Origin of the sequence: Streptomyces sp. NPDC048278 (assembly GCF_040652195.1) — a bacterium.
Classification (GTDB): domain Bacteria; phylum Actinomycetota; class Actinomycetes; order Streptomycetales; family Streptomycetaceae; genus Streptomyces.
The window spans coordinates 1-57,671 of sequence record NZ_JBEZLP010000049.1; the positions used below are offsets into that span (position 1 = coordinate 1).

At 69.3% G+C, this 57,671-nt stretch carries 51 protein-coding genes (1 of these 51 running past the window's edge); 17 read left to right on the plus strand and 34 right to left on the minus strand.

Annotated features, from left to right (window positions below; genetic code table 11):
- The first annotated feature begins 202 nt into the window (after window positions 1-202).
- The 3 genes from AB0D74_RS45600 to AB0D74_RS45610 are packed head-to-tail and all read left to right on the plus strand — an operon-like array spanning window position 203 to window position 1,498.
- A complete protein-coding gene (locus AB0D74_RS45600) occupies window positions 203-574 on the plus strand; it encodes a DUF4333 domain-containing protein (protein WP_362600761.1) in 372 nt (123 codons plus the stop codon).
- Between the two features lie 16 nt (window positions 575-590).
- Window positions 591-797, plus strand: a complete 207-nt coding sequence (locus tag AB0D74_RS45605; RefSeq protein WP_362600764.1) for a hypothetical protein — start codon at window positions 591-593, stop codon at window positions 795-797.
- Between the two features lie 14 nt (window positions 798-811).
- On the plus strand, window positions 812-1,498 hold the full coding sequence (locus tag AB0D74_RS45610) for a response regulator transcription factor (RefSeq protein WP_362600767.1): 687 nt from the start codon (window positions 812-814) through the stop codon (window positions 1,496-1,498).
- A 302-nt stretch (window positions 1,499-1,800) separates the two neighbouring features.
- On the opposite strand, the gene AB0D74_RS45615 is transcribed toward AB0D74_RS45610, so the two are convergent.
- The 14 genes from AB0D74_RS45615 to AB0D74_RS45680 all read right to left on the minus strand — a co-directional run bounded on the left by AB0D74_RS45615 (window position 1,801) and on the right by AB0D74_RS45680 (window position 16,060).
- Window positions 1,801-2,886: an alpha/beta hydrolase gene (locus AB0D74_RS45615; RefSeq protein WP_362600770.1), complete on the minus strand. Its 1,086-nt coding sequence runs from the start codon at window positions 2,884-2,886 to the stop codon at window positions 1,801-1,803.
- A 21-nt stretch (window positions 2,887-2,907) separates the two neighbouring features.
- Window positions 2,908-3,681 carry a glucose 1-dehydrogenase gene (locus tag AB0D74_RS45620; protein ID WP_362600773.1) on the minus strand — a complete coding sequence of 258 codons (774 nt, stop codon included), beginning with the start codon at window positions 3,679-3,681 and terminating at the stop codon, window positions 2,908-2,910.
- Entirely contained in the window at window positions 3,678-4,142 is a 465-nt protein-coding gene (locus AB0D74_RS45625; RefSeq protein ID WP_362600776.1) for an ester cyclase, read from the minus strand. Before AB0D74_RS45625 ends, AB0D74_RS45620 begins: the two co-directional genes overlap by 4 nt.
- A 59-nt stretch (window positions 4,143-4,201) precedes the next feature.
- Window positions 4,202-4,969, minus strand: a complete 768-nt coding sequence (locus AB0D74_RS45630) for an ABC transporter ATP-binding protein (RefSeq protein WP_362600779.1) — start codon at window positions 4,967-4,969, stop codon at window positions 4,202-4,204.
- 19 nt (window positions 4,970-4,988) lie between these two features.
- Window positions 4,989-5,795 (minus strand): ABC transporter permease, encoded by an 807-nt coding sequence (locus tag AB0D74_RS45635; RefSeq protein ID WP_362600782.1) that lies wholly within the window; start codon window positions 5,793-5,795, stop codon window positions 4,989-4,991.
- Window positions 5,796-5,841: 46 nt separating this feature from the next.
- Window positions 5,842-6,618 carry an ABC transporter permease subunit gene (locus AB0D74_RS45640; protein ID WP_362600785.1) on the minus strand — a complete coding sequence of 259 codons (777 nt, stop codon included), beginning with the start codon at window positions 6,616-6,618 and terminating at the stop codon, window positions 5,842-5,844.
- A gap of 7 nt (window positions 6,619-6,625) precedes the next feature.
- On the minus strand, window positions 6,626-7,687 hold the full coding sequence (locus AB0D74_RS45645; protein ID WP_362600788.1) for an NrtA/SsuA/CpmA family ABC transporter substrate-binding protein: 1,062 nt from the start codon (window positions 7,685-7,687) through the stop codon (window positions 6,626-6,628).
- A 95-nt stretch (window positions 7,688-7,782) separates the two neighbouring features.
- Complete coding sequence (locus AB0D74_RS45650) at window positions 7,783-8,088, minus strand: hypothetical protein (RefSeq protein ID WP_362600791.1); 306 nt, start codon at window positions 8,086-8,088, stop codon at window positions 7,783-7,785.
- Complete coding sequence (locus AB0D74_RS45655; protein ID WP_362600794.1) at window positions 8,085-8,912, minus strand: hypothetical protein; 828 nt, start codon at window positions 8,910-8,912, stop codon at window positions 8,085-8,087. Before AB0D74_RS45655 ends, AB0D74_RS45650 begins: the two co-directional genes overlap by 4 nt.
- 198 nt (window positions 8,913-9,110) lie before the next feature.
- Window positions 9,111-9,728 (minus strand): isochorismatase family cysteine hydrolase, encoded by a 618-nt coding sequence (locus tag AB0D74_RS45660; RefSeq protein ID WP_362600797.1) that lies wholly within the window; start codon window positions 9,726-9,728, stop codon window positions 9,111-9,113.
- A 263-nt stretch (window positions 9,729-9,991) separates the two neighbouring features.
- Window positions 9,992-10,957 carry a MarR family transcriptional regulator gene (locus tag AB0D74_RS45665; RefSeq protein WP_362600800.1) on the minus strand — a complete coding sequence of 322 codons (966 nt, stop codon included), beginning with the start codon at window positions 10,955-10,957 and terminating at the stop codon, window positions 9,992-9,994.
- 189 nt (window positions 10,958-11,146) lie between these two features.
- A complete protein-coding gene (locus tag AB0D74_RS45670; RefSeq protein WP_362600803.1) occupies window positions 11,147-12,709 on the minus strand; it encodes a bifunctional 3-(3-hydroxy-phenyl)propionate/3-hydroxycinnamic acid hydroxylase in 1,563 nt (520 codons plus the stop codon).
- A gap of 87 nt (window positions 12,710-12,796) precedes the next feature.
- The gene (locus AB0D74_RS45675) at window positions 12,797-14,209 is read right to left on the minus strand and encodes an MFS transporter (RefSeq protein WP_362600807.1); all 1,413 of its coding nucleotides are present in this window, start codon (window positions 14,207-14,209) and stop codon (window positions 12,797-12,799) included.
- 48 nt (window positions 14,210-14,257) lie between these two features.
- A complete protein-coding gene (locus AB0D74_RS45680; protein ID WP_362600810.1) occupies window positions 14,258-16,060 on the minus strand; it encodes a CocE/NonD family hydrolase in 1,803 nt (600 codons plus the stop codon).
- Between the two features lie 1,216 nt (window positions 16,061-17,276).
- Here AB0D74_RS45680 and AB0D74_RS45685 point away from each other — a divergent pair.
- From AB0D74_RS45685 to AB0D74_RS45720, 8 genes are all read left to right on the plus strand, one after another.
- Window positions 17,277-18,698 carry a Rieske 2Fe-2S domain-containing protein gene (locus AB0D74_RS45685; protein ID WP_362600813.1) on the plus strand — a complete coding sequence of 474 codons (1,422 nt, stop codon included), beginning with the start codon at window positions 17,277-17,279 and terminating at the stop codon, window positions 18,696-18,698.
- A gap of 2 nt (window positions 18,699-18,700) precedes the next feature.
- Window positions 18,701-19,315 (plus strand): 3-phenylpropionate/cinnamic acid dioxygenase subunit beta, encoded by a 615-nt coding sequence (locus AB0D74_RS45690; RefSeq protein WP_362600816.1) that lies wholly within the window; start codon window positions 18,701-18,703, stop codon window positions 19,313-19,315.
- Window positions 19,312-19,626 carry a hypothetical protein gene (locus AB0D74_RS45695; protein WP_362600819.1) on the plus strand — a complete coding sequence of 105 codons (315 nt, stop codon included), beginning with the start codon at window positions 19,312-19,314 and terminating at the stop codon, window positions 19,624-19,626. The genes AB0D74_RS45690 and AB0D74_RS45695 overlap by 4 nt, the downstream gene beginning before the upstream one ends.
- Complete coding sequence (gene hcaB / locus AB0D74_RS45700; RefSeq protein WP_362600822.1) at window positions 19,623-20,411, plus strand: 3-(cis-5,6-dihydroxycyclohexa-1,3-dien-1-yl)propanoate dehydrogenase; 789 nt, start codon at window positions 19,623-19,625, stop codon at window positions 20,409-20,411. The genes AB0D74_RS45695 and hcaB overlap by 4 nt, the downstream gene beginning before the upstream one ends.
- Before the next feature lie 39 nt (window positions 20,412-20,450).
- Window positions 20,451-20,648 carry a ferredoxin gene (locus AB0D74_RS45705; RefSeq protein WP_362600825.1) on the plus strand — a complete coding sequence of 66 codons (198 nt, stop codon included), beginning with the start codon at window positions 20,451-20,453 and terminating at the stop codon, window positions 20,646-20,648.
- A complete protein-coding gene (locus AB0D74_RS45710; RefSeq protein WP_362600829.1) occupies window positions 20,645-21,880 on the plus strand; it encodes an FAD-dependent oxidoreductase in 1,236 nt (411 codons plus the stop codon). The genes AB0D74_RS45705 and AB0D74_RS45710 overlap by 4 nt, the downstream gene beginning before the upstream one ends.
- A complete protein-coding gene (locus AB0D74_RS45715; protein WP_362600832.1) occupies window positions 21,877-22,620 on the plus strand; it encodes a class II aldolase/adducin family protein in 744 nt (247 codons plus the stop codon). The genes AB0D74_RS45710 and AB0D74_RS45715 overlap by 4 nt, the downstream gene beginning before the upstream one ends.
- Before the next feature lie 441 nt (window positions 22,621-23,061).
- Window positions 23,062-24,435, plus strand: coding sequence for an SLC13 family permease (locus tag AB0D74_RS45720; RefSeq protein ID WP_362600835.1), 1,374 nt, complete (start codon window positions 23,062-23,064; stop codon window positions 24,433-24,435).
- A 344-nt stretch (window positions 24,436-24,779) separates the two neighbouring features.
- Here the strand turns inward: AB0D74_RS45720 and AB0D74_RS45725 are convergent, their stop codons facing one another.
- Window positions 24,780-24,968 (minus strand): hypothetical protein, encoded by a 189-nt coding sequence (locus AB0D74_RS45725; RefSeq protein WP_362600837.1) that lies wholly within the window; start codon window positions 24,966-24,968, stop codon window positions 24,780-24,782.
- A 327-nt stretch (window positions 24,969-25,295) separates the two neighbouring features.
- Between AB0D74_RS45725 and AB0D74_RS45730 the strand changes: the two genes are divergently transcribed.
- Window positions 25,296-25,721 carry a nuclear transport factor 2 family protein gene (locus AB0D74_RS45730; RefSeq protein ID WP_362600840.1) on the plus strand — a complete coding sequence of 142 codons (426 nt, stop codon included), beginning with the start codon at window positions 25,296-25,298 and terminating at the stop codon, window positions 25,719-25,721.
- A 97-nt stretch (window positions 25,722-25,818) separates the two neighbouring features.
- Here AB0D74_RS45730 and AB0D74_RS45735 read toward each other — a convergent pair whose 3' ends face one another.
- Together AB0D74_RS45735 and AB0D74_RS45740 are read right to left on the minus strand one after the other, a co-directional pair.
- Window positions 25,819-27,489 (minus strand): thiamine pyrophosphate-binding protein, encoded by a 1,671-nt coding sequence (locus tag AB0D74_RS45735; RefSeq protein WP_362600843.1) that lies wholly within the window; start codon window positions 27,487-27,489, stop codon window positions 25,819-25,821.
- A complete protein-coding gene (locus AB0D74_RS45740; RefSeq protein ID WP_362600846.1) occupies window positions 27,482-28,930 on the minus strand; it encodes an aldehyde dehydrogenase family protein in 1,449 nt (482 codons plus the stop codon). The genes AB0D74_RS45735 and AB0D74_RS45740 overlap by 8 nt, the downstream gene beginning before the upstream one ends.
- A 449-nt stretch (window positions 28,931-29,379) precedes the next feature.
- On the opposite strand from AB0D74_RS45740, the gene AB0D74_RS45745 reads away from it, so the two are divergent.
- Complete coding sequence (locus AB0D74_RS45745; RefSeq protein WP_362600849.1) at window positions 29,380-30,177, plus strand: IclR family transcriptional regulator; 798 nt, start codon at window positions 29,380-29,382, stop codon at window positions 30,175-30,177.
- Between the two features lie 71 nt (window positions 30,178-30,248).
- Here the strand turns inward: AB0D74_RS45745 and AB0D74_RS45750 are convergent, their stop codons facing one another.
- From AB0D74_RS45750 to AB0D74_RS45780, 7 genes are all read right to left on the minus strand, one after another.
- Window positions 30,249-30,626, minus strand: a complete 378-nt coding sequence (locus tag AB0D74_RS45750; protein WP_362600852.1) for a hypothetical protein — start codon at window positions 30,624-30,626, stop codon at window positions 30,249-30,251.
- Window positions 30,627-30,951: 325 nt separating this feature from the next.
- On the minus strand, window positions 30,952-31,731 hold the full coding sequence (locus AB0D74_RS45755; protein ID WP_362600855.1) for an ABC transporter ATP-binding protein: 780 nt from the start codon (window positions 31,729-31,731) through the stop codon (window positions 30,952-30,954).
- Complete coding sequence (locus AB0D74_RS45760) at window positions 31,728-32,492, minus strand: ABC transporter ATP-binding protein (RefSeq protein ID WP_362600858.1); 765 nt, start codon at window positions 32,490-32,492, stop codon at window positions 31,728-31,730. The genes AB0D74_RS45755 and AB0D74_RS45760 overlap by 4 nt, the downstream gene beginning before the upstream one ends.
- Window positions 32,489-33,499, minus strand: coding sequence for a branched-chain amino acid ABC transporter permease (locus AB0D74_RS45765; RefSeq protein WP_362600861.1), 1,011 nt, complete (start codon window positions 33,497-33,499; stop codon window positions 32,489-32,491). Before AB0D74_RS45765 ends, AB0D74_RS45760 begins: the two co-directional genes overlap by 4 nt.
- Window positions 33,496-34,374: a branched-chain amino acid ABC transporter permease gene (locus AB0D74_RS45770; RefSeq protein WP_362600864.1), complete on the minus strand. Its 879-nt coding sequence runs from the start codon at window positions 34,372-34,374 to the stop codon at window positions 33,496-33,498. Before AB0D74_RS45770 ends, AB0D74_RS45765 begins: the two co-directional genes overlap by 4 nt.
- 4 nt (window positions 34,375-34,378) lie before the next feature.
- The gene (locus AB0D74_RS45775) at window positions 34,379-35,494 is read right to left on the minus strand and encodes an ABC transporter substrate-binding protein (protein ID WP_362600867.1); all 1,116 of its coding nucleotides are present in this window, start codon (window positions 35,492-35,494) and stop codon (window positions 34,379-34,381) included.
- A 1,238-nt stretch (window positions 35,495-36,732) separates the two neighbouring features.
- Window positions 36,733-37,092: a nuclear transport factor 2 family protein gene (locus AB0D74_RS45780; RefSeq protein WP_362600870.1), complete on the minus strand. Its 360-nt coding sequence runs from the start codon at window positions 37,090-37,092 to the stop codon at window positions 36,733-36,735.
- A gap of 846 nt (window positions 37,093-37,938) precedes the next feature.
- Here AB0D74_RS45780 and AB0D74_RS45785 point away from each other — a divergent pair.
- Window positions 37,939-38,169, plus strand: coding sequence for a hypothetical protein (locus tag AB0D74_RS45785; protein WP_362600873.1), 231 nt, complete (start codon window positions 37,939-37,941; stop codon window positions 38,167-38,169).
- A gap of 602 nt (window positions 38,170-38,771) precedes the next feature.
- Here AB0D74_RS45785 and AB0D74_RS45790 read toward each other — a convergent pair.
- Window positions 38,772-39,398: an alpha/beta fold hydrolase gene (locus AB0D74_RS45790; RefSeq protein WP_362600876.1), complete on the minus strand. Its 627-nt coding sequence runs from the start codon at window positions 39,396-39,398 to the stop codon at window positions 38,772-38,774.
- Window positions 39,399-39,585: 187 nt separating this feature from the next.
- Window positions 39,586-40,506 carry an NmrA family NAD(P)-binding protein gene (locus tag AB0D74_RS45795; RefSeq protein WP_362600879.1) on the minus strand — a complete coding sequence of 307 codons (921 nt, stop codon included), beginning with the start codon at window positions 40,504-40,506 and terminating at the stop codon, window positions 39,586-39,588.
- 13 nt (window positions 40,507-40,519) lie between these two features.
- Here AB0D74_RS45795 and AB0D74_RS45800 point away from each other — a divergent pair, with 13 nt between their 5' ends.
- Window positions 40,520-40,870, plus strand: a complete 351-nt coding sequence (locus AB0D74_RS45800) for a helix-turn-helix domain-containing protein (RefSeq protein ID WP_362600882.1) — start codon at window positions 40,520-40,522, stop codon at window positions 40,868-40,870.
- 153 nt (window positions 40,871-41,023) lie between these two features.
- Here AB0D74_RS45800 and AB0D74_RS45805 read toward each other — a convergent pair whose 3' ends face one another.
- The 3 genes from AB0D74_RS45805 to AB0D74_RS45815 all read right to left on the minus strand — a co-directional run bounded on the left by AB0D74_RS45805 (window position 41,024) and on the right by AB0D74_RS45815 (window position 46,167).
- Window positions 41,024-42,544, minus strand: a complete 1,521-nt coding sequence (locus AB0D74_RS45805) for an MFS transporter (protein WP_362600885.1) — start codon at window positions 42,542-42,544, stop codon at window positions 41,024-41,026.
- A 707-nt stretch (window positions 42,545-43,251) separates the two neighbouring features.
- Window positions 43,252-43,860: a TetR family transcriptional regulator gene (locus tag AB0D74_RS45810; protein ID WP_362600888.1), complete on the minus strand. Its 609-nt coding sequence runs from the start codon at window positions 43,858-43,860 to the stop codon at window positions 43,252-43,254.
- Between the two features lie 147 nt (window positions 43,861-44,007).
- On the minus strand, window positions 44,008-46,167 hold the full coding sequence (locus tag AB0D74_RS45815) for a sigma-70 family RNA polymerase sigma factor (protein WP_362600891.1): 2,160 nt from the start codon (window positions 46,165-46,167) through the stop codon (window positions 44,008-44,010).
- 197 nt (window positions 46,168-46,364) lie between these two features.
- Between AB0D74_RS45815 and AB0D74_RS45820 the strand changes: the two genes are divergently transcribed.
- Entirely contained in the window at window positions 46,365-49,073 is a 2,709-nt protein-coding gene (locus AB0D74_RS45820; RefSeq protein WP_362600894.1) for a pectinesterase family protein, read from the plus strand.
- A 59-nt stretch (window positions 49,074-49,132) separates the two neighbouring features.
- On the opposite strand, the gene AB0D74_RS45825 is transcribed toward AB0D74_RS45820, so the two are convergent.
- The 4 genes from AB0D74_RS45825 to AB0D74_RS45840 form a co-directional block, all read right to left on the minus strand.
- A complete protein-coding gene (locus AB0D74_RS45825) occupies window positions 49,133-51,568 on the minus strand; it encodes a glycoside hydrolase family 2 TIM barrel-domain containing protein (RefSeq protein WP_362600897.1) in 2,436 nt (811 codons plus the stop codon).
- 2 nt (window positions 51,569-51,570) lie between these two features.
- On the minus strand, window positions 51,571-52,650 hold the full coding sequence (locus AB0D74_RS45830) for a Gfo/Idh/MocA family oxidoreductase (protein WP_362600900.1): 1,080 nt from the start codon (window positions 52,648-52,650) through the stop codon (window positions 51,571-51,573).
- A gap of 83 nt (window positions 52,651-52,733) precedes the next feature.
- Entirely contained in the window at window positions 52,734-55,133 is a 2,400-nt protein-coding gene (locus AB0D74_RS45835; protein WP_362600903.1) for a glycoside hydrolase family 3 N-terminal domain-containing protein, read from the minus strand.
- A complete protein-coding gene (locus tag AB0D74_RS45840) occupies window positions 55,130-56,095 on the minus strand; it encodes an alpha/beta hydrolase (RefSeq protein ID WP_362600905.1) in 966 nt (321 codons plus the stop codon). Before AB0D74_RS45840 ends, AB0D74_RS45835 begins: the two co-directional genes overlap by 4 nt.
- Window positions 56,096-56,301: 206 nt before the next feature.
- On the opposite strand from AB0D74_RS45840, the gene AB0D74_RS45845 reads away from it, so the two are divergent.
- Window positions 56,302-56,940 (plus strand): TetR/AcrR family transcriptional regulator C-terminal domain-containing protein, encoded by a 639-nt coding sequence (locus AB0D74_RS45845; protein ID WP_362600907.1) that lies wholly within the window; start codon window positions 56,302-56,304, stop codon window positions 56,938-56,940.
- 201 nt (window positions 56,941-57,141) lie between these two features.
- Here AB0D74_RS45845 and AB0D74_RS45850 read toward each other — a convergent pair whose 3' ends face one another.
- Window positions 57,142-57,671 carry the end of a DUF5060 domain-containing protein gene (locus AB0D74_RS45850; RefSeq protein ID WP_362600910.1) on the minus strand. The gene runs 1,231 nt beyond the window's last position, so only the last 530 of its 1,761 coding nucleotides appear in the window; its start codon lies beyond the right edge, outside the window; the stop codon is at window positions 57,142-57,144.

The following is a 57,671-nucleotide window of genomic DNA, read 5'->3' on the forward strand; positions in this document are numbered from 1 at the left end:
GAAACCCCGGAGACAGCCGTGGGAGGAGACCGACTTCATGCCGATCACGGTAGACACCACCGGGCCTGAACGGGATCGGCCGAACGGCCGGAACTGCCACCGCGAACGATGGCCGTACGGCCGAGGCGGGAGCCCGGGCCCTCGGGCGAGGGTGAAGCCACGACAAGCTAGTCCTCCCCTGCGGCCTCATCAGGAGTACGCCATGCAGCGCAACAGATTCGTCGTCGGAGTCGTCGGCGGTGCCACCGCCGTGATCGCTGTCGGCGCCCTCGGCACCCGTCTCCTCGCCGACCCCGAGTCGACGAGCCGGCTGGACTCCCACAGCACGGTCACCGTCGACGGGCACAAGGCACTCGCCGCGAGCATCGTCGCGGGCCGTACCCAGAGCAGGTACCACCCGCTCCCCTGGGTCGGAGACAAGGTCACCGGGGTCACCTGCCCGACCGGGCTCAAGGCCGTCGCCGGGGCCACCGTCACCTGTACCGGCAAGAAGGCGGACGGCTCTGGCGTACGAATCCCGGTCCGCGTCGTCAGTGCCACGGACTCGTCCGTGACCTGGAAGTTCGAGCGCTGAGCGGAGGCCCGGGAAAATGACCGCGGTACTGGCCGGGCACGGTCTGGTGAAGAAGTACGGCGCCACCACCGCCCTCGCCGACGACAGCACCATCAGCACGTCAGGCGCGATCCAGCTCGCCGTCTGCGTCACGCTGGGAGCGCTCGCCATGTTCGCCGCGATCGGCGCGAGCCGCCCCCTGCTGCGCAGGGTGACAGCGGACCCGACCCGCACGGCCAACTGAGAGATCATCAAAACATGACCACCCCCGTGTCCGGTTCCGCCCCGCCCATCCGGGTCCTCATCGCCGACGATCAGCCCATGGTCCGCACCGGCTTCCGGTTCTTCCTGGACGCCCAGCCGGACATCACGGTCGTCGCCGAGGCCGCCGACGGCGAGGAAGCGGTGGCACTGGCCCGCAGGCTGCGCCCCGACGTGTGCCTGCTGGACATCCGGATGCCCGGGCTGGACGGACTGGAGGCGACCAGACTGCTGGCCGGGCCCAAGGTGCCCGACCCGCTGCGCGTGGTCGTGGTCACCACCTTCGACCTCGACGAATACGTCTACGGCGCACTGCGCGGCGGCGCCTGCGGATTCCTCCTCAAGGACTCCGGACCCACCCTCCTCGCCGAAGCCGTCCGCGCCGCCGCGGCCGGCGACTCACTGGTCTCCCCCTCGGTGACCGTCCGCCTGCTCAAACACCTCACCGAGCAGCCGGAGCCCGCCCCGACGCCGGTCCAGGAGCCGCCCGCCGAGCCGCTCACCGACCGTGAACTGGACGTCGTCCGGCTCGTCGCCGCTGGCCGCACCAACGCCGAGATCGCCGCCGAGCTGTACATCTCGCTCTCCACGGTCAAAACCCACCTGTCCAGCGTCCAGCTCAAGCTGCCGGCCCGGAACCGGGTCGAGATCGCCGCCTGGGCCTGGCGCAACGGGCACACCTGAACAACTGTCCTTGTTCCTCAGGCTCGGCCGAGGTCAGACCGGTCCCCGGGCTCTGGGCGATGTCTACGAAAGGCTGATCCTTCACCATGCTCACTTCCCCTGGATGACGAGACATCCAGCGTCCAGGTTTCGGGATCTCTGCGGCCACTCCAAAGCGGGCCAGAACCTGTTTTTGCCTACCACCAACCCCGGCCGAACTCACCGCACAACCTTGAAACGAGATCACTGAGTGGCCGTTGACATCCCACTCCAACGGACATGGCCCTGGCAACGACTCACCGCCGCGTTTTCGCTGGTTTCGGTCAGCCCAGCTGCTCGGCGAGCCAGTCGTACATCAGCGGCTGCACCCGGGCGTAGTACTCCACGTTGCAGTGCAGTCCGTCGTCGATGAACTCAAGCTCCACGGGGCCGCCCAGGGCTGCCACGAGCCGCTTGGCGGCGGAGGCGTCCACCACGTTGTCCCGCCCGCTGTGGACCACCAGTGCCGGGCAGGTGACCTTTCCGGCAACGTCCTCCAGCTTCATCCTGGCGAAGAAGCCCAGCACTTCCTCGGTGGACTCCATCCCGCTGATCATGCGGAACAGTGCGTGTTCCGGGGTGCGTCGCAGACGGGCGCTGTCGGCGACCACGTCGTAGATCGCACCATGGCACACCACCGCCGCGACACGCGGGTCCGTCGCCCCCCTGACCACGTAGTAGGTGCCCAGACTCGCGCCGACCAGCCCGAGCCGCCGGCTGTCGACCTCCGGTCGTCCTTCGAGGAAGTCGATCGCCGCGGAGATCACCACCTCGTAGTCGGCTCTCGTGGGCAGGCCGAGTTCACGCACGGTCTCGCCCTGCCCCGGGCCGTCGAACGTCAGGGCGGCGATGCCGCGGGCGGCGAGCGCCCTGGCGCCCAGTCCGTCGGCTTCCTCCTTGCTCGCATCGGTTCCGCCGAGCACGATCACGACCGGATACGGCCCGCGATCGGCTGCTGGGAGGTAGAGGTAACCCGGCAGGTCGACCCCGGAGAAGGGGACGGACACGGGAACCACCGGCCGCGCCGACAGCGCGGTGGACCTCCGGAAGGCCTCAACGCACCGCCGGTACGTTGCGGAGCACAAGGCGGGGTCGGGGACGTTCCAAAGGGAGGCGCCGAGGAAGTACAGCGCGGCCGTCCGGTAGCCGGCCTCGGCCGTCACGGCGTGATCCCTGGACTCGGCGCTCTCGGCACGGAAGAACCATTCCTGCCCCGAACGTTCCATCTCCGTGTGCCAGTGTCCGGCGTGGGGAATGCGGTCCAGCGTGCGCATCGCCTCGAAGACGTCCAGTCCTTCGGAGATCAGCCTCATCATCTGGAAGGCCAGCGGCAGGTCGTGGTGCAGGCGTCGGGCTTCGGCAACGGGCATCGGTCCTCCTGGGGATGCGGTTCAGCCGGCGGTGGCGCCGCCGTCGACGGGGATCACGGATCCGGTGACGTAGCCCGAGTCCGCGCCGAGAAGCCAGACGATCGTCGCCGCGACTTCGTCGGGCTCGGCGATGCGGCCGAGCGGGAACAGTGCTGCGAACCTCTTCTCCGCCTCGTCGGCGGGGACACCCGGCATCCGCTCCGCGAGGATCTCCTCGAACTGGGATGTGCGGACCGGGCCCGGGCACACGACGTTGACGCGGATGCCGTCGCCGGAAACCTCCAGGGCCGCCGATTTGGTGAGGCCGACGACCGCATGTTTGGCGGCGGAATACGCCGACGCGTTGCGGACCCCGCGCAGCCCCTGCAGGGAGGAGACGTTGACGATCGCGCCTCCGCCCGCGTCCCGCATGCGGGGAATCTGGTACTTCATCGACAGCCAGGCCGTCTTGACGTTCAGTTGCATGATCTCGTCGAACGCGGCCTCGGCATAGCCGTCCACCGGCTTGAGTCCCCTGCCGCCGCCGGCCGAGTTGACGGCCAGGTGCACGGCACCGAACTCGCGCACGGCCTCCTCGGCGACCCGCGCCGCCTCCGCTTCCCGTGTCAGGTCGGCGGTCACCTCGATCGCGGTACCGCCCCCCTCACGGACCTCTTCGGCGACCGCCGCGAGGGCGTCGGCCCGCCGGCCGGCCAATACGAGCGCGACCCCGTGACGCGCCAGTCTCAGGGCGGTGGCACGGCCGATGCCGCTGCCGCCTCCGGTGACGATGGCGGTCTTCCCCCGCAGGCTCATGACGCCACCGCCGGGAAGGAGACGAGTCCGAGCTGCCGTGCGATGGCGAACTCGTCCCACATGAACCAGCCCTCGACGATACGGTGTGCCGAGTCGAAGCGCATCATGCCGATCTCGCGGAAGTGCAGGCGTCCACCGGTCGCGGGAACACCGAGAAAGGGTGCGCTGTGGGTGGCGCTGACGCTCCATCGGGCACAGAGGCGATCGCCTTCTCCGGTCATCTCCTCGATGGTGCGGACCTGGTCGGTCATGACTTCCATCATGCCCCGGTACCCGGCCACGAAATTGTCGTAGGACGATTCTCCCTGCGGATAGGTGGGCAGACCGGCGGCGCTCAGCAGGCCGGCGCCGCCGGCGCGTGTCGCGGCGAAATCAGGTGCGAACACCTTGTCCACCAGTTCCAGCCTCCCCCGGACGATCACCTCTTCCTGGAGAATCCGGAACGTCTCCTTGTTCCGCACGACCTCGTTCTGGTTTTCCATTTCAGCCTCTTTCTCTTCGCAGTGGGGTGCCTATGCCGCTACGCATGAGTTCGCTGCCTGATCAGGTGGGCGATCTCGTTGCGCACGGCGATGAACTCGTCGAGTGACTTGGTGGTGATCTGGTCGCGCGGCCCGGGCAGTTTCACGGGAATCGTCGTGACCACGCGGCTCGGCGGCGAGGAGAGCACCAGTACACGGTCGGCGAGATAGACGCTCTCGTCGATGTCGTGTGTGATGAACACCGTCGTCATGCCGAACTCCGCGTGCACCCGCAGGACGAGGTCCTCCAGGTCCTCCCGGGTCTGGGCATCGACGGAGGCGAACGGCTCGTCCATCAGCAGCAGGCGCGGACGGTAGGCCAGCGAGCGTGCGATCGCGACCCGTTGCTGCATTCCGCCGGAAAGCTGCCAGGGGTAGCTCCTGGTGAACTCGCTCAGGCCGACGGCTTCCAGGGCCTGTGCCGTCCGCTCGGCCCGGACCTTTTTCGTGATGCCCCGGTATTTCAAGGGAAACTGGATGTTGGCCTCGACGGTCAGCCAAGGATACAGCGATTCCCGGTAATCCTGGAAGACCATGCCGAGATCCTCCGGGACCGAGCGGATCTGCTTGCCGGACAGCATGACCGATCCGCCGGTGGAAGTCATGAGTCCGGAAATGCAGCGCAGCAGTGTGGTCTTGCCGGCGCCTGACGGGCCGACTATCGAGAGGAATTCCCGCTCGTGCACGTCGAACGAGACGTCCGCGATGGCCTGATGGGACGAGGACCGCGAGCGGTAGGTGTGTTCGAGGGAGGTGACTTCCAGCATGCCCGGACCTTTCTGAATATCAGTTTCCACGGCCGCGTGCTCCCTGATGCCACGCCAGGGCCCGTCGTTCGAAGGCGAGGAAGAGGCTGTTGAGCACCACGCCCAGGAGTCCGATCGTGATGATGGCGGCCCACATGCGGGGCATCGCGAACATCTGCTGGGCACGGATGAGCTGGTAGCCCAGGCCGCTGTCGCTCGCGATCATCTCGGACAGCGCCACCAGGATCAGCGAGATCGACAGGCTCACCCGCATGCCTGCGACGATCTTGGGCGATGCCGCGGGCAGAACGACACGGCGGATCCGGGCGCCGCGCGGAATCCGGAAAGCCGACGCCACGGCCAGCTGTGTGGTGCTGACGGCACGGACCCCCTCGACGGTGTTGAGCAGCACCGGCCACAGGGCTCCGAACACCACCAGTGCGACGCGCATGCGGAACCCCGTTCCCAGCACGACCAGGAACAGCGGGATCACGGCCGGCGGGGGGATGGCCCGCAGGAACTGCAGGGGCGGGTCGACGTACGCTTCCAGTTTCCCCGAGCGCCCGAGCACCACGCCGATCACCACACCCAGCACGACGGCGATACCCCAGCCCGTACCCAGCCGGGTGAGCGTCACCAGCAGGTCCCGCGCCCACGATTCCTGCGCCACCGGCCCGCTGCCGCCGCCGGACCACTGTTCGCCCAGTGTGGTCAGGATTTCGCGTGGTGGCGGGAAGTAGACGGATCTGGCGCTGACGGCCCAGAGCTGCCACAGACCGATACCCACGGCCAGCAGGACCCAGCGCTGGACGAAACCCGACGCGGCCAGCGCTGCCGCGACCGCCATCCGGCGCGTACGCGAACGGTATGGGGCGGATGCCGGCACAGCCATGTCAGATCCCCTCCTGTGCGCCGTCGGCCCGCCAGGGGCACAGCCGCCGGCCGAGCCGCAGCAGTGCCCAGTTGGTGAGCAGGCCGAGGAGTCCGGCCGCGGCGGTCGCGGCGTAGGTGGCGGTCATGCCGTTTCCGCTCTGGCTGGAATCGTTGATGTACGAACCCAGTCCGCCGGTCGACGCGACGAGCATTTCCGCACTCACCGCGACGACCAGGGCGATCGCACCCGCCACCCGCATACCGGTGACGATCAGGGGCAGTGCACTGGGGAGTTCCACGCGAACAAGTACCGCGATACGGCCGAGGCCGAACGCCCTCGCGGTGTCACGCGCACCCCGGGTCACGTCGTGCACTCCGTAGATCGTGTTGAGCAGGATCGGCCAGATGCAGGCGTAGACCACCATCCACATGTTGGCCTGGAAGGTCTGGCCGAACATCAGGATGAACAGCGGTATCAGTGCGACGGCGGGGATGGGGCGCAGCAGCTCCAGCGGGGCACGTACGAGCCGGTAGCACAGGTCGGACGACCCCAGCACGACGCCGGACGGAACCGCGATCGCGGTGGCGAGTGCCAGCCCGGACAGCAGGGTGAGCAGGGTCTTGCCGATACGTTCGAGGAACGCGGGGTCGCCCAGGAGCGCCAGCAGTCTGCCGAGGACCGTGGTGGCGTCGGGGATGTAGGCGGCGTTCACCGGGCTGAGGACAGTGGCCGCTTCCAGGAGAGCGAAGAAGGCCAGCGCGCCGGTCAGCGCGGGGACCGCTTTCGGCAGCCGCATGATCACATCACCGGGCCAGGAGCCCGGCGGGGGCGATCCGCCGCGGGATGGCGCCGGCCTTGACCAGCCGGTCGACCGGCTGTGCGAGCAGGGCGGGGTCGTTCTTGGTCACGAAGGAGGGCAGCGCTATGCGGGCTGCCACGTCGGCCGGCGTCCTGGCCACGGACTTCGCGACGCTGCGCACCAGAGCCGGGTCCTCGTTGGCCATTGCGGAGGCTTCCGCGATGGCATCGCGGAGCGCTGTGACGGTCTTCGCATGGGCCTTGGCATAGCTGCTCATGGCGTACACACCGTCGAGCGCGACTTTCTGGTTGGGGCCGGTGAGCGCGTCGAGGACGAGGTGCGTTCCCAGCTGGGTGCCGAGCGTCGTGATGAACGGCTCCACCGTGCAGGCGGCATCGATGCTGCCCTGGTCGAGCGCGGGGCCCTGGTTGGCATAGAGCAGTTCGACCCAGTGGATCTTCTTCGGATCGACACCCGCGCTCTCCAGCGTGGGTCCGGCGATGAGGTTGCAGCCGGTCATGGTCGGTGTCGCGATCTTCTTGCCCTCAAGGTCCTTGGGGGTGCGGATCGCGGGGTTCTTGGACACGATGCCCACGGTTTTCGGTGCGCCCCGGCTCACCTCGGTGACCAGCTTCATGTCCTGGCCGTTGCCGACCGCGATGAGGAACGGTGACAGCGAGGAGTAGACCATGTCCGTGTCGCCGGTGGCCATGGCCGGAAAGGCGGCCGCGACGTTGGTGACCGGCTTGAGGGTGACCTTGATGCCTTCCTTCGCGAACAGGCCTTTCTGCTGTGCGATGTACAGCGGCGCAGCGTTGATCACGGGGGCGACCGCCAGCGTCACCTGCCGGTCGAGCCCTCCCTGCGAGCCCTGGCCGCCGGCGCCGGTGGCGCCCCCGCACGAGGTGACCATGCCCAGCAGGCCGGTCAGCGCGACAGCCGAGGTGAGGGCCCGGACCGCGGGACCGCGCCGCGCCAGGAACCTTCCGGGTGTCGGGGGTCTTGCCGCGCGAACGCGCTGCGGGGGTGGGGAAGGGGCCGCGGCGTCTTCGGGTCGTGGTGCCATGTCGTCCTCCTGGCGTGGTGGGAGAGGTCCGGACAGTCCGTCGGGGCTGTCCGGGCGGCGGGGAGAGCGGGACGGGTATGGTCGTCCCGCGACGTTCACGGAGCCTGGCGGGTGACGATCGCGTCGGGCGCGAGGCCGGTCAGTGCCTCGGCGCGCATGCGGGCGGAGTAGGTGTCCGCGTCGACATCGAAGAGACCGAACCGCTGGACGTTGTGGAGCAGGAAGTCGTTGACTCCGCCGCGGTAGAGCAGTCCTACCTCGCCGCGGAGGAACAACTCCCGTTCACGGTCCGTCAGGTCGTAGGCTTCCAGGGCCTGTCGCGGAGCCGTTCGCGCCAGGGTGCGCAGTTCGGCGTCGCCGGCCAGGTCGTGCAGGAAGCGGTCGGCGTCGTAGGCGCTCACGCCGGCACCCGCCAGGCGGCGTAGGAGTGGCCGAATCGTTCCTGCGGCTCGCAGAAGACCGGCCGGCTCCCGCCGAGTGCGCCCAGCAGGCTGATCCAGTTGAGCAGTTCGCCTCCGACGTTGCCCGCCCGGTGCAGCTGCCGCGGTGTGGCCTCGCGCACCAGAGCGTCGATCTCGCCCCCACGGACGCACTCGACGACTCTGGCCGACCACTGCGGTGCGGGCACCCCCCAGATGCGGGCGGACGCTATGCGGGGGCCGCCCACCTCCAGGGAGAAGCTGCCGCTGGCCACCAGTGCGACGCGCAGGTGATCGGGCCAGTCGGCGAGCACCGCGGTCACGGCGCGGCCCAGCGCCGCGCACCGTTCGGCGGCGGGCAGGGGGGAGACGATCCCGTTCACGTACACCGGGACGACGGGTATGCCGAGGTCGGGCAGGAGGAAGTGGACGGGAACGAGTACCGAGTGGTCGGCGGCGAAGCGGCGCAGCTGCGTCGGGTCGAACCCCAGGCCGGTCAGGCCCTCGTGCAGCGTTGCGGCCAGGGCGCGGTCGGACGGTACGGTGCGGGGCGCGAGCCCGTCGGTCGCGTCGTTCGGGCCGTCGAAGGAGTCGGCGACGCCGACGGCGAATGTGGGGACGTGGTCAAAAAACGTGTTGAGGTGGTCGGAGTCGAAGAGGACCACAACGTCGGCTCCGGCCGCGGCCAGCTCCTGCCGCACGCGTGTGTACAGCCGTGCCACTTCGCAGCCGGGCCCTTCGCGGTCGACGAGGGCGGGGAAAGCGGGTGTGTGGGGCACGCCGTAAGCACCGACGATCTTTGCCATCGCCTGCCTCTCAAGCTGTTGCGCCGGGGGCGGGTAGGGGGAGGAGCGGAGGGGCATCGCTGCCGGTGTCTGTCGCCTCCGGCCGGGCGCGTTGGCCTGGTGGGGGCCGAGCGGCGGCAGAAGAGCGGGGTTCGCCGGTGACGGCTTCTCGGGGCACGCGGACGGCGGCCGGGAAGTGAGGTGCGGCCAGCCTGAGGCTCACACTCCGGCTGCGTCCGCGCTGGAGGGGGCCAGGATGGCCTCGGCCGGGACCAGGTGGGCGAAGGCACGGGTGATGTCCAGGGCGGCTGTGTGCACTTCCTGTGGTGCCGCCGCACACGCGTCCGGCACCAGGAGGGGACGCAGGCCCAGATCCGCTGCCGCGAGCGCGGTGCCCAGCACGACGAGCTGGGTCGCCACTCCCGCGAGCAGGAGGCTGTGCCGCCGGCTCTGGCGCAGGAGCAGCTCCAGGTCACTGCCCGCGAAGGCGCTTATCCCGCGCTTGCGGACCGTCCACTCCCCCGGTGCCGGGGCGACCGAGGGATGGAACTCCGCTCCCCAGCTGCCCTCGACCAGGGCCTTGTTGGCCTTCACCGCGGCGAGAAGGGGGATGTCGTCGCCCACCTCGGGGTGGCCGGGGCGGTAGGTGACGGCCACGTGGGCGACGGGGACGGATTCGGCCCGCGCCCACGCCAGCAGGCGTGCGCAGACGGACAGGGCCTGGTCGACGCGGGCCTGGTCCTCGGCCGGGACCGCGAATATCCCGTCCGGGTCCACGACGTCGTTCTGAAGGTCCATCAGGACTAGGACCGTGTCGAGGGGATCGATGGTGACCACGGGTTCTCCTTGGCTCGGAGAGGGGCTGCAATGCGCAACAGGCATAGCGGCATAGGGGGATGTTCCGGTAGCAAAGGAATGCACTCCGCATATCCGCTGCCAGTGAAGCTAATCAAACAGATAGATGCTGTCCATACTTTTTGCAGAAGTCATTTCTGTTGGCGTGCGACCGCCTGAAACCACACCGGGACCGCCGGCGTCGTCGTGTCCCGGCGTCACGGTTCTGCGGTGCCCGGGCCCGGATCCGTGCGAAGAGCCGCCGGTCAGGCGAGCGGTGTGCCGTCTGCCGTCACGAGCCCGGCCACCTGGGCCGACAGCCGCGCAAGGCGGCCTGCTTCCGGCGGCGACAGAGGCCGCACCAGGGTGCTCTGCACCTCGTTGACCGCTGTGGTGTGTTCCAGGAGGAGGGCCCTGCCGGAATCCGTCAGCCGCAGCAGCACTCGTCTGGCGTCCCGGGGGTCGGGGGCTCGCAGCAGCTCCCCCCGCTCGGCGAGCCGACGTAACACCCGGACCGCCGTTGTCTCCTCGACCGAAGCCCGGCGTGCCAGCACCCCCGGGGTCAGCGGTTCGTCGTGGTGGAGCACATCGAGCAGGGCGTACTGCGCGGGAGTGACATCGGGACCCACGAGGCGTTCCCAGAGCCGCGCGTGCTGTTGCCGTGCGCGGCGGAGCACGAAACCCGAATGCGTCAGCGAGGTCCGCACCTCTGCCGGAAGCGAGCGCGTCCCCTCGCCGGCCATCGCCCAGGGCCACTCTCGCTGGTCGCTGTCGGCCACGCGGGTCCACAGGTCAACCACTTCGGTCCGGGCCGCTGTGTCCAGCGGAGCGAGCAGCAGGTCGTCGACGCCCCTGACCAGCGGCGCGACCCGCTCCAGCGCGGCCTCTCCGGCGGGCAGCAGCGAGAGCACGCGGCGGCGGCCGTCGCGGGGGTCCGAGGTCGTTTCCACGAGATCACGTGCGCACAGGAAGCGGGTGACCTCTGTCATCGTCGCCTTGTCGGCGGCGATCCGGTCGGCAACCCGGATGTGGTCGAGACCGGGCTCTGCCCTGAGCGCGACCAGGGCGGCGTAGTGCGGGGTGGTCAGCTCGCCCACGATCTGCCGCCACAAGGCGACACGCCGCTGTTCCGCCGCGCGCAGACCGAAGCCGGGCGCCTCCAGAACGCGCAGCGGACTACCTCTGCCGCATGCGTAGCGGACCGGATCAGGCCGTGCTTCCTCCCGTGCCACGCCGTCAGTCTGCCATCGCCGGCCGGCCTCGCGCCGGGGCGGGCCGACGGAGTCCGGGAGAAGGCTGATCCGCCTGCCGTACCACCCGGCGGGACGTCATTCTTCCTCCGTTCTCGCGGTTGCGCGTCAGGTGCGCGGGTGCGCGACAGGCCGACACGAAATCCGCGACCCGAGCAGCGTTGTCATGGTTCACCGGCTCGCGGACGCGGCGCGTGCGCCGATGTCGCGCAGGTACGCGTCAGCCAGAGCGGTGACGCCGAAGTCGGCTGCGGCATCGCCGTACACGTAGAAGTCCGGCCGGATGAGGGCCGCGGAGGAACCGTGCTCCCCCAGCCACGACGTGTACGCGCCCTGCACGTCCACGACCGTGTGCTCGCCGGCCTCGTCGCCGAGGCCGACCACGGTGACGCCGACGGCGGCCAGTGCCCTGCGGCGGGCGGCGTCGATCCGGTCGACGACCTGTCGGGGCCCGATCAGCGTCCCCGGTGTCCCGGCCACGTCGTCCAGCAGTCCCTCGCCGTCCCTCCCCCGCACGACCGCCTGGATCGAGAGGGTCCCTGCGTGGCCGTTGCCCACTCCCCGGTGCAGCCCCTTGCCCAGGTGCGGAAGCGGTCTGGGCGCCGATACCTGGCCGACCGCCAGTTCGCTCTTCATGCGCTCGTCACGCAGGCGGGCCTCGTCCTGGTCGCTGATGCAGATCACGCCGCCGAGCTCCATGGAGAACTCGATGAAGTCACGGACGTGGTCGGCGCGTTCGGTTGTGTAGGTGTCGAGCAGCCGCGGGTCGGCTCCGCCCAGGACGAGGTCGAGCTTCCACTCCAGGTTGACCGCGTCACGGATTCCCGAGCACATGCCCTGCCCGGCGAACGGCGGCATCTGGTGGGCGCTGTCACCGGCGAGCAGCAGGCGGCCGTGCTGCCATTTCTTCGCCCAGCGGGCCTGGAACGTGTAGAGCGCACAGCGCTCCAGTTCGGCGGTTTCCGGGGTCATTCCCCAGGGCCGGAGCAGTTCCCAGACCCGCTCGGGATCGGCGAAGGTCTCGGGGGCCTCGCCGGGGAGCCGCATGAACTCCCAGCGGCGACGGCCGGGGCCGCCCGGGACGAGCGTGGTCGGGCGATCGGGATCGCACAGCTGCCAGATGGGAGGTGACAACGGGAACGGCCCGTGCGGGACGACGTCGGCCACGAGCCAGTCCCTGAAGTAGCCGAAGTCCTCGAAGTCCTCGCCGAGCCATCCCCGGACGGTGCTGTTAGCGCCGTCGGCGCCCACCACGAACGCGGCGCGTACCTGCCCGCGGGCGCCGGTGCCGTCCTCGAACTCGACCTCGACGCCGTCGGCGTCCTCGCGGTGTCCGACCACGTTCTGTCCCCGGCGGACGGTCACCGAATCCGATTCCGCGACCAGGGAGTCGAGTCGCGCCTCCAGTGAGGGCTGGTGGAAGAAGTTGCTCACGTTCCAGCCCGACGGGCCGCGACCGCGCCAGTCCAGACGCAGCAGGGTCTCCCGCTCCGCGTTGCGCCACTCGTAGAAGTCGTCATAGGGCTCGACGATCCCGCCCAGTGAGGTGGGCGGCAGGCCGACGCCCTGCAGTGCCCGTGCCGTCTCGTCGTCCAGGTGCACCGCACGCGGCAGTGGGTAGGCCGAGTGCTGCCGCTCCAGGACCAGGACGCTTCGTTCGCGCCGGCCCAGTTTGAGTGCCAGCATCCGGCCTACCGGGCCGTAGCCGACGATGACCACATCGTAGGAGTCCATCTGCATCCTTCTCGGTACGAGGGACCCGCCGTGCGTCTGCCGCGGTGCGGGTCCTCTCCTGTGACGACGGCGCGGTGGCCGCCGGGTTCAGCCGGACGTCGGGTTGCCCCGCGCACGGCCTGCCGTGACGCGTTGCGCAGCGCCGCGCGCACCCCGCTCCGTGCGGGCCGGGGCGAGATGACGGTCGACCGTGAGGATGCCGAGCCCGCACAGGACCAGTGCCGCCACGATCACGGCGAAGAACGCCGCGGTGTCGTCCCGCGTCATCGAGAGCACCGCGCCGCCGGCCAGTGCACCGGCCACCGACGCGATCCGGCCCGACGTCATCGCGACGCCAAGGCCCGTAGCGCGGCTCTCCACGGGATAGGCACTGGTGCCGACCGCGGACAGGCCCGCGTTCACCACGGCCATACCGAGCCCGGCCAGCCCGGCGAGGACCAGGAAGCCGGTTCCTCCCATGGCCGGTACGGAACGGGCGAGACGGACGAGCAGGGGCATGGCCCCGACGGCCGCGACGGAGAGAAGGACTCCGCCGATGAGCGTGGGCCGGGACCCGAACACCGCGACGAGGTATCCCATCGAGACCGCGCCGGCCATGGCGAAGAGGAAGAAGACCATGCTGGCGCCGAACGAACCGGTCAGCGACAGGCCGGCGCGGCTCAGCACCGACGGCAGCCACGAGTTGATCGCGATGTTGGCGAAGAATATGGCGAAGAACGCCGTCCAGAGCCCGAGGTTCAACCGGAGGTGGGGACGCGTCAGCAGGCGGCCGCCCGGCGCCCGCACGGCTTTCGCCGCCGGTGCCTTCGTGTCCTGCTGTTCGAGTTCTCCGGGATCCACCGGCCGTCCGGTCATCCGACCGAGCAGCCGAGCAGCCGCCTCGCTGCCCTCACGCGCCAGCACGAAACGGGGTGACTCGGGCACGGTGCGGACGAGGACGAGGAGCAGGGCCAGCGACGGCGTTCCGCAGATCAGGAACATCCACCGCCACCCCAGAGCGGGGATGACGACCAGCGCTGTGGCCGCGGCGACGGCACCGCCCGCCACTGTCGCCATGCCGAGCAGCCCCATGGCCTTCGTGCGCGAACCGGGCGGGAGCAGCTCCGCCACCAGGACATAGGCGTTGGGGATCGCGGCGCCGAAGCCGAGACCGCAGACGAACCGCAGCGCTGCCAGTTCCACGATCCCGGTACTGGCGCCGGCGGCCATCACCATCACGCCGAAGAGCAGGACGCTGCCGAGGAGGACCCGACGGCGCCCCCTGCGATCGCCCAGCCGGCCGCCGGCTGCGGTGCCCACGGCCATGCCCAGCAGGGCCGCCGCGAGCGCCGGGCCGAAGGCGGCCGGCGACAGGTTCCACTCCCGCATCATGGTGGGCGCGGACAGGGCGGCCAGCTGCAGATCCACCCCGTCGAACACGAGGACCGCGACGATGGCGGCGACGACGGCCTTATGCCGTCGGCTCACACCGCGCTCCTCCAGGACCAAGTCGATACTCACCGTTGAGCTCTCCTTGCCGTTGTCAGGCAGACAGGGGATTGTCCGGGCTCACGGGCGCCGGACGTCGGGGTCGGGACCGGTTCCGGCGTACGCCGTGGGGATGTGGGTCCATCCCCGGGCGAAGGCGGCGAGCGGCTCGGGGTCGACGGTGACCGGAGCGTCCGCAGTACCGGGCACGACCGGCACCAGCAGGTGCGAGTCGAAGTCGCCTCCCGTGTGCAGGACGTGCCGGCCGCGGTTGCGCGTCTCGAACTCGTAGGGGAACCAGACCTGGCCCGGCTCGCCGGTGAAGTTGCCCGTCACCACCACGCGCAGACGCTCGCCCTTGTGCCAGAAGCGGCTCGTCGCGCACAGCGGGATGTCCACCGGCACGATCTCGCCGGGCGCCAGCGGACTTTCCCGACGGAACGTCAGATACGGTACGGCAGGCGTCGACCGGGCGGGATCGGTCTCCCGGCACGACACCCGCAGCATCCCCGCGGCTCCCCACCACACTCCCGTGGCAGGCTGCCCGAGCGCCAGCACCGGCCTGGCCTCGCCGTCCCGGCCCACTTTCTGGACGAGGACGAAGAGGTCCATGTCGTTCGCGCCGTCGGCCTCCACCCACAGCCGGAGCTTCATGTAGCCGGTCAGCTCGGTGTCCTCGTCGAATCTCAGGTCGAACGACGCGGAGCCGGCCGTGGAGTCATAGTCCGCCGATGCCGCGGACCCGGGACGCTCAGGGCTCATGGTCCCGGTCGCGGCGTCGAGGAAGAGTTCGGTGTGCTGCGCCCGCGCGAGCGGCCACTCCTTCTCCCGGCGCCGCGTCCGGTGGTCCCACTCGCCCGCGTCCTGGACGTCCAGCCGCACCCGCGGGGTCAGCTCCCACCCGTTGTGCTGGCCCTTGAGGAACCGGTCGAAGAAGCGGCGGAGGTCTTCGAGGTTCTCCGGGGCGTACTGGTCCGGCCACTCGTACTCGCGGTGGATGCGCAGCCACTTCTGCGGGGACGCGATCCGCTGGAACGCCTCCAGCGTCCCGGTCAGGTGGCAGCAGTTCCAGCCGGCGGCGATGTACGCGGGCACCTCGATCTTCTCCAGGTCGGCGATCTTCCCTTCCCAGTAGGCGTTCATCGCCGGGTACCGCCGGAGCATGGTGTTGATGTCCTCGACGCGGCCGGAACCGTGCAGCATGCCGACGCGCCGGGCCATGAACGCCAGTTCGGGGATCCCTCCCGGGCACAGCGCCTGCCGGTAGTAGTCGGTGACGCCCTCCCAGGGCGCGATGCAGGCCAGGTGCGGCGGCCGCTCGGCCGCCGCCCACCACTGGGACACCGCGAGGTTGGAGTTGCCCGCCATGCCGACCCGGCCGTTGCTCCACTCCTGCACCGCCACCCACTCGATGAAGTCGTAGATGTCGCGCGCCTCGGTGTGGCCGTAGAGCTGGATGTCTCCCTCGGAATGACCGACTCCGCGCGGGTCGGGATTGGCGATCGCGTAGCCCTGGCGGCACCAGTAGTCCGGATCGGGGCCCTCGAACTTGGCCGCCGGTGACAGCGTCCCGGCAGGCACTCCGGCCGGGCTGGACGCCGCCGCGATTCCCGCGCGCTTGCCGAACTGGCTCCACCCGATGATGGTCGGCACCGTGTCCGCGCCCTCGGGACGGTAGATGTCGGCGTAGATGACGGTCCCGTCGCGCAGGGTCACCGCGACGTCCCGGTCGCAGCGGATGCCGTCGACGACCTCGGTACCGGGCTGCGGCGAGGGGTACCGCTCGGGCGCCTGCGAGGGCCTGACGGCGTCCCGCCAGACCACGGAGATCGCCTCGTCCTTGTCCTGCCCGTCCGCGGGGGCATTTCCGTTCTGGTTCGTCATCGCTGCCTTCCGTGGTGTGCGTGCGTGAGCGCCGGTGGTACGACGCCTACGGGAGTCGCCCGCCCGGCCTGCCGACGGGGCAGGGCCGACCGGGCACAGATGTCCGGCCTGACGCGATCGGCGGTGGATGCCGCGATCAGCCGGCCGTGTGACGGTCCGGTGGCGAAGCGCACTGACGGCCCGCCCATGTGTGCAATCGCCACATCCCGCAATGGGTCGGGTGGCCGGGAAGCGGTCCGTCCACAAGACGAAAACTCCGCAAAACAGAGTCATGTTCTGCAAGTCAGAAGATTGAGCCCAGGATCCCTTCCCGGTCAAGAGGGCGACACGGCTTCGAAACACGCGCGGCGGCCGACACGGAACTACGCGGGTACCGGCAGGCGCCGTTCACCCTGTCGACGACCTCCCTCGGCGGCTTCCATACCGCCGACCACCGGGCGGATCGCCATGGACCTCTCCGGGACGAGGACCACCGGGTGGCGCTCTCGGCCCGGCGGGGCGGAATCCGCAGGCCGGGCACGGTAACCGCGGTGGGCCGGGCGTACGGTCCGCCCCAGTGGGATACCCTGCGGCCCGCTGCCTCCGCCGAGGACCCCAAGGGGTCCGACGGAACCCGCACTGCATGGCCCCCCGTACCACGACACGGGACCTGCCGCCTCCGGGACACTCTGCCGCGGTCCCGGTCCGGCGGCCGGGGCCCGCGGCGCCGGCCGGCGCCCGGCAGTACCTCTTGGCGGACGCGGCGACCCACCGGGGCGGGACGTGATCCGGCCACCCGACGGGATCCGGACATTTCGGCGTCCGGCTTCACGACGCCCGCGCCCGGACCGGAGCGGCCTGCACCCGCAGCGGGATCCGGCGCCGGGAGGCACGATCCGCGCCCGGCGCCGCGGACCCGGGCGCCGTGGCGGAGCAGACACGGACGACACACCCACGTTCCCTGAGACATCCGCAGGAAAGCATTCCGGGAACAGGAGTGCACCGGCCCGGGCCTTCTCTCCGAGCCGACTCCCTGGAATTGCGGCGGCCCTGCCGCCGCCCCGGACGGCCTTCCACGACACCGCCGGCCGTCAGCGGAACCCGGCATCCTCCCCTGCGGGAAAGCCGACGGCAAGGAGGGGTTGACAGGGGAGTCGCACAGTCGAGATTCTTCTTAGCAGAGAGATACTCTGACTTACAGAGAACGAATAGACTGGTTGACGGTTTGGAGACAGGCATGACCGATCAGGACCGTCTCCTCGCGGAGGTGCGGCAGGGGATGATCCCGGCGCACATCTACAACGACGAGGAGATCTTCCGGCTCGAACGTGAACGGCTGTTCAGCCGTGCGTGGGTGTTCGTGGGGCACGAGTCCGAGATCCCCCAGGCCGGTGACTACGTCGTGCGGCGGGTGCTGGAGGACTCGTTCATCGTCTCGCGGGGTGAGGACGGCCGGGTACGGGCCCTGTTCAACATGTGCCTGCATCGCGGGATGCAGGTGTGCCGGGCGGAGATGGGTAACGCCTCCCACTTCCGCTGCCCCTACCACGGCTGGTCGTACCGCAACGACGGGCGCCTGGTGGGGCTGCCGTTCCACAAGGAGGCCTACGGCGGCGAGGCGGGCTTCCGCCGCAAGAGCCAGGCGCTGCTGCCCGCGCCGTCGCTCGACACCTACAACGGGCTGATCTTCATCAGCATGGACCCCGACGCCCCGCCGCTGACCGAGTACCTCGGCGACTTCGCCTTCTATCTCGACTACTACACGAAGCAGTCGCCCAGCGGGATCGAGCTGCGCGGCCCGCAGCGCTGGCGGGTCAAGGCCAACTGGAAGATCGGCGCGGAGAACTTCGCCGGCGACATGTACCACACGCCGCAGACCCACACGAGCGTGGTGGAGATCGGCCTGTTCCGGGAGCCGAAGGCGGAGAAACGCAAGGACGGCTGCACCTACTGGGCCGGCAACGGGGGCGGCACGACCTACAAGCTGCCGCCCGGCACCCTCGACGAGCGGCTGCGCTACGTCGGATACCCCGACGTCATGATCGAGAAGATGAAGAAGACCTGGTCGCAGGAGCAGCTCGACCTCATCGGCCGGGACGGCTTCATGATCTCCGCCGCCTCGGTGTTCCCGAACATGAGCTTCGTGCACAACTGGCCCAGGGTCGAGGACTCCGACGACGTTCTGCCGTTCATCTCGATCCGCACCTGGCAGCCCGTCGGCCCGGACGAGACGGAGGTTCTTTCCTGGTTCGCCGTCGACGCCGAGGCCCCCGAGGAGTACAAGGCACTGTCGTACAAGGCCTACCTGATGTGCTTCGGCAGCACTGGCATGTTCGAGCAGGACGACGTGGAGAACTGGGTGTCGCTGACGAACACCGCCGCGGGTTCGATGGCCCGCCGGCTGCTGCTCAACAGCCGGATGGGGATGCTGGAGGACGGCACGCCCGTGGTACCGCCGCTGACGGCGGAGCAGTACGCGGGCCCGGGACAGGCCCACGTGGGATACGGCGAGTACAACCAGCGCCATCTGCTGGAGCGCTGGGCCGACCACCTGGAGCGCCCGACCGCTCCCGTGCGGCAGGTCCAGGTCAGCGGGGTCGGCGAGCGTGCCACCGCGGCGAGCCCGGCCGACGGCACCGCGCAGGCGGGGAAGGAGTGACCATGTCCCACGCGAGCCCGCGTCCGACCGGCAACGGCGGCCCGTACTCCGCCCAGTCGGCCCTCGGCGGCCACGCCCCGAGGATCCAGCGGGCGGGCCGGTCGCTGCCGTTCTCTGACGAGCGCCACCTGCAGGCACACCACTGGCTCGTCGAAGAGGCCTACGTCCTCGACGCACAGCACTACGACGACTGGCTCGACCTGCTGTCGGAGGACATCCACTACATCATGCCGGTGCGTGTCACCACCGCTCTGGGAGCCGGCTACGACTCAGCCCCCGGCATGGCCCACTTCGACGAGAACAAGTACTCGCTGTCGCGGAGAGTCGCGCGGTTCCGGACCGAGCACGCCTGGACCGAGGATCCCCCCTCCCGGCTGCGGCACTACGTCGCGAACGTGCGCACCTTCGCCACCGAGGATCCCCATCACCTCGTGGTGGACTCCGCCGTACTGCTCTACCGCAGCCGCGGCGACGTCCAGGAGGCGGCGGTCGTCTCCGCGGGACGGGAGGATCTCCTGCGACGCGCCCCGGACGGCACCGGATGGCTGCTCGCCCGGCGCTCGATCCTGGTCGACGACTCGGTGCTGCGCACCCAGAACCTGGCGATCTTCCTGTGACGCTGCGCTGGGAAGGGGAAGAGGAGGACGCGCAGGCCGCCGCCCGCGCGGCAGCCGAACGCGGTGACCTCCTCGCGCACCGGTCGGGTGAGGAGATCGTGCTGGCGAACGAGTTCGCCGAGGTCCGTATCTGCCGGGTGGAGACCCGCAACGGCTCACGGCTGCTGATCGAGTCACCGAAGTCGGGTCAGTGGGTCGCGTTGTGCCCGCTCGAACTGGAGGCGCTGACCTGGCAGAACCCGCAGACGTTCTCGCAGATGATCGGCAGGCCGTTCGGCCCGCTCATCGACGCCGACACGGAGGAGGAATGATGTCCGGCTGGCTGGAGGGCAGACGAGCGCTGGTGGTCGGCGCCGGTTCGGGAATCGGCCGCGCCGTGGTGGACGCCTTCCGCGGCGAGGGCGCCCGCGTGGCCGTCCTCGAACGGGACGCGGCCAAGTGCGACAAGCTCGCCGAGGAGATCCCGGGCCTGCCGGTGACCGCGGGCGACGCCACGACACGCCGGGCGAACGACGAAGCCGTCGACGCCGCGGTGTCGGCGTTCGGAGGACTGGACGTACTGGTCAACTGCGTCGGGGTCTTCGACTTCTACCGCGGTCTGGGAGACCTGGACGCGGCCCTGGTCGACGATGCCTTCACCGAGATGTTCGCGGTCAACGTCAAGAGCCACATCCACTCCGTCAAGGCCGCCCTGCCCGCGCTGCGGGAGAGCCGCGGCTCGATCATCCTGACCGAGTCGGCGTCGTCGTACTACCCGGGACGCGGCGGCGTGCTGTACGTGTCGTCCAAGTTCGCGGTACGGGGGCTGGTCACCGCGCTCGCCCACGAACTCGCGCCGGAGATCCGGGTCAACGGCGTGGCTCCGGGCGGCACCGTCGGTACCGACCTGCGCGGGCTGGGCAGCCTCGGCCTGGACACCCGCAGCCTGGGCGACGCACCGAACCGGGCCGCCGAGATCGCGGGCCGGGTCCCGCTGCAGGTGGCCCTGTCCGGCGCCGACCACGCGTGGAGCTATGTGTTCCTGGCTTCCGAGCGCTCACGCGGCGTCACCGGCGGAGTGGTGCACCCCGACGGGGGGATGTCCGTCAAGGCGTGACGAGGTCGCGCACCGGTCCGATCCAGGAGGGACTCACACATGGCCGTCATGAAGGCCGATCCACAGCTCTGCCAGGGCTATGCCAACTGTGTCGTCGCCGCCGACGACGTGTTCGATCTCGACGACGACGGGGTCGTCGTGCTCCTGAGGACCGACGTCCCGGAGTCCGAGCGGCCACGCCTCGAAGCCGCGGCCCGCACCTGCCCAGTCTCCGCACTGAAGGTGGCGGACGCGTGAGCCCGACCGCGGTCGTCGTCGGCTCCTCCGTCGGGGGCGTGCGTACCGCACAGGCGCTGCGCACCGCCGGGTACGAAGGCGAGGTGGTGCTCGTCGGCGAGGAGCACACCCTGCCCTACGACAAGCCGCCCCTGTCCAAGGCTCTGCTGAGCGGGGCCGCCACCGCCGAGAGCGTCACCCTGCTGACCGAGCGGGCGGCGGCCGAGGCGGGCATCCGTCTCGTGCTGGGCCGCGCCGCGACCCGGCTGGACGTCGTGGAACGCTGCGTGGAGCTGGCCGACGGCGAACACCTCGCCTACGACCACCTCGTCATCGCCACCGGGGCACGCGCCCGGCCCTCGCCCTGGGGCCGGCCGGCCGGCGTACACGTCCTGCGTACCCTGCGGGACGCCACGGAACTGGGCCGGGACCTGCGCCGCGGTGGCCCTCTTGTGGTCATCGGGGCCGGCTTCGTCGGCGCGGAAGTGGCCGCGACCGCCCGCGCGATGGGCGTCGAGGACATCACCGTCGTCGATCCCGCGCCGGTACCCCTGAGCCGGGTGCTCAGCCCAGATGTCGCGGAGCTGTTCGGCCGGCTGCACACCGAGCGCGGTGTCGTCACCCGGTTCGGCCGGGGCGTCACAGGCATTGAGACCACCGCCGCAGGTCTGTCTGTCCATCTCGACGACGGCACGGCACTGCCCGCCGCCACGGTGGTGGTCGGTATCGGCGCGGTGCCCAACGACGAATGGTTGCGCTCGTCCCGGCTGCAGGTCGACGACGGCGTGCTGTGCGACGAGTACTGCCGTGCCCTCGGCGCGCAGGGCGTGTACGCCGTCGGCGACGTGACGCGCTGGCGCCATCCCCGGAACGGCCGCCCGACGCGCCTGGAACACTGGACCAACGCCGTCGAGCAGGCCTCGTGTGTGGCGCACAACATCACCCAGCCCGACCGGCCGCGCACCTACGAACCGGTTAAGTACGTCTGGAGCGACCAGTACGACTGGAAGATCCAGATCACCGGCAGCACCGGCGGCGACCTGACCCATGTCACGGTCCAAGGACCGGAGGAGGCCGGTGCGTTCGCGGTCCTGTACTGCGACGTGAAGGGCCGGTTCGCCGGCGCCGTGACCGTGAACTGGCCACGGGCGCTGGTCCGGTGTCGCCGTGCGGTGAGCACGGCGCCCCCGCTGGAGGAGGTACGACGCACGGTGCAGGCCATGGTGAGGCGAACGGCGGAGGCGGTCGGATGAGCACCACGAAGCCTCCCCAGGCGGACGGGCTGGCGCCGCTGCGCGCGATGATCGCCCAGGCCTGCCGGGTCCTGGCCGCCCGGGGACTGGCCGACGGGATCCTCGGGCACATCAGCCTGCGCGTCGACGAACGACGGCTGCTCGTCCGCTGCCGCGGGCCGCAGGAACGCGGTCTGGCGTTCACCACCGAGGCCGACATCCGGCTGGTCGACCTCGACGGGCGGCCCGGTGTCGCCGGTGAACTCGACGGCGGCTACGCCCCGCCGAACGAGCTGCCCCTGCACACCGAGGTACTGCGCACCCGCCCCGACGTCGCCGCCGTGGTCCACGCCCACCCGCCGGACGTCGTGTGCGCCGACCTCGCCGGCCTGGCGATCCGCCCGATCGTCGGCGCCTTCGACATCCCCGGCACCCGCCTCGCGGCCGACGGGGTACCCGTCTATCCGCGCGGAGTACTCATCCGCAACAGGCACCTCGCCGCGGAGATGGTTTCCGCCATGGGAGAGCGCCCCGTCGTCCTGTTGCGCGCGCACGGCCTGACCAGCGCTGCCGCGACGGTGGAACAGGCTGTGCTGCAGGCCGTCAGCGTCGACCAGCTCGCCGGGCTGTCTCTGCGCATCGTGGGAGCCGGAGGGAAACTGGCCGACCTGCCGGAGACCGACATGGCCGAACTGCCCGACCTCGGCGGAGCGTTCAACACGCAGACGGCCTGGCGACACGAACTGGCCCGTCTCCCTTAGGACGTGCGGAGCGCTTACCGATGGCTCCCCGTTCCAGCGGGCGTTGGCCGGCTACGGGTGTGCCGGGAGTACAAAGGCTGTTCCGGTAGCACAGTTCGAAGCGATCCTGCCGTATCGGGATGAGCAGCAGCGACGTCTGCTGCTGACGTGCCGACGGAGACCGGGGGCTCGATCCCGCAGATCGCCACGCGGTCTCCGCAACACCCGACGGGCCCCGTGCCCGCATCCCGGTGCCCACTTCGCCGCGCGCCGTCCACGCTGCCCCTCGGCCGACTCGACCGTCTCGCCCTGGGAACAGCGGCCTGAGGCACGGGTCTTGACTTCACCCAGACCGTGAAAAGAAGGTACTTCTGTACTACAGAAATTTTCGAAGCCCGGCGCTGGCGTCTCCTTCCGGCGGACGGTGCCGGTGGCCCCGTCGTCGCGGCCAAAGGAAGTGTCATGTCCATCCACGTCACCGGAGTCGTGGCCCTCGCGCTCGTCTTCGCCATCGGGTCACTCAGACCCGTCAACATCGGCGCCCTCTCACTCGTTGCCACATTTCTCATCGGAGTCCTGGCGGCACACGAGGACACCGACAAGATCTTGTCCGGATTTCCTCCTGATCTCTTCGTCCTGCTCGTCGGCGTGACCTACCTGTTCGGCCTCGCGGCTGTGAACGGCACGCTGGAATGGCTCATCGGGCGGGTGGTCAGGCTCCTGGGGGACCGGCCCGCGCTCGTCCCCTGGCTGATCTTCTGCTTCTCGGCGGTGCCTACTACGGCAGGAGCGTTGGGTCCGGCCGGTGTGGCCATGCTCGCACCGCTGTGCCTCAGACTCGGGGAGCGTTACGGCATCGACCGGCGTATGTGCGCCCTCATGGTCATGCACGGCTCGTGCCTCGGTAACTTCTCACCGCTCAACGGCCTGGCCGTCATCGTCGAGCAGGCGGCCAAGTCAAACGGAATCTCGGTTTCGGCTGCCACCCTCTTCCTCGGCAGCGCGGCTTACAACGCCGGCCTGGCCGTCGTCATCTACTTCGTCTTCGGCGGCCGTTCACTCTGGCGTGAGCGCGGAATACGGCCGCCTGCAGTCACACCGACGTCGATGTCCGCCGCGCGGACCCCAGCGCTGGTTCGTGAAAGTGCGACAGCCGGCAGCGCGAGCGCCCCCGGCGCGAGGAGCGGTGGACCATCGGGCGAGTGCGGCACCGACACCTCCGACAGCACGACGGTGCCCCTGCGGATGGACCAGGCGATCACTCTCGTGGCTCTGGTCGGCGTGGCGGTCGGTGCGCTCGTCTTCGATATCGAGATCGGCTTTCTCGCCCTCATAGCGGCCACGCTTCTGCACACGATTTTTCCCGTCAGGTTCTCGAAGGCCGACACCCGGATCGTCTGGTCGGTCGTGCTCTTGATCTGCGGCGTTGTCACGTTCGTCGCGGCTCTGCAGCGCTATGGCACTGTGGCGGTGGTAGGCAAGGGCATCGCCGATATGGGCGGGCCTGTGCTGACGTCGTTCCTTCTCTGTCTGATCGGGGCGCTCACCTCGGCATTCGCGTCCAGCGCCGGCCTGCTCGGTGTGCTCATACCGCTGGCCGTGCCGCTTCTCAGCCAGGGTGAGGTCGGCGGCACCGCCATGATCGTCGCGCTGGCAATCTCAGCCACCGTGGTGGACTCGACGCCGTTCTCGTCGGTGGGCGCGCTGACACTGGCCAACGCCCCGGAGAATCAGCGTCCACAGCTGTTCCGCACGATGCTCACCTGGGGCCTTTCGATGGCGGTGACCGCACCGATCGTCACCTGGCTGGTTTTCATCCTGCCAAGCACACACTGACCTCGCCCCTGTCGTCTGCGGACAGCCCCGGCCCTCAGTCCGGAGAAGACGCACGTATAAGCGCCGACGTCCGTGAACTGGTAGTGGCTCTCGCGAATCCCTGCCCGACCTGGTCAGGTTGGCCGAGCGATCCGGGCGTGTCGCGGGTGGCGAGACCCCCAGATGCCAAGTCGGTCCGACGCTGCGAACCCGGGGACGTGGCCGGCCTCCGGCTCGCGCCGGTCGGCAGACTCGTCTGCGGGGTACAGCCCGGCCGGTCCTCGGCACTCAGTCAGTACGGGAAGGCCGCTCGATCATCGTGACGACGCCGCTGTGACCGTCGCCGCCGTGCCCGGTCCACCGCATCACGCCGAAGAGTTGGCCGACGGCCGCGTCGTCGGCACCGCGGCTGCTGACGTCCACGCCACGTCGAGCGCGAAGCCCAGGTCCTCGTGCTGGAAGGCCGCGGAGACGCCCGGAGCGCAGTCCCGCGGCTCCGGCTTCCTCCGTTTGACGTCGAGCACCAGGATCCCGGCGAGACCATCCGCCAGCACGTCGGGCACCGCGGTCAGCCGGCCTGATCCCAGTGGACCCGTGTGGCGCACAGGGCGTCTGCCGAGCACGCGACCCGCGCCTTGGAGAGGTTGCCGCACGGCGAGTTCCTCCCTCGCGACGGACTGCCCGGCGGCCGCTCGTTGCAGGCCACCCCGGACGCGGTGTCCCGCTTCTGCGCCCACCTCCGGCTGGCCCAGCCGGGTCGGAGTGGGCCGCGGCGGTAACCGGGCCCGCTGGGGACTCTCGTCACGGTTACCGACACCACCCGGATACCTCCGCAGGAGTCCGGGGAACAATCGCCCCACATGACACAACCGGAGGCAGCCTTGAGTGGCGACGAACAGGCACGGGAAGACGTGCTGGCCGTGGAACGGAGGCGTGCGAAGGCCATGGTCGAGGCCGACGCCGCCACGCTCGCGGAGCTCACCGCGGACAGTTACACCCATGTGGAGAGCAGCGGCGTGGCCCGGACCAAGGAAGAGTTCCTGCGGGGGTTGGCAACAGGCGAGTACCGGTTCGAGTCCTTTGTCGTGGACGAGAACCGGGTACGCGTCTACGGCGACACGGCCGTCGTCACAGGGCGCTACCACAACGACATTCGTACGCCGGAGGGTCTCCAGCCGACCAAGTACGCGCTCCACACGCGCGTCTACGTGAAGGCACACGGCAGATGGCTCAACGTGGCGCACCAGGCGACCGAAGCACGGCCGGAACGGGGTCCTTCGGCGGGTACGGGATCGAAGCGGGACTGAAGCCGGCACCGGTCCGGGCACGGATACCGGAGCCCGTTCCCGTTGCCGTCCAGGTACCGGCCGAAGGGATCGCCGGGCCAGGCCAGCGGCGGCCCGCTCAGCGGGCCTTCAGCGGCGCCAGGCCCGCCGGCAGGCCCTCCATCGGGTCCTGCACGATGTCGATGATGCTGGGCCCGGGCTGGGTCAGGGCGTCCTCGATCGCGGGCAGGAGGTCGGCGTCGCGGGTGACCCGCGTTCCGTGGCCTCCGAGCATGCGTGCGAACGCGCCGAAATCCGGGTTTTCGAGGAAGACGCCGAGGTATCGCTCGTCGTGGGCGAAGCGCTGCCGGTCGCGGGTATTGCCGTAGGCGAAGTTGTTGACGATGAGGCTGACGACGGGGATGTGTTCCCGCACGCAGGTCTCGAAGTCCTGGGCAACCATCCAGAAGCTGCCGTCCCCGCTCAGCGCGACGACGCGTTCCTCCGGCCGGCTCAGAGCGATCCCCATCGCCGCGGGAAAGCCCCACGCCATCGCCCCGCCCGCGGAGCCGTAGTAGCTGCGCGGCCGGTCGAAGCCTACGTGGCGTTGGATCCAGGGGCCGAACGTGTGGACGTCCTGGACGAGGACCAGGCCGTCGCGATCGGCGAGTTCCTGTACGGCCCGCGTCAGGGTGGCGGACGAAACGGTCCCGGAAGAGTGTGGTGCTGCGGGGAGCACAGCCGCGTCGTCGTACTCCTTGCGCAGCGCTTCGCGCCGCGCTCTGCGCCGCGCCGCCCGGGCCGGGTCCTCGGCGGACAGCGGAGCCAGCGCGGCGACCAGCGCACGTGAGGCGGCGACCGCGTCGGAGACGAGAGCGACCCGCGGCGGGTAGACCCGGCCGAGCTCGACGGGATCAATGTCGACGTGCACCAGATCCGCCGCGGGCGGCACGATCGTCCACCGCTTAGTGGTGAACTCGGAGAAACGGCAGCCCAGAGCCACCACTACATCCGCGTCCCGCACGATCTGGTCGGAGACCTCGTGTGCGCCGTACCCGAGGGCACCGAGGAAGGCGGGGTGACTGTTGGGCACGGCGTTCTTGCGCAGCCACGTCGTGACGAGCGGGGCCCCGGCCGTCTCCGCGAGGCCGAGGTGGGCCTCTGCGTCACCCCCGCCACCGCCGACAATGATCACGGGCCGTTCGGCGGACGCCAGAAGCCGTGCCGCCTCCGTGATGCCGTCGTGGTGGGGAGCCGGTGGGTAGACGCGTGCCCGTGGGCCGGGCAGCTGTGTGACAGGCGCCTGCAGCACGTCGAGCGGCAGGGAGACCACGACCGGGCCGGGCCTGCCGCTGATCGCGGTGCGGACCGCGCGCTGCAGCAGCTCCGGGATACGGTCCGGCTGGTGGATTTCGACGGCCCACTTGCACACGGACCGGAACACGGACACCACGTCCATCTCCTCGAAGGAGCGGCGCTCGGTGATGGAGCCAGAGACCTGTCCGATCAGGACAAGCATCGGGATGGATTCGTCGTGGGCGTTCTGCACGGCGACGGACAGGTTGGCCGCTCCCGGGCCGCGGGAGGCGAGGCAGACGCCCAGCTGTCCGCCGGCGCGCGAGAAGCCGTCGGCCATGAATCCGGCGACCTGCTCGTGCCGAGTGGACAGATAACGCACGGCGTTCTGCCTGGCCAACGCGTCGATCAGGTCCATTACCGTGGTGCCGGGCAGTCCGAAGACGTGGGTGACGTCTTCCGCGGCGAGGCACTCGACGACGAGATCGGCGCCTTGACGTGGCTGGTCAGACAAGAACGTTCACCGCCTTGAGCTCCGTGTAGCTCAGCATTTCCTCGATGCTCTCCTCACGGCCGATGCCGGAGGCCTTGGTACCGCCGAAGGGCATTCCCCAGAAGTGTCGGGAGGAGCCGTTGACCCATACGTAGCCGGCCTCGACGCGGTCGACGAGGGAAAGGGCCGTCGAGACGTCGCGCGTCCAGATGCTCGCGGTCAGCCCGTAGTCCACGCCGTTGGCGATCGCGACGGCCTCGTCGAGGTCGGTGTAGGTGAGGACCGACATCACGGGACCGAACACCTCCTCCTGCGCGATCCGCATCCCCGGCCGCACGTCGGTGAAGATCGTCGGCTCAAGGTAGTGCCCGCGGCCGAAGCCCTCGCCCTGCGGCCGCTGACCGCCGTGGAACAGGGTGGCACCCTCGGCCAGAGCCACGTCGATGTACTGGAGCGCCTTGTCGTACTGCGCACGAGAGGCAAGCGGGCCCATCTGCGTTTCAGGTGCGACGGGAGAGCCGATTCGGATCGCGTCGACCCGTTCGCGAACCAGGGGAAGGACCTTCTCGGCGATGGACGAGTGCAGCAGCACCCGGGAGGTCGAGCCGCAGGACTGGCCGGCGGACCAGGCGAAGTTCATGCCGTTGACGATGCCGGTGGCCGCGGCGTCCAGATCGGCGTCGGGACAGACGATGAGGGCGTTCTTGCCACCGAGTTCGAGGCTGATGTCCTTGACGCCGACCTCGGCCGCATCGCGCTGGATGAGGCGGCCCACCCTCTCGCTGCCGATGAATCCGATCCGCCGGATCAGCGGGTGGCGCACCAGAGCGCTGCTCGCGGCGGGACCGTCGCCAGTGATGGTGGAGAGCACGCCCGGCGGCAGGATTCCGGACGCGATCTCGGCCAACCGGAGCGCGGACAGCGGTGTGATGTCCGAGGGCTTGAGCACCACGGCATTCCCGGCCATCAGTGGCGCTGCGATCTTGGCCGCCGCGAAGAAGAGCGGGTGGTTGAAAGGCACGATCCGTGCCACAACTCCGAACGGGGAACGCCGTGTGAAGTGCAGGTTCTCGGGTGAGGCGGGGACTGTGGACCCGCCCAGGTGAGAGGCGAACCCGGCGAAGAGATCGAGGACCTCCGCCCCCCACGCCACGTCGTTGCGCATCGCGCTCACGGGATTGCCCGAATCGAGCGCGTCGAGCAGTGCCAGTTCCTCGGCGTGCTCGCGTACGGCCTCGGCCAGTGCGCGCAGCCTCCGGGCCCGCTCCCGTATGTCGAGAGCGCGCCATGAGGAGACGGCGTCGGCACCCGCGCGCACCGCTTCGTCCACGTCCGAGGCCGAGGCATCCGGTGCCGCGGCGAGCGGTGCCTCGGTGGCCGGACACTCCACGTCGTAGGTGCGTCCGCCGTCCGCCTGGCGTGAACGTCCCCCCACGATGAGGCGCCAATCACGGTCCGCCACCGCCGCGACCGCTCCTTCGGGCCCGCTCGCTCCCGCCACGACTTCTCCTCTCACAGGAATGAATCTCTGCTCTGCAGAAGGAAAGTAACTCCACTTGTTGCAGGCGGTCAACGCCTCCGGCATGTTCAGACGGTGGTATCCCGAAGAGATCCGCTTGCCTGAGAAGCTCTCTGCAGATCAGATGGACGGCGCGCTTGCGGGAGAGCGGGCGCCGGAGGGCCGTTCATCGTTTCTCGGGGCGAGGACAGCCGGGGGGAGATGCGTTCACGAGCCGCGGGGCCGGCCACCGCCGCGGTGTCGGACGCTCCTGACCGCGCCGTCGCCGGACACCTGCAGCACGACAGTCCCCGCAGTGCTCGTGAACGCATCCGGCCCGGACCGCTCTGCCCGTGTTCCGCCGAGCTGAATGCTGCGACACGCGACCGGCAAGCCGGACTAAGATTTCTGCTATGAAGAAATCCTCGTCCCCGGATCAGCAGCTCACCGCGGGGTCCCGGCCGCAGTACCCCATCGAGTCGGTCGACAACGCCATGCGGATCCTGCTGCTTCTGGGCGAGCGCAGTGAACTGCGCCTCACAGAGGTGGCGAAGTACCTCGGGGTCGCCTCCTCGACGGCGCACCGGCTGCTCGCCATGCTGCAGTACCGGGGCTTCGTCCGGCAGGACGACCGCTCGAAGGCCTATGTGCCGGGAGCCGCGCTGACTGGTGTCGCGTTTTCGATCCTGCAGCGGTTCGACGTGCGGGATCCGCTTCGGCCGTTCCTCGAAGAACTCCACCGCGAAACCGCGGAAACAGTTCACCTGAGTGTGCTCGACGGCACTACGGTGCGGTTCATCGACGCCATCGAAAGCCCCAAGGCGGTGCGGGTGGCCTCACGGCTCGGCCGGTCCATGCTGGCTCATTGCACATCATCGGGTAAGGCGATGCTCACGACTCTGTCGACCGAGCAACTCCATCAGCTCTACCCGGAGGAGGAGCTTCCGGGACTCACCGAGCACTCGATCCGCAGCCGCAGCGACCTGGAGCGGGAGATTGCCGCCATCCGTCGACGCGGTTATGCGACGAGTTCGGAAGAGGGAGAGGAGGGCGTCTCCTCCGTCGCGGTGGCCTTCCCTGCCGAGTTGCCCTCCCTCCGCCTCGCCTTCAACACGGCTGTCCCGGCCGGGCGCATCAGCCGGGCCGACACCAAGCACATCGGTGAGCTGTTGCGTGCCACCGTCGACCGGGCTTCACAGGTTCTGCTCTGAGCCGCCCGTGCCGTGTGACGGTGGCCGGCAAGAGACCGTGCCGGTCGGCCGCAGCCTGACGGTGCTGGGGGTCAGCGCGGCAGAGCGTCGGCGACGGTCCTGATGTCGGAGTGGTCGCGCACGGACAGGCCGGCCGCCTCCAGCAGGTGCGCAAGGGTCTCCACCTCGTTCTTGTGCGGCTTCGGCATGGGCGACCGCATCAACGGGCTGTCGATGAACCCACGCAGCCAGGTCGCGATCTTGTAGCGGACGTGGAGGCGGCCCCACTCCGCGTAGACGAACTCGTGCAGGGCCATAAGTCCTCCCCCGAGCCAGATCTTGCGTGCCGTGTCCAGGTCTCCGGCTCGCCACGCGGCGATGTGCTTGAGCATCGGCTCAAGGGCGTAGTTGAACGAGCCCGTCACTGTGCCGTCGAAGAGATCCATCGCGAGGTTCTCGTGAAAGTTCACGGCCGTGGCACCGAGCACGGCGACCTTCCGGTCCGCGTAGGCGCAAGCAGCCGTACGCGGCCAGGATGGCCCTCCGATCGCTGTCATCGCCGTCGTCGCCCCTGAGGGGCACCACCCCGAGAGGTACGGCAAGGACCTGGTGAACGCGGCGACGAGACTGGCTCGCGCCGTGCAGGCGTGACGTTGCCGACCTGTAGGGTTCGATACGTCGACCCGTGAACCCCGAGCCGTGCCGGGCGGTCCGCATGGCCCGGCCCCTCACAAAGTGCCGCAGCGCCCTCGGGCTCTATGTCCCGAGGGCTTTTCCGGCGGACCTCCGGCGGGCTCAGACGTCCAGGCGGTCCAGGGCGAGCGTCAGACGGCGCGGCTCGCCGCCGTCCGTGCGGTCGTTCGTACCCACTCCGAGGTAGTGGCGGCTGACGTCGTCGTCCTCCAGAAGGCCACGCGCGGGACCGCTGTGGGTGATGCGGCCGTTGGACAGCACGATGCCCTGATCGGCCGTCCGCAGTGCAGCGGCCGCGTTCTGCTCCGCGATGACCACGGTGGTGCCGTCGGCGGCGAGCCCGCCGACGACATCCATGATCTGGGCGACGTAGCGAGGCGCGAGGCCCAGGGACGGTTCGTCCAGCAGCAGGACGCTCGGTCGCCCCATCAGTGCCCGGCCGATGGCGACCATCTGCTGCTGCCCTCCGGACAGCGCGCCGGCCCGTCTGCCCGCGAACTCCCGCAGCACGGGGAAGAGTTCGAAGACCCGCTCCAGCTGAGAGCTGTTGCGCTCCGCCTCACGGCGTGAGCGGTGGGCTCCCATCCAGAGGTTCTCGCCCACCGTGAGGTCGTCGAAGAGGTGGCGGCCCTCGGGGACCAGGCGCAGGCCCCTTCGCGCGATGTCGTGGGCGCGCAGGCGGGTGGTGTCCTGCCCCAGGACGCGGACGGTGCCGGCCCGGGGCCGGGTCACTCCCGCCAGGGTGCGCAAGAGCGTGGACTTTCCCGCGCCGTTGGCCCCGATCAGGGCCAGCACCTCTCCCCCGGCCACCCGGCAGGAGACGTCGCGCAGGGCGCGGGTGGCACCATAGCGGACCTCCAGGCTGTCGATCTCGACGGTCATGCCGCGGCTCCCAGGTAGGCCTCGATCACTGCCGGGTCGTTGCGGACGGCGTCCGGCGGACCGTCGGCGAGGACCCGGCCCGCGTCCAGGACGAGGATCCGTTCGCTGACACCGGCGACGAGGTCCATGTTGTGCTCGATGAGGACGAGGGCGATTCCCTCGGCGTGCACAGCCCGCAGGGCGTCGGCGAGTTCGACGGTCTCTGTGTCGTCCAGTCCCGCGGCGGGTTCGTCGAGCAGCAGGATCCGCGGCCCTCCGGCCAGTCCGCGGGCCACTTCCACCAGCCGTTGTGCTCCCGCGGGCAGTTCCGCGGCCGGGCGCTCGGCGAACGGGTGCAGGCCGAGGAAGTCCAGAAGGGCGTCGGCCCGCGCGCGCAGCGCCCGCTCCTCCCGTCGGGTGCGTGGCAGGCGCAGGCCGTCGGAGAGGAAGCCCGCGCGGGTGAAGCGGTGGGCGCCGAGCATGACGTTGTCCCGGACGGACAGCAGGGGGACCAGGCGGGCCGACTGGAAGGTGCGCAGCAGCCCCTTCGCCGGCAGTCTGTGGGGGGCCAGGCCCGTGACGTCCTGGCCGTCGAGCCGCACCGTGCCCTCGTCGGGCGTGGTGAATCCGGTGACCAGGTCGAGGAGGGTCGTCTTGCCGGCTCCGTTCGGGCCGATGACGGCACATGCGCTGCCCTCCCCCACGGTGAAGGAGACGTCGTCGACGGCGGTGATGCCGCCGAACCGGCGGGTCAGCCCGGTGACCTCGAGCAAGATACTCATCGTGCCTTCCTCCAGGGGGTGAGTGACGTGGCCGTCCCCCACAGGCCGCGGGGGAAGTAGGTCATGACGCCGATGAGCACGAGACCGGCGACGAGCGGCTCCCACCGTGCGAAGGCCTGCCCCGCCTGCGGCAGGCCCTGCAGGACGAGGGCCCCGATCAGCGGCCCCGCCAGCGTTCGGGCGCCGCCGAGAGCCAGCATGATCACGATGCTGAACGCCACGGTCACGCTGATGACGTCGGGGGACATGAACCGCAGGTAGAAGGCGTACAGGCTGCCGGAGACCGAGGCGAAGACCGCCGACGCCACGAACGCCTGGGTCTTGTAGCGCGCGGTGTTGATGCCGAGCATGGCGGCGGCCGGGCTGTCGGCCGCGATGCTGGTCAGGACCCGCCCGGTCTGGCTGCGCCGCACGTTGGCCGTGAACCAGGCGCCGAGCGCGCAGACGGCCAGCAGGACGTAGTAGTTGGCACGGTCGGAGAAGACCGTCCAGCCGCCCAGCTGGAGGCTCGGGATGGCCACCAGTCCCGACGGGCCGCCCGTGAGATCAGGCAGTCCGGAGGCGAGCGACTCGGTGATGACGGCGAGGCCCAGCGTGGCGAGGGCCAGGTAGTAGCCTCGCAGCCGCAGCAGGCTCCCGCCGAGCAGGGCCGCCACCAGCGCGCTGCCCAGTGCCATGACGACGGTGGCGACGGTGGTCGGCCAGTGCAGGCGCAGGGTGAGCAGCCCGGCGCCGTAGCCGCCCAGTGCCATGAACAGCGTCTGGCCCAAGGACACCTGTCCCGCCAGGCCGGTGAGCACGTCGAGTCCCAGAACGGCCAGGAAGAAGATGCCCACGACGACGAGAAGACCGGTCCAGCCCGGAACGACGAACGGCAGAACGGCGGCCACGGCCACGCCGGCGGCCGGCAGGACCGCCCTGGGCAGCCGCCGCGCCTCGTCCTGCGGCGGCGCGGCGGCCGTGCCGGCCGTGCTGCCGAGTCGTCCGGGAAGGCTGGGAGAGCTCATCGGCGCACCTCACTCGTCTTGCCGAACATCCCGCTCGGCCGGAACAGCAGAACGACGATGAGGGCGCCGATCGCGACGACCTCCGCGAGCTCACTGCTGATGTAGCGGGCGAAGAGGGCCTGCAGCAGGCCCAGGACCAGGCCGCCCGCCACCGCGCCGGCGCTGCTGCCCAGGCCGCCCGCGACGGCCGCGATGAAGCCGGCCACGGCGTACGACGTCACTGTGCTGAACTGCAGGAACGTCACGGGTATGACCGTGGTTCCGGCGAGTGCGGCCATGGCGCCGGACAGGCTGAACGCCACCAGCCGCACCCGGTCGGTGTTGACCCCCGTGAGCGACGCGCCCAGCGGATTGCTGGCGGTGGCCCGCATGACGGTGCCGAGCGCCGTGCGGTGCAGCAGCAGCCACAGCCCGGCGACCGAGACCGCCAGCGCGCCCACGATCCAGTAGTACTGCGAGTTGATCCGGACTCCCCCGACGACGGTGGTGCCCGAGGGCGGAAACGGGTCCATGGTGTACGGCAAACTGCCCCAGACCACGAGGAGCAGGCCGCCGATCGCCTGGAGCAGTCCGACCGTGACCAGGAGCATGCGGTCGGGCGTGGTGCGCCGCGCACCAGGCGTGATCACCAGGCGGTCGATCACCGCCAGACCGCCTGCGAACAGGATCACGACCAGTGCCGCGACGGCGAGTTCGGGCAGGCCGGTGTGCTGTTCCAGGGACACCGCCGTCAACGCGGCCAGCACGACGAATCCGCCCTGGGCCAGGTTGATCACCCGGCTGATGGAGTACACGAGCGTCATGCCCAGTGCGATCAGCGCGTAGACGCAGCCGTCGACGAGTCCCGAGAGCACGATCTGCAGTGTGTCCGACACGGCATTACCTCCCTGCGTAGGTGAAGCCGCCGCGGGTGGCCCGAACGACGGCGACGTCGTCCACGGTCAGGCCGCGGTGGTCGTTCGGGCCGAAGGTGTAGGTGCCGAGGACACCGTGGAAGTCCGCGAGCCGCTCCAGCTCGCGCACGGCCTGCCGGGGGTTTCCCTCGGCCCGCTGCAGTGCCCTGGCGACCAGCAGCACGGCGTCGTAGGCCACGCCCGGTCCGAAGTCCGGTGTCTCCCTGAACCGCTTGCGGTACGCGGCCTGGTAGTCCCTGACCCGGTCCGCCGCGTCACCGTTGACCTGGTCCCCCCAGAAGTCCCGGGTGGCCGGCACCAGGAGTGTCCGTGGTGTGTACGAGGCGATGCGCTGCATGAAGGTGAAGGTGAGGTTGGCGTCCGTGGTCGCCACCGGCAAGGTGTTCCCTGCCTCCTTGAGCCCCTTGAAGGCGACGCCCGCGGCGGCTCCGCTCGCCCACACGACCAGAGCCTGCGGCCGCCCTCCGGTGGCGATCTGTATCTGCGAGGTGACGGAGATGGCACCGGGGTCGTAGTCCGCGACTCCGGTCAGGCGCATGCCTTCCGCCCCCGCCACGGCCGACCGCAGGGCGCGCGCACCGTCGATCCCGCTGGCGTCGGTGGTGTGCAGCAGGCCGATGCGGGTGATTCCCCGCCGTTGCCAGTAGCCGACCAGGCGCTCGGCGAGAGCCTCCGTCGAGGCGCTGGCCGACCACGTCGTCGATCCCGCTGCCGGCCGGATGCCCGGAGACAGGCAGTAGTCGATGATGCGGGCGCTTGTCGTCAGGGGCGCAGCGGCGTTGCAGGCACCCGCCACGGAGGGTCCGACGACAGCGTCCGCCCAGGAGAGCATCCGGCGGGTCGCGAGCACGGTCTGCGATGGGTTGCTCTGGTCGTCGGAGGCCCGGAGCTCAAGCCGGTGTCCGCCCACCCCGCCTGCCGCGTTGACGGTGTCGACCGCCAGCTGCGCTCCTTTCAGCTCACCGGCTCCCAGCTGACTGGCGCTGCCGGTCTGACTGGTGATCAGCCCGATGGTGTAAGAGCCGCTCTCGGAGGCGGAGACGCTGCCCCCGCACCCGGTGCACCAAGTGGCGAGCAGCATCAGTAGTAGCGAGGTTATGGAGGCCTGACGGCTCATGCGAGACACTCCCGATTTTCCTCTTTGCAGAATTGCTCTCTGTCCTACAGTGAAGCTGGAGGGAGGTCAATACGTCGGAGCCGTCCCGTTCCGCGAGCACGAGGAAGTGCGATGCTCGACCGCCACTGATCGGCCCCAGCTGATTGATGGGCGTCCGGCGCGTGCGTCCGAGTCAGGCGAGACAACAGGGTGGGACGGGACCGGTATTCGCTCCGTTACGGCTCCGCCCCGCATCTGAGCCGTGCTCGCCCACCGCCGGCCGTACCCTTGCACCGGTTGCATCCTGAAGAGTTGCAGGGATGAGCGCTCATCAGGCCTGCGTCTGGAAGGCGACTTCAGGTCCGGCGACACCCTTGCCGGACGGGCTACCGCTCCACCATCGGGGCCGAGCGGAAGCGGCACGGCAGGTAGGCCGCCAGCCCCCTTTCTGCCTGACCAGGGAGGTGACCCTTTCACGACGACCGCGATGTGACACATCGCGCCAGCACGCTCGGCCTCCACGAAGTCCGTGACGTCGCCGGGGCCGAAGACCACGCTCTGACCCACGGCCTTGAGATTCGAGTCGACGGTGACCTCGCCGTTCGCCGGACGGGCGTCAGCGAGCCTCCGGCGGGCCGGTCTCCGCTCGGGACAAAGCCGAAGCAACGGAACCAAGTGCCGGTGGTGACGTCGGCGCCCAAGGCCGTTGCGACACGGGAGGCCTGCCTGCCGCCGCGGGCGAGTTCCCCTTCGGCATGCCGCCGACAGTCAGGACCTTCTTCTGCGGCAGACGGCTTTGATCTCTCCGGGGAACTCCATGCCGACCGGTCCGGCACAATCAGGAGTACAGGCCAGGCCGCCTCCGGCTTCCTCCTGGCTCCCTCCATGTCGAGGAACGTGGCGGCGGGACAGATTCCCGGACAGGCCTCAAGGGCGGCCTCGTGTCCGGGGTCCGTGAAAACAGCGACCGCGAACCCCCTCGCCGACTCCACAGACGCAGCATCGCGCTCCTTTGCGTGCGCACGGCCTTTGCCCTTGATGAATCGGCGGACCGAAGCCCTTGCTCACGCCTGAAGTGACGCCGGTGATGACGGCGCCGCAGCCATGGCTGGATTCATGCATGCCGAGGCTCCCGTCCGGGGCCGCTCATCGACTCATCGACAGTCCTGGACGGAGCCCAGCGCACCCCTGCAGAGGGGAACTGGTGGTATCGGTCGCGCCGGTCAGGCGAAGACGGGAGCAAGATCGAAGTAGACGCGGTAGTCGTCGAAGAGGCCCGAGTCGTCGACGTGCCAGATGACGGCGACGGGGATGGTGACCGTGCGACCGTCCAACCGGTCGTAGTCAACCGACAACTCGATGATGGTGTCGGCACCGTCGGCCCACTCCCTGAGAACGGTGTGGCGAAGCCCCTTGATCGTGGTGAAGAAGTTCTTCACGCCAGCCTCGATGGCCTCGGGACCTGTCATCGGCTCACCGTTGGCGAACCGCATGCGGCCACACGACGCGAACAGCCGGCCGAAGCCCGCGGCGTCACCGGAATCGACCAAAGCAAACACATTCTTGGTGAAGCCACTGCTCATAACGTTTCTCACTTCGTTAGTACTGGATGCGACGGCGGCACACTCCCGCACGGTCTTGCGTGCGGCGCAGACCGCATCGCGGCAGACCGCCTCCATACGCCCGGCGAAAGCCTTTTCCGCCGGGCGTTGCCGAGGACTCCCTGGCTGCGCCCTGACGGACGCAGTGCACCCGCCGCCCGAGGCAGCAGGTGACGGCTTCGCACATCGGACGACTCACGCGCGCGACGTCCCGCACAAGTCCATCGCCGAACCGCGGGGCACGGTGGAGTCGCCGACGACGACGCTGGAGCAGAAGGGTCAGATCCTGCCGGCCAGGCCTTCCCCTACCCCCTCCGCCGTCACCATAAGGACCGGCCTGATGCCATCGTGCGGCTCACTTCACTCATGACGTCCCCTACGGTTTCGAAGCCCACCGGCCGTCACGCTGTTTTCGGTCAGCAGCGACCCGCAGTGGTCAAAGTGTGCACACATAAGGGTTCGACGTAAAGAGTTCAGAACACACTCATCCAGCCTGAGACCCGCCTCGCCCGCACTGTGCATGCAGTTGAACCTCGAGTTACGCATATCACGCAAGGGCCAGCAAAGTTCGCGACACCGATAAACGAGACACCGCCCCGCATCCACCGGCTCGATGCGCTCACGCAGGAGCGCGACCGGCCTCTATCCCACCGTCCTTGGCGCTGCGCGATCCGCGCGTGACGTCGCCACTCATCGACACCTCAAGTGTGAAGCGGCCCGAGGACGGACCCGCCACGGCGCCAACTCCGATTTAGGCGCTCTGTCATGGTTCAGTGTTTCTTATTGTTTTTTATTGCTATTTGACGGATTCTGACACTTCGTGGCCTGTTGGCGGTGTGCTTTGCCAAGCTGGCGGGCTCCCTCTCCTACGCCTGGTCGCCCGAACCCGAACGCCCCTTCGAACTCACGGCGCGCGGGACCGAACCCCCGCCAGCCCTGACCAGGACGGCGGACCGCGGCCTCACCAGCGACACCGGGTACGTCAAGGTCACGACCACTGTGCAGGTCGACTACCAGCGGTCATCTCGACCGTCCGGGGCCGGGTCGGCGAAACGGTGACGGTCCAGCTGGGTGTGCGCGGCAACGGACCCGGACGGCCGTTGAGCGCGGGAGACACTGGGCCGCTTCGAGGTGGTGCCTCCGGAAGGCACCACGGTGACCTCCATCCCGTTCACCTTCGATGGCGATGGCAACGATTGGGCATGCGCGCCGCCGCAGAAGCAAGGCGGGGCGTTCGTCTGCAAGATCGGCTACGACGGGTTCTCGAGGTACTGCACGAAGGAGGGACGACCGTCATCGGGTTCAGGGTCCGCATCGACCGCCAAGTCCCCGGTGCGAAAGGCACCGTACGCACGTCCAACCCGTTCGACCGGACCCCAGGAAACGACGAGGCGGTCATCCCCCTGGCCGCGTCCCCCGCGCTGCCGCCCCAAACGTCCCGCGCGAGCACGGTGATCTGGACCGCCGGGTCCGCCGCGGGGATCCTCGTGACCGTCACCCTGGCGATCGCCCTCCGGCGCCGTAGCAGCAGCGCCGACGACGCGGACTCCTGACAGGTCCCCGCCGACGAAGGCTCATGTGCCCAGTGGTCACCGGGGACATGAGCCTGGGACGTCCGCGTTCCGCACAGAGACGGAAGGCCGTCGGGCGGCAACCGGTTCTCAGGGCGTGAGGAATTCGGCGATCTCTGTGCGGGCCACGATCAGGTCGGCCGGCTCCTTCCAGCGTTCGACAAGACGGGCCCCCGGCACGGCGGAGGCCAGCAGCAGGGATGTGCTGAGCGGGTGGTAGAGGTTGTCCTCCTGCAGGACCATCAGAGGCGTCCGGATCGTCGGCAGAAGTGTCTCGGGCACGCTGAGCAGCACGTCGTCGACGCCGTAGAGCGACTCCCGGTAGGCCGCCCACTCGGCCGGCCCCGCCTCGGGGTGCTGGGGAGCGAGTTCGGCCGCCCAGTCGTCGAAGATCTTCCGGAAACTGTCGCGGTTGTTGTCGAGGCCGTTCGGCGCAAGGATCACGGCACGCTCGAACCGCTCGGGCGCCTCCTGCAGCAGCCGCAGGATGAACGGGCCACCGATGCACATGCCCACCACATGGCAGCGCTCGATCCCAAGATGGTCGAGCAGGCCGAGCTGGTCCTCGGCATAGGTGCCCCAGGTCTCGCTGCCGGTCACCTCGGCCGTCGAGGCGCCCGCGTTGCGCTGGTCCATGGCGATCACACGGTGGGTGGCGGCCAGTTCGGTGATCGGACTCCACGGTGCCCGGGCCCAGACGGAAGCCGCCGATCGCATGCCGCCCGGACCCAGTGCGAGTACCGGAAAGCCCGATCCGTGCTCGGTGTAGTGAATCCGCGCGCCATCGCTCTGGAAGAAGGTCATAAGACTCTCCGCGAAGTAGTTGGTCGGTGGGGAGAACTCTGTCTCCGGCACCCTGGTCTCACGAGTTCGGCGACCACGCGGGGCCGGTGGACCGCATGGCTCACAGTCTGATGTCGGCGAGCCACTGGTCGGCGGTCCGCGGGGTGATGCCGAGCAGTGTCTGCGCGGACCGCTCGGACGCGATCGCGAAGTCGGGCACTGTGGCGAGCAGCCGGTAGAGCCCTGCGACGCCAGCCGCGGGGCCTGCGCCGATCAGCGGGGCCAGCATCTCCCCGAACTCCTCGGGCGTGATCGCCTGGTAGGTCACATCGCGGCCGAGGCGTCCACCGAACGCCTCCGCCAGGTCCGCGCCGGTGATCGCCGGAACCTGCCCGACACCGACCAGGCCGGTGACCTCGGGGTGGTCGAGCAGGGCCGCCACAGCGGCATCCGCGACATCCCGGTGGGAGACCCAGGAGACCGGGAAGTCGGCACGGAGCGGGAACCGCAGTACGCCCTGTTCCCGGACGACCGCGCCGATGGGCGGCAGGAGCAGGTTCTCCAGGAACAGCCTCGGCGTGAGCACCGTCCAGGACAGACCGCTGTCCTCAAGCCCGGCGACCATGGCCGCCACCGGGCTGTCGGCCGGCTGCTGAAGCACGCTGCCGGGCAGGTCGACGACGGGACCGCTGGTGGAGAACACCACGCGGCCCGGCCGTGCCTCGCGAAGGGCCGAGAGGATGTTGTGCACGTACTTGCGCACGTCGTCCTTGTCGCCCATCGGTAGATGCACGAACACCCCGTCGGCACCACGGTAGGCACTGACCAGCTGTTCGCTGGACGACAGGTCGGCGGCCATCACGCGGGCGCCTTCGATGACGGCGTCGGTCTTGCGGGTCAAGGCGGTCACCGGCTTGCCCGCGGCAACGAGGGCAGCAACGACCGGGGCGCCCTGGGCGCCAGTGGCGCCATGAATCACGTAGCTCATAATCCCTATTAGTGCACACACTGCATCAGTTACTTCAACTGCACCGAGCTGCATTACAGTCGCCCGCATGACCAGCCCCACCACACTGCCCCGCTGTGGAGTAACCCGTTTTCTGCGGCTTCTCGACGGCCCGTGGGCCACTCTCATCGTCAGGGAGCTGCTTGCCGGGCCACACCGCTTCACCGAGCTACGCAGGGCCCTTCCAGGCATAAGTGCACACACATTGACCAGTCGGCTACGTCAGTTCGAGACGTATGGCATCGTCACTCGCACCGCTTTCCCCGAGATCCCACCGCGCGTCGAATACGCGCTCACCCCGTTGGGCGAAGGGCTGTACGACGTACTGGAAGCCATGGCGGCATGGGCCATGGCGATTCCCGACCCCACACCCGCACCCGTGGGTGCGAAGCAGCCATAGGCAGCCCTGGCCCCCCTGGACGACGTCGGCGCCCGACCTGCAGGACGGAGACCAACACCGCCCTGCGGGTCGGTCGAGCACCAGCCGGCGGCCGAGCCGCGCTGTTCCGCTCAGGGCGCTCCGGAAATCCGGCTGGACCGGCCGGTGGGCGGGTCAGACAGCGTGGACGGGAACTTCTTCCTCGCGGTGCACCTGCTTCTTGGCGTTGACCGCCGTGACGGTGATCAGCAGCCCGCCCAGGAAGAACACGGCGGCGACGGTGAACGCCGTGGTGTAACCGTGGGTGAGCGCCTCGGCCGCCTTGCGGACAAGCGGCCAGTTCTTCATCGCGATCGCCTGGTAGAAGGTGTTTGCCGCCTGCGGCAGCCGGTCGTCGGCGGCGGAGGCGGAGATGGTCGACAGCACCGCGAGCCCGAGCGCCCCGCCGACCTGCTGGGCGGTGTTGAGCAGTGCCGAGGCTATGCCGGTGTCACGGTGTTCCACGCCGCTGACCGCGCCCAGGGTCATGGGCACGAAACTCAGGCCGAGGCCGAGTGACGTCACGAACATCGCGGGCATCAGGTGTGTGGCGTAGGAGGAGTCCACCTTCAGGGTACTGAACCAGAACATGCCTGCCGCACCGACCAGCAGACCCGGCCCGGCGATGGCACGCGGCGGCAGCTTGGCGATCAGCCGGGAGCCCGTGGCGGCGGCGAGCGCCATGCCGAAGCTGAACGGCAGGTAGGCGAACCCGGTCTTGACAGGGCTGTAGCGGAGAATCTGCTGCATGTACAGCGTCAGGAAGTAGAAGGTGGCGAACATGCCCGCACCCAGGAACAGCATCGTGCCGTAGGAACCGGAGCGACTGCGGTTCCTGAACAGGCGCAACGGCAGCATCGGGTTCTTCACGGTCGTCTGCAGCGCCAGGAAGGCCACCAGCAGTACGACGGCCGCGGCGAAGGAGCCCAGCGTCAGGCCGTCGGTCCAGCCGTGGCTGCCGCCGCGCATGATGCCGTACACGAGAGCCAGCAGGCCGCCGGTGCCGGTGACGGCGCCCGGTATGTCGAGGCGGCCCGGGTTGCGTGCGCCCTCGGCGAGGACGGTGGTACCGGCCAGGACCGCGAGGCCGATGGGGATGTTGACGAAGAAGACCCAGCGCCAGTCCAGGTAGTCGGTGAGCACGCCGCCGAGAAGGAGGCCGACCGTGGAGCCGAGGCCGGCCATGCCGGCGTAGACGCCCATCGCCTTGTTGCGGGGCTTTCCTTCCGGGAAGGTGGTCGCGATCAACGAGAGCGCGGTCGGTGCGGCGATCGCGGCGCCGACGCCCTGCAAGACGCGCGCGCTGATCAGCATCCCCTCGTTGGGTGCCAGTCCGCCCAGCAGGGAGGCGAGGGTGAAGATGGCGATTCCGATACGGAACATCCGTCGGCGTCCGAAAAGGTCACCACTCTTGCCGCCGAGCAGCAGCAGTCCGCCGAACGCGAGTGCGTAGGAGTTGACGATCCACGCCAGGTTGGCGGCAGAGACGTCGAGATCGGTCTGGATGCTCGGCAGAGCGATGTTCGTGATCGTGCCGTCGAGCACGACCATCAGCTGAGCTGCAGCGATCACCGCGAGGGCCAGCCCCAGGTGGCGGTGGGTCCCGCCGGGGGGCGCGGCATCGCGGTCGGTTGCCGGTGCGCTGTGAGTGGACATACGTCTCGCTCCAGGGGAAGCGTCAGGTTCGGACACCGAAAAATATACAACCGTTGAGAAATTTTCTCACGGGGTGTCCCACAGCAGCGTGCAGCGGGCCATAATCGCACCGTAAACGGGACGAAGCGAGGCAGGTACGCGCCCCATCCCGCTTCGATGACCGCCGAGGGACGCTTCGGGAGGCCAGGGCTTCGTCTGGCCCAACGATGAAGCCGACGGACACCTCCCGGCCCCCGGCGGGCGTCAGAAAGTCTCCATCGCAGCCCTCTGGCTCTCCCCGGTGCAGTCCACGTCACCGGAGCATCCGGTCCAGCTCCCCACAAGTCCCTGCTCAGCGGAACGGGACGGGGCCGGGGGTGCGCCGCCCCAGCCCCCGGTCATGCTGGTGCCCCGTCACGGCCACCGGCCGTGCGCCATGGCGGTACGGCCGGGATCGGTCGCCCCGCCGTACGCGATCACTGCGACCGACTCATGGCCGTCCGCGGCGCCGAAGCCCGGCCACGGACCGAACCGGCTTCGCGATCACGAAGCCAGTGGTCGCTCACACACCTCGGCCAGAGCGTCGACGACGTTCAGCTCCGCCGCTTCCGGATGGCACCGCCGTTCGGAAGGAGGGGCCGGCTCGTCGACAGAGGCAACACGATGCAGGCGGGGCGGTGTTTTCCAGGCGGGGGTGTCACGAGCGCCGACCGTGCCCACGACGGGGCTCAGCGCTCGGCGGCAGAGCCGCCCCCCGGAGCAATGAGCTCGCGTATGACCGGCACGATGATGCGCAGGATGTCCTCCAGGTCCGCCTGAGCCAGGTCCGGCATGCCCAGCAGATGCCGTTGGCTGGCGATGCCCATCATCATCGCGCTGCTCAGCGCGGCGCGCAGTCGGGCGTCGGGAGCCCCGACCCTGGCTGCCACAGGGCCGACGACCTCGGCGGTGATATGGCGACGAAGGATGCCGGCCGCCTCCTCGCTGGTCATGCTGGAGCGGAGCAGGACGGCCATGGGACTGTCGGGGTCGGCCGACCAGGCGCCCAGCATCCCGCGCAGGTAGTTTTCAACAGTGCGGGACGAGTCCTCGGTGGTGAGTTCGTCGATGGGGACGTGCCAGTGGACGGCTTCACGGAAGAGCCCCTGCTTGGTGCCGAAGTACTGGATGACCGACGACTTGTCCACTCCGGCTTCCGCCGCAATGGCCCGAATAGTGGCGCGCTCGTAACCGACCTGAGCGAACCTGCACCGGGCCGCTTCCAGGATCCGCCGACGGGTCCTCTCCCCCTTGCGCTCACGGTGCGGTACGCCGCCCACGTCGTCGGCCCTGGTCACGCCCCTGCTCCTCTCCCGCTTTCGGCATCGATGCTACAAGCGTCCAGCTCGTCGACCGACACGGCGGCAGATCACTGATCATGTCAACTGAATTCGAAACAAGCAGGTGTTTATCCAGTTTTTTTGTGATTGGGCACGGTGCACATGTCAGGGCTGCATGGTGGCGCCGATCGCGGAGTTCTTCGTGTTACTGAGGAAGGTCGTGGAGGGCAGCCTTCCGTCGGTACCTCGCGGACCGGTCGTCGAGGCGGAGTCTGTGATGCGGAGCACCGCCATCGTCCAGCCCGACTGCTGCCAGGAGTTGTCCGCCTGTCGTGTCCGGCCGCCCAGCCAGTCGTCAGGATGGTTCGCCAGCGCGAGGTTGTGCTGCAGGACTGCGGCGGAGGAGACGAAGGCGAAGCCCGCCGCACCGTTACGGAAAGCCGTGTCATTGGCCAGCTGCGCGGTGCCGGCACTTCCTGTCTCGGTGAATCCGAAGCCGGCGTTGTCCCAGGCCGCACTGTTCGAGACGGCATGGGCGACCTGAAGGCCTGCGTCACCGCCGAGTTTGAATCCGCTTCCCCCTCCGGAGAAGGTCCGGAAATCCCAGCGGTCGACGCCGTTACCGAACGCCCAGGTGCGGTCGATGGTCACGGCGTCGGCGAATCGGCTGAGGTCCACCCCGTCACCCGAGTTGTCATAGATCCGGCATCCCTGGATTCGGTTGCCCGTCCCGGTGCCGTCGTTGAACACCACTCCGTTGACGTGTCCGCCGGTGGTCCCGGACTCATGGTTGTCGAAGAAGTCGCTGTTCAGGATCAGGTTGTCGTGCGTTCCGGTGCCGTGGAGCCACAGACCGGTGTCGCCGTTGCCGTGAACACTGAGCCGGGCGAAGACACTGTCATGGCAGGAGGCACAAACGTAGGGGTGAGCCGGGGCGTTGACAATCTCCAGGCCCTGCACCCTGAGGTGACCACCGCTCTGGACGACGAGCGAGGTACCGGCCGGGAGCCGGGACCCGTCGAGCACGGGATGCTCGTTGCGGTAGTTGCTCACGGTGATCCGGCGATGGGCGGTGCCGGAAGCCTTGAGGGTGATGGTGGCCCTGGGGTGATAGGTGCCTCCGCGGACGGCGACCGTCTGACCGGGGGCGGCCTTGGAGACAGCTCGGGTCACGGTGGCGAAGGGCCGGGCGAGGGTGCCCGGATTCGTGTCGTCTCCGCCCGGAGCGACGTAGTAGTCCGCTGTCGTCAGGCCCGAGTAGGCAGGCGACGCGGTGGACGGTGAGGGGGCCGCCGGTTCCGTAGCCGAGGGGCTGGAGATCCGGCCCGGCAGGTACGGGGCACTGGCTGTCGCGGCCGGGCTCTGCTCCGCCGGGTCGGTACGGGGGCTGGACGGGGGGCCCAGATAGACCGCGGTGCCGATGACGGCGGCGAGGGCCGCGCCGCCGCCGATGGCGGCCGACTTCGCCGAGGCCGGGGCCAGGGTGTGTCGGAGAGCGGTCAGCAGGGAGGACACCGGGCCGGTGACCGCGACGTGGTGGGCGACCATGTCCGGGATTCCGGCCGTCAGTGCGACCGGGACCGTCAGTGCACTGATCCGGATCGGGGCGTCGTCGATCGATCGCCGCGCGCGGGTCGCGGCCGCGCATCGGGCGCATCTCTCGACATGGCGGCTGAGTTTGGTCAGCAGGCGCCCTCCGGCCGCAGGCCCGGCGGTGTCCGCGAGGGACTTCAGCTCGGCGCATCGCGGTTGCGCGCGCCACGCGTTGAGCACGCCGACGGCGAGTTCGAGTCTGGCCTTCATGCGCTGGATGCGCACGGCGGTGTGGGGGACGCTCAGCCGCAATGTGTCGGCGACCTCGGCGCGGGTCAGATATCCCGCGGTCTCCTGCCACCACAGGGCCATGGTCTGCCGCTGATCGTCGCTGAGCCACTGGCTGGCCTCCAACAGGACGTCCCCGGCACGGGACAGGGTGTGCCGGTCGATGGCGCGGTCCGCGATGTCCCCGGAAGGATCGGGGACATCGATCTCCTCGGAGAGCGGCCGCACATGGGCCAAAGTGAGTTTGCTGCGCCGTCCGCGGTCCTGGATCTGACGGATCGCTATGGCCAGGATCCAGGGGCGGAACCGTTCGGGTTCACGGAGCTGGGGCAGCGCTCGCATGGCACGGAGCATCGTCTCCTGGACGACGTCGTCGACATCCGTGTGCCCGTGCAAGCCTCGGCCGACGATGTTGTAGACCAGCGGCAGACACTGGCCGAACAGGGCGGCCTGCGCCTGTGGGTCACCGGATCGGGCCGCGTTGACCAGGTCGGTTCCGTACAACTCGGCAGGTATGTCGGCCGTTTGGGGTCTGCCTGAAACCTCGCGCATCGCATCCTCGTACCGTGATCTCCAGGGGATGGCGGCTGATGATGGCACGGGCCGCTGGATCCGCCAAGCCGGGCCCGGACGGATGCAAGTTGCCTGAAACCCGCGCCGGAAACGTGTTATGACCTCCGGGGCCGGGCCGTCTCAGAAGCGTGAACTCAGAAAAGAACCTCATGCACGTCCGCCGGCACAAGCGAAGGAGACGGGCCCGCAAGCCGCTCGGGGCAGTCATCACCGTGGCGGCCATCGTCCTTGCGGGACTCGGCGTCGCGGCGGCGGCCGGCGTCGGCTCGAGCAGCGGCGGGTCGGCCGCCGTGAAGGCCGGAACCTACCGCCTCACGGTCGCCAGAAGCGGTCTGTGTATGGACCTCGTCGGGGGCGGTACGTCGGCCGGCACCCAGATACAGCAGTGGGGCTGCAGCAACGGGCAGACCAACCAGCAGTGGACCCTGGTCAAGCGGGGATCGGGCAGGTTCACCATCAAGTCGGTCGCGAGCGGACTGTGCCTCGATGCCCCCAACGGCTCCGCCAGCAGCGGAGCCCGGCTTCGGCAGTGGAACTGCAAGAGTGCCAGGGCGGACCAGCAGTGGACGTTGAAGCCGGCCCAGAACGGTACGTACCAGATCGTGAACGCCGGCACCGGCCTGTGCGCCAGTGACACCAGGGCCAGCACCGCACCCGGCTCCCCCATCATTCAGGAAAGCTGCACGAGCAGCAGCAACAAGCGCTGGACCCTGACCTCGGTGTCGGGCAGCAGCGGTGCTCCGACCCATGCCGCCGGCAAGACGATCACGGTCGCAGCGGACGGATCCGGCGACGTCAAGACCGTCCAGGCGGCTGTCGACAAGGTCCCGGCGAACAACACGAAGCCGGTGACCATTGCCGTCAAGAAGGGTACGTACCGGGGCGTCTTCAGCATCCCGGCCGACAAACCCTACGTGACGTTGAAGGGCCTGGGGGCGACCTCTTCGGACGTCGTCCTCGTCCAGCGGCACGGGGCCGGCACGAAGAAGCCGGACGGGACGACGTACGGAACCTTCGGCAGCGCGACCGCGTTCGTCGACGGGCACGACTTCTCGGCGTCGAACCTGACCATCTCCAACGACTACGACTTCGCGGCCAACCCGGGGCAGGCGGTGGCGCTGAGCCTGTCTGCCGACCGCGCGGTGCTCACGAACGTGCGGATCCTCGGCCATCAGGACACCTTGCTCGTCAACGACTCCGCGCGGGCTTATTTCCGGAAGTCGTATGTGCAAGGCACCGTCGACTTCATCTTCGGCGGCGGCATCGGGGTCTTCGACCGGTCAGAGATCCACCAGCTGGGCGGCGGGGTCATCACCGCAGCCAGCACACCGGCGACGCGCCCCTACGGCTTCCTCTTCTACAAGTCGAAGATCACCGGGTCCGGACCGGTGGGAGCCGCGAGCCTGGGACGTCCCTGGCGGCAGAACGCCCAGGTGCTCTACCGCGAGTCCGTCATCGGGTCGTTCGTCAACGCCAGCCAGCCCTGGACCGACATGTCCGACGCCACCTGGAAGGGTGCCCGGTTCACCGAGTACAGGAACACCGGGGCCGGCGCGACGGTCAATTCCGACCGGCCGCAGCTGAGCGCTTCCCAGGCTGCCAACTACACCCCGGTGAAGTACCTGGCCGGCAAGGACGGATGGAACCCGACCACGGCGACCAGCACGTCGACGACGCCGACGTCCGGCAAGGTCTGCAAGCCCACCGGCTACGGTGCGAAGGCCGACGGCAGGACGAAGGACACCGCCGCCCTGCAGAAGGCGATCAACGCCTGCGCCGGCAAGGGCACCGTCGAGCTGACCACCGGCAAGTACCTCTCGGGCGCCCTGAAGCTGGCCTCGGGCACGACGTTCCGGATCGATTCGGGCGCCACCCTGCTCGCCTCGCAGAACAAGTCGGACTACCCCGGGTCGGGTTCGGTCCTGGCTCCGCTCCTCCAGGCATCCGGGGTGAAGAACCTCACGATCACCGGCGGGGGCACGATCGAGGGCCAGGGGGCCTCGTGGTGGGCCAGGAACGCGGCTGAGCGGGCCGCGGGGCAGGCCCAGTCGTCCCGCCCCGGCCTGGTCTTCGTCAACGACGCCTCGAAGGTGAAGATCACCGGGATCGCTCTGCGGAACGCCCCCAACGTGAACATCACCTTCAGCAAGGTGACCGCCTCCGCCATCGACAAGATCAGGATCTACGCGCCGTCGGACGCTCCCAACACGGACGGCATCGACGTCTGGTCGTCCTCGGGAATCGCGGTCACCCGCAGCACCATCGACACAGGGGACGACAACATCGCCATCGACTCCTCGTCAGAGGGCGGGCCCTCCCACGGCATCTCGCTGAGCAACTGCACGATCCTGCACGGCCACGGCCTGTCCATCGGAAGCTTCACAGCCGGCGGCATCTACGACATCAACATCCACGACAACACCCTCAAGGGCACCACCGCCGGAGTCCGCATCAAGTCCGCGCGGGGCCGTGCCGGCGAGGTCCACGACGTCACGTACAAGAACCTGACGATGACCGACGTGGTGACCCCGATCCAGATCACGGGCTACTACCCGTCCATTCCTGCGGACGGCGATGCCGCGCACACGGTCGACCGCAACACGCCGGACTTCCACGACATCACCATCGCCAACATCACCGCGACCGGCGCCAACGAGGCCGGTCAGATCATCGGAGTGCCGGAGAAGCCGATCACCGGGGTGACCCTGACATCTGTGCGCATCAGTGCGAAGACGGGGCTGATCGCGCGGAACGCCGAGGTGTCAAGAAAATCCACCACGATCACCGCGGCTTCCGGCTCGGCCTTCGTCGTGCAGAGCCGCAGCAGCCTCAAGTAGCAGCCCAGCCGACGCTCCTCGTCGGCAGGAGGACCTGGTCCTCCTGCCGACGAGGCCCCTCACCGCACGGCGATCTCGATACCGCCGGGCTCGCAGCCGGTCGCGGACGCGGTCACCGTGATCCGCCCTCTCCCTGTAGGTCTGACCACGGCCAGCAGCGATCCCTGATACGTGGACCGCGTGTTCCCGGCAAGCGGCTCGTCCGGGGCGGGATCGCCGGAAGCCACACCCTGCAGGACGCCGGTACCCGTGACTTCGACGCGTACCTGAAGGTCCTGGGTGGTGTCGAGGTTGCCGTCACGGTCCACGAGCGTGACGCGCACGAAGGCGAGAGCGCTGTCGTCGTCGGTAAGTATCCGGGCATCGCTGTTCGCTCGCAGGCGCAGGGGACCTGTGGCGGTGGTCAGGCTGGCCCGCCCTCTCTCGGCGCTGGCGCTGCGGGCGACGGCCGTCACCGTGCCCGGCTCGTAGACGGTGTCGAAAGAGGCGACGAACGGCTGTCCCTGTCCGACGGCAGCTGTGCCGACGACCGTTCCGTTGACCAGCAGGTCGACCTCGTCCGCGTCCGAGTAGACGTCGACTCGAACCGGTTTCCCCTCGTCACCGGCCCAGCTCCAGCTGTCGAGGACGTCGGCCCAGCCCCAGATGCTCGGCGCTGCCTTCTCCTCGAACCGCGCGGGCCGGTGCACGGCGATGAACGGTTCACCGCGCAGGCCGAAGACGGTCTCACGGTAGTAGGACGCGGGCATCCGGCTTCCGGTCAGGTCAAGGTCCCCGGCTGCTGCCGTCAAAGAGGGGAAGGAGCCGGTGACACCGGCCGTGGCATCGCCCTCGGCCGGGTTGAACCGGCCGATGCCCGCTTCGCCGAGGTAGTCCCAGCCGGTCCAGCAGAAGTCGCCGATGACGTGCGGAAGCCGGCTGACCAGTGCCCAGTTGCCGGCGATGTCTGAGCGGCTCGTCTCACTTCCCACGATGATCCGGTGGGGGAAGCGCCCAGGATCGAGCGTGTACCGGGATTCGCCGTAGTTGTAGCCCGCGATGTCGACCTGGCCGAGAGCCTCCTCGGTGCGGTCGCTGACGAGGTCGGAGGCGTTGACGGCGGCGGCGAAGTCGACCATCGACGCCAGCATGTCGTTGACTCCGTGGCCGTCGTCGACGTCGTTGCCCCCATCCGCGGCACCAAGCGCGGATATCTGATCGGCGACGGAGACCAGGCCGTTGACGCAGTTGACGGTGTACCGGTGAGGGTCGAGTCTACGGACGGTGTCGGCGAGGCGGCGGCCCCAGGAGGCGTCGAGGTCGCTCCCGGTCTCGGGGATCTCGTTGCCGATGGAGTACATGATGACGCTGGGGTGGTTGTAGTCCTTGCGGATCATCGCCTCAAGGTCCGCCTCCCACCAGGAGGTGAAGTCCAGGGCGTAGTCGAGGCGTGCCTTGGTGCGTGTCCAGACGTCGAACGCCTCGTCCATGACCAGGATGCCCAGGCGGTCGCAGGCTTCGAGCATGGCCTTGCTCATCGGGGTGTGGGCGCTGCGCAGTGCGTTGAATCCGGCCGCCTTGAGCAGTTCGACGCGTCGCTCGTCGGCACGGCCGATGGTGGCGACGCCGATGGGTCCGTTGTCGTGGTGGACGCAGGCGCCGCGCAGCTTGACCGGCACACCGTTGATCCGCAGTCCGCGCTTCGTGTCGAGCTGGAGGCGGCGGATCCCGAACCTGGTCTCGCCGCGGTCCAGTTCGTCCCCGCCGCAGCCGAGTGTGACGCGGGCGGTGTAGCGGTAGGGATCGTCGGGCCCCCAGCGGCGCACCTGTTCGAGGACCAGCCGCCGGCGCACGGCGACCGAGGTGCCGGGGAACACGGTCACGGGAGCCGAGTCGGTCATGACGATCTGGCCGGCGTCGTCGAGAACCTCCGTGACCACGGTGACGGTGCGGGAGACCGGCGATTCGTTGTGGACCACGTCCGACACCTCGACCGTGGCGTTGTCGTCGTCGATGTCGAGCGTGGTGACCCGCAACGTCTCGGCACCGAGGTGAACCAGGCCCCCGAGGTAGAGGTGCACAGGCCGGTAGATGCCCAGCCCCGCGTACCAGCGCGTGTCCTCCTGCGTGGTGCACTCCACCCGTACGGTGTTCCTCGTGCCATAGCGCAGGTAGGGATCGAGCTGCACCACGAAGCCCGAGTAGCCGGATGGCCGGTGCGCGGCGAGAGCCCCGTTGACGAAGACGCGCGCGTCGCGGTACACGCCCTCGAACGAGAGGAACGCGCGCCGGCCGGACCAGTCATCGGGAACCTCGATCTCCTTGAGGTACTCCACGTCACCACCCGGGAAGAAGCCGTTCATCGCCCCAGAGGCCGCGTCGGCGGCGCGCTCGCGGCCGATCATCGCGTCGTGGGGCAGAGTGACCGGCTCATAGGGAACGGCGCCCGCGAGTTCGAAGAACGGGTTGGTCTTCGGGCGGACACCCCACCCGCGGTTGAACGGATCGGCAAGCACGCTCACACCCCGCTCTCGGAGCCCGGAGTGCCAGCACCCCGCGCGGCGTCGTCCTGCGAGGCCACCTGTCGGCGGACCTCGTCGATCGTGCCGAGGACGGTGACGGCCTCGTCGAGCGGGTGGAGGGGGGACTCGGTGCGGCCCTCCGCCACATAGGACGCCAGCGCGTTCGCCTGGTCACTCAGTCCCTCGTGCATCGTCTTGAACCGGTCGTCCGTCCAGGACGCGGTGTCCTCACTCCCGATGGATCCGAGAGTGAGGACGACGCCCGACGGGCCGAAGAAGGGGGTCGGTATGTCGATGCGTCCGGCCGAGCCGACGATGCTCGCGCGGACCGGCAGCGCGGAGACCATCGACGTCGCAACGACCGCGTTCGCGCCGCCCGCCGCGGTCAGCTGGACGACGGCACGTGCGTCCACCCCCGTGGTGGTCATCGCGCCGGAGGCGGTGATCCGGGACGGGGCGCCAAGGACCGAAGAGGCGAACGACAGGGGGTAGACCCCGGCGTCCAGGAGAGCGCCTCCGCCGACCGCCGGGTCCCACATGCGGCCTGCCGGATCAAAGGCGGCCACGAAGCCGAAGTCCGCCATGACCAGGTCGACGTCGCCGAGCGCGCCGTCCGCGAGCAGTTGACGGATGATGTCGGACTGCGGCAGGTAGCGCGTCCACATCGCCTCCATGACGAACACGCCGGCCGCGCGGGCTGCCGACGCGATCTCCCGGCCCTCCTCGGCGGAGAGCGCAAGGGGTTTCTCGACCAGGACGTGCTTGCCGGCGGCGATCGCGAGGAGCGCCATCTCGCGGTGCGAGGAATGCGGCGTGCCGACATAGACCACGTCGATCGCGGGGTCGGCCACCAGTGCCTGCGGGGATTCGTGGGCCCGGTCGATGCCGAGTTCCGCGGCGAACGCCGCCGCCCGTCCGGCGTTGCGGCCGGCGACGGCCCGGATGCGCTGACGGGTGTGGGCGTGCAGGGCCTCGGTGAACAGCCGGACGATCCATCCGTTGCCGATCGCACCCCAGTTCAGGGCCGGTACGGAGGCCGGGTCGATGATGCGTGCGGGGGGAAGTACGGGTGCCATGGTGACGTGCCTTTCACAAGGTGGGCTGGGTGACGGCGGCCGGGCAGGCAGCCGTCGTGGAGTGCCGCGTTCGGCCCGCCCGGTCAGGTGGGGGTGACCTCCACCTCCGGCAGGTAGGCGCGACGGCCCGACAGGTTCTCGGGCACGCCTGTGACGTCGACGCGGCCCTCGGCCCGGATGTCGGCCGAACTGGCGCCCACCATCACCGAGACAGGACCGGGTTCCAGGAGGAACTGCCCCGACAGCCCGGTGTAACCGAGCTGTCGCGTGCTGATGGTGACGGAGACGTCCGCGCTCTTTCCCGGATCCAGGTCGACGCGGGCGAACCCGGCCAGCTGGCGGCCGGGGCGGGTGACACCGGTGGCCACATCGCCGAGGTAGACCTGCACCACCTCGGTGCCCGCCCGGGAGCCGTTGTTGGTGACCTTCACTCGCACGGTGAACGCTTCCGCGATGTCCACGCGCTCGGGCTCCGTGCGCAGCGCCTCGTAGTCGAACGCGGTGTAGGTCAGCCCGTGGCCGAAGGGGTACAGGGGGGTCGCGGGCAGGTCGATGTAGCCCGCGTAGCCCTCCGCGTCGGCGCGGGCGTAGCCCGAACCGTTCTTCTGGCTGTAGTGGATGGGGACCTGCCCCGTCGAGCGCGGGATCGTGAACGGAAGACGGCCCTGGGGGGATTCGTGTCCGGCGAGTACGTCCGCGAGGGCACGCGCACCGTGCGGGCCGGGGTAGTAGGCCGTCAGGACGGCGCCGAAGAGGGGATCGAGGTCGGCGAGAGCATAGGGCCGTCCCATCCAGACAACCGCGGCCAACGGCTTTCCGGTGGCGGCGACCGCGCGGACGAGGTCGGCCTGGCACGCGGGGAGTTCGACGCGGGAGGAGTCCGTTCCCTCTCCCTCGGTGAGATCCCATCCGGCGCCGCCGCAGCGTCCTCCGATGGCCAGGACGACGAGATCGGCGTCCTGTGCCAGGCGTACGGCCTCGGCGAGCCCCTCGGGCGTTCCGGAGAGGATCCCGCAGCCGTCCGCCGAGGTGATGGCGCTGCCGGGCAGTGCCTGGCTGAGTGCCTCGCTGAGGGACACGGTTCCGTACTCGCGCCGCACCATGTCTTCCAGGTCGGTCGCGGCGAGCCGCTGCATGATGCGGATCATGGGTGAGTCGAGGTCGACGACCACGTCGCCGCCCTCGACGCCGACCATGCGGTTCTCACCGGTGGCCATGCCCTGCAGGGTGGCGACGGTCGCCGGATACGTGTAGTTCGCGAAACTCCCCAGAGCGGACCTCGCGTGCGGGCCTATGACCGCGATCCGGCGAAGGCCGTCGGCAAGGGGGAGGACACCGTCGTTCTTGAGCAGGGTCACCGATTCCCGGGCGAGCCGCAGTGAGAGGTCGCCACCCTCGCGGGCGACGCCCTGCAGGACGACGGGATCCTCGCCGACGTACGGATCGTCGAACAGCCCGAGGTCGTACTTCTGGATCAGCACACGCAGGACGGCCTCGTCCAGCAGCGCGCGCTCCACGAGGCCTGTCTCGACGGCGTCGGCCAGCACACGGCCGTAACCGAGGGTGCTGGGCAGTTCCACGTCGAGCCCTGCCCGCAGGGCGAGTGTCCCCGCTTCGCGATGGTCCCGGGCGACCTTCTTCGCGCGGACGAGTTGGTCGAGGCTCGCATAGTCGGCGACGACAACGCCCTCGAAGCCGATCCGGTCGCGCAGCAGGCCGCGTAGCAGTGCCGGGTTCGCTGCGGCGGGAACGCCGTCCACCTCGGCGTAGGAGTTCATGACGCAGGCCAGCCCCGCCTCCTTGACCATGGCTTCGAAGGGGGTGGCGTACACGTCGTAGAGTTCACGCGGGTTGATCACCGATGCGGAGATGTTCAGCCCGGCCTCGGAGGCCGCGTAGCCGAGGAAGTGCTTGGCGGTTGCCAGCACCCCTTCGCTCAGATCGGTGCCCTGGATGCCCCGGACGAAGTGCACGCCCATGGCGGAGGTGAGCAGGACGTCCTCGCCGTAGGTCTCGTGCGTGCGTCCCCAGCGGGCGTCCCGGGCGATGTCGACGACGGGTGAGAGGGCCTGTGTCTGGCCCACGGCGCGCATCTGCCGTCGGATGGTGGCGGCCATCTGCTGCACTCCGGGCGGGTCCCAGGTGGCGGCGAGAGCGATGGCTGTGGGGAACGAGGTGAAGCCCGCGGCCGCGACGCCGTTGAGTGCCTCGTTGTGGAGGATGGCGGGAATGCCCAGGCGGGTTCGCTCTCTCAGGAACCGCTGAACGGTGTTGGCGAACCGTGCCAGGCCCGCCGGGCTGTCGGCCGCGACCTGCAACAGGGAGATGTGGCCGATGCCTTCGGTGAGTTCACGGGTGCGGCCCGCCTCGTCGAGGACGGTCCCGGCCAGCGCGGAGGACAGCTGCTGGGCCTTCTCCAACGTGGTCATGCGTTCCATCAGGGCTTCGGCGCGCTCGCGCGAAGACTTCACGGTCCTGGTCACGGACGGGTTCCGTTCTCCTGGCGGTCGCGCCGGTGGCGGTCGAGGAACCGGCGCAGTTCGCGGCCGATCTCTGCGTCTTCGGGGGCTCCTCCGAACCCTCCGTGGGGCATCGCCTCGAAGACGTGGAGTTCGGCCTCGACACCGGCGGCCCGCAGTTTGCGGTGCATGCGGACGGTGTTGGACAGGAACAGGTCGCGGGTGCCCGTCTGGAGGAAGGTGGGAGGGAAGCCGGAGAGGTCGCCGAACAGCGGGGACAGGTAGGGGTGCGTCAGGTCGTGGCCGCCCGCGTAGAGGAGGTTGACCTCGCGCAGGCTGCTGAGCCTCGGGTCGATGCCCTTGAGGGTCTCGAAGGAGTCCCCGGATTCGGTGAGATCGGCTTCGGGGGTCAGCAGTGCCAGCGCGGCCGGCATCGGGAGCCCCTCGTCCCTGGCCCGGAGGAGAAGGGCGGCGGCGAGGTTGCCGCCTGCCGACCCGCCGCCGACGAAGATGTCCTGCGGAGCGCGGACTTCGAGCAGGGCCCGGTACACGGCGAGGCAGTCGTCCAGGGCGGCCGGGTAGGGATGCAGGGGCGGCACCCGGTAGTCGACGGCCCACGTGATCATGCCGGTGGTGACCGCGTCAGGGGTGGTCATGAGCCGGCAGGCCTCTCCGGTGCCGACGATGAGCGCGCCTCCGTGGATGTCCAGGTAGACGGGGGTCTGCTCGTCGTCGGCGACGCCTTCGGCCCGCAGGACGTAGGCGGGTACGTCTGCGATCTTGGTGTGCTGGGTGTGCACGGGGAGCGCCATGGCCGACATCGCCTGGATGAGCGTGCCGTTGGAGTCCCGGATGTGGTCCAGCCAGCCTTGTGTGTCGCCGAGCGGGGGGTAGACCGGCGGCGGAAGGTGCATCGCAAGGGAGGTGCGGGCCTCCTCGCTGATGCTCCGGGGCGGCGGAGGCGGGACAGCGGGACGATTCGTCATCTCTGCATTCCTTCGGTTCGCGCTTCTGTACGACGGTGCGGGGCGGACCGCAGCCGGATGGTCTGGCCCGCCGGCGAGAGCAGCGGATCGCCCGGCGACGCCTCGGCCCGTTTCCCGGCGCCCATGACCGCCTCCACATGCCAGCACTCCCACTATCCGTCATCTGTCGGAGATCCGACAGATGACGGATAAGATACACTCACGTTATGCCCGTGCAACCTTCCGACCCCCGCATCCGCAGATCACGTACTGCCTTGGAGGCAGCGCTGCGCGAGCTCGTCGTTGATCACGAACTGAGCCAGATCTCGGTCTCGGACCTCACCAAGCACGCGGGTGTCAACCGGTCGACGTTCTACGAGCACTACACGGACGTGCACGACCTGGCGGCCGCCGCCTGCACCGCCGTCTTCGACCAGCTCGTGACCGCGGTCCAGTCCGCAGGCCCGTCCACGCTTTCCGACGGCGCGGCCGAGCAGAGCCCTCTGGGCAAGGTGTTCACCCATGTGGCGGAGAACAGTGCGTTGTACCGGGCGCTGCTGGGTGACGACGGCAGTGCTCGCGTCATCAACCACCTGCTGCGACGCATGATCGTCGCCAATCGCGTCAGCCGTGTCGCCGCCGGGATGACGGCTTGCGCCGATGACGAGGCGGACCGTGTTCCCCACGACCCGGCAGCCGCCTTCCTGGCCGGGGCCACCCTCGGTGTCATCGCGGACTGGCTGCATCACGGCTGTCCCGGCACCCCGGAGGAGATGGGGACCGTCCTGGAGAAGCTCCTCACCACGAGTTCGGTCGCCTACGACAGCCTCGGCGCCCGGGAATCCCCGGGCGTTCCGCTGATCTGAACGGTTCGCGCCACCCGAGCCGGGATTTTCTCTCACTGGTGACCACTGCACCCGCCGCGCCGCGAGCAGTGCGCCCCGGACAGTCTCCGGGGCGGGGCCGCCTGCGCCCGTTTCCGCTGACTGCACCGGCAGGACGTCCGCCGGTGGACCGGAGACGGAAAATACAGAGCCCTGAGCGGTGTTGACACCAGGACATGCCGGTCAGTCCTCACAGGCCCGCAGCCGGACGGCGATATACGAGCTGCCGGGCAACGGGAGCGTGAAGTCTCCCTCGTACGTGCCGGGCAGTTCGGTGACCGTCATGTTCCAGGTGTCGATGACGTCGGCCCGGTAGCGGACGCCCGGCCGGAGCGAGAAGGGCCGGCGGCGAGGCTGGTTCGATCCGAAGTAGGCAAGCGCGTACCGTCCTTCGACGCCGCCGACCGGGAAGTCGGAGGACGAGGACAGTGGTGCGATACCGGGTGCGTCGCCGGGAAGCTCCTCCAGGATCCTGCGCATGAACTCCATACGGGCCGAGCTCTCGCCCTTGAGGACACCGCCGTGCGACCACCACAGGACGTCGTCGCCGGACAGCCGGCACTCGCCGTGGGTGACGTATCCGCCCCGGACCACGCCCTCCCAGCAGCGGCGGATCATCTCCTGGGGTGCCAGGTTCCCCCATGCCCATTCGATGTCGCCCTCGTATCCCAGTTCGTCGACCACGACCGGCTTGCCCCACCGGGAACGCCAGG

Coding starts and splice junctions, on each gene's coding strand:
- AB0D74_RS45600 (WP_362600761.1), top strand. CDS start 203: ATGCAGCGCAACAGATTCGTCGTCGGAGTCGTCGGCGGTGCCACCGCC.
- AB0D74_RS45605 (WP_362600764.1), top strand. CDS start 591: ATGACCGCGGTACTGGCCGGGCACGGTCTGGTGAAGAAGTACGGCGCC.
- AB0D74_RS45610 (WP_362600767.1), top strand. CDS start 812: ATGACCACCCCCGTGTCCGGTTCCGCCCCGCCCATCCGGGTCCTCATC.
- AB0D74_RS45615 (WP_362600770.1), bottom strand. CDS start 2,886: ATGCCCGTTGCCGAAGCCCGACGCCTGCACCACGACCTGCCGCTGGCC.
- AB0D74_RS45620 (WP_362600773.1), bottom strand. CDS start 3,681: ATGAGCCTGCGGGGGAAGACCGCCATCGTCACCGGAGGCGGCAGCGGC.
- AB0D74_RS45630 (WP_362600779.1), bottom strand. CDS start 4,969: ATGCTGGAAGTCACCTCCCTCGAACACACCTACCGCTCGCGGTCCTCG.
- AB0D74_RS45635 (WP_362600782.1), bottom strand. CDS start 5,795: ATGGCGGTCGCGGCAGCGCTGGCCGCGTCGGGTTTCGTCCAGCGCTGG.
- AB0D74_RS45640 (WP_362600785.1), bottom strand. CDS start 6,618: ATGCGGCTGCCGAAAGCGGTCCCCGCGCTGACCGGCGCGCTGGCCTTC.
- AB0D74_RS45645 (WP_362600788.1), bottom strand. CDS start 7,687: ATGGCACCACGACCCGAAGACGCCGCGGCCCCTTCCCCACCCCCGCAG.
- AB0D74_RS45655 (WP_362600794.1), bottom strand. CDS start 8,912: ATGGCAAAGATCGTCGGTGCTTACGGCGTGCCCCACACACCCGCTTTC.
- AB0D74_RS45670 (WP_362600803.1), bottom strand. CDS start 12,709: ATGGACTCCTACGATGTGGTCATCGTCGGCTACGGCCCGGTAGGCCGG.
- AB0D74_RS45680 (WP_362600810.1), bottom strand. CDS start 16,060: ATGACGAACCAGAACGGAAATGCCCCCGCGGACGGGCAGGACAAGGAC.
- AB0D74_RS45685 (WP_362600813.1), top strand. CDS start 17,277: ATGACCGATCAGGACCGTCTCCTCGCGGAGGTGCGGCAGGGGATGATC.
- AB0D74_RS45690 (WP_362600816.1), top strand. CDS start 18,701: ATGTCCCACGCGAGCCCGCGTCCGACCGGCAACGGCGGCCCGTACTCC.
- hcaB (WP_362600822.1), top strand. CDS start 19,623: ATGATGTCCGGCTGGCTGGAGGGCAGACGAGCGCTGGTGGTCGGCGCC.
- AB0D74_RS45705 (WP_362600825.1), top strand. CDS start 20,451: ATGGCCGTCATGAAGGCCGATCCACAGCTCTGCCAGGGCTATGCCAAC.
- AB0D74_RS45715 (WP_362600832.1), top strand. CDS start 21,877: ATGAGCACCACGAAGCCTCCCCAGGCGGACGGGCTGGCGCCGCTGCGC.
- AB0D74_RS45720 (WP_362600835.1), top strand. CDS start 23,062: ATGTCCATCCACGTCACCGGAGTCGTGGCCCTCGCGCTCGTCTTCGCC.
- AB0D74_RS45745 (WP_362600849.1), top strand. CDS start 29,380: ATGAAGAAATCCTCGTCCCCGGATCAGCAGCTCACCGCGGGGTCCCGG.
- AB0D74_RS45755 (WP_362600855.1), bottom strand. CDS start 31,731: ATGACCGTCGAGATCGACAGCCTGGAGGTCCGCTATGGTGCCACCCGC.
- AB0D74_RS45760 (WP_362600858.1), bottom strand. CDS start 32,492: ATGAGTATCTTGCTCGAGGTCACCGGGCTGACCCGCCGGTTCGGCGGC.
- AB0D74_RS45765 (WP_362600861.1), bottom strand. CDS start 33,499: ATGAGCTCTCCCAGCCTTCCCGGACGACTCGGCAGCACGGCCGGCACG.
- AB0D74_RS45775 (WP_362600867.1), bottom strand. CDS start 35,494: ATGCTGCTCGCCACTTGGTGCACCGGGTGCGGGGGCAGCGTCTCCGCC.
- AB0D74_RS45780 (WP_362600870.1), bottom strand. CDS start 37,092: ATGAGCAGTGGCTTCACCAAGAATGTGTTTGCTTTGGTCGATTCCGGT.
- AB0D74_RS45790 (WP_362600876.1), bottom strand. CDS start 39,398: ATGCGATCGGCGGCTTCCGTCTGGGCCCGGGCACCGTGGAGTCCGATC.
- AB0D74_RS45795 (WP_362600879.1), bottom strand. CDS start 40,506: ATGCAGCTCGGTGCAGTTGAAGTAACTGATGCAGTGTGTGCACTAATA.
- AB0D74_RS45800 (WP_362600882.1), top strand. CDS start 40,520: ATGACCAGCCCCACCACACTGCCCCGCTGTGGAGTAACCCGTTTTCTG.
- AB0D74_RS45805 (WP_362600885.1), bottom strand. CDS start 42,544: ATGTCCACTCACAGCGCACCGGCAACCGACCGCGATGCCGCGCCCCCC.
- AB0D74_RS45830 (WP_362600900.1), bottom strand. CDS start 52,650: ATGGCACCCGTACTTCCCCCCGCACGCATCATCGACCCGGCCTCCGTA.
- AB0D74_RS45840 (WP_362600905.1), bottom strand. CDS start 56,095: ATGACGAATCGTCCCGCTGTCCCGCCTCCGCCGCCCCGGAGCATCAGC.
- AB0D74_RS45845 (WP_362600907.1), top strand. CDS start 56,302: ATGCCCGTGCAACCTTCCGACCCCCGCATCCGCAGATCACGTACTGCC.